This window comes from Microbacterium istanbulense (assembly GCF_037204145.1).
Classification (GTDB): Bacteria; Actinomycetota; Actinomycetes; order Actinomycetales; family Microbacteriaceae; genus Microbacterium; species Microbacterium istanbulense.
Genome location: NZ_JBBDGN010000018.1, coordinates 1 through 51,663 on the forward strand (window position 1 = coordinate 1; position 51,663 = coordinate 51,663).

Annotated in this window: 49 protein-coding genes, 1 tRNA gene and 2 pseudogenes; 29 read left to right on the forward strand and 23 right to left on the reverse strand. The window is 67.7% G+C overall.

The genetic code is table 11. The annotated features are described in order from the left end of the window. Window positions 1–106 precede the first annotated feature (106 nt). Genes WDU93_RS14160 through WDU93_RS14170 form a run of 3 tightly spaced genes read right to left on the reverse strand, consistent with a single transcriptional unit; the run spans window position 107 to window position 2,351 of the window. Window positions 107–931, reverse strand: coding sequence for a type II toxin-antitoxin system VapC family toxin (locus WDU93_RS14160; RefSeq protein WP_337321779.1), 825 nt, complete (start codon window positions 929–931; stop codon window positions 107–109). A 6-nt stretch (window positions 932–937) separates the two neighbouring features. Next, complete coding sequence (locus tag WDU93_RS14165; protein ID WP_337321782.1) at window positions 938–2,035, reverse strand: HigA family addiction module antitoxin; 1,098 nt, start codon at window positions 2,033–2,035, stop codon at window positions 938–940. 13 nt (window positions 2,036–2,048) lie between these two features. Further along, complete coding sequence (locus WDU93_RS14170) at window positions 2,049–2,351, reverse strand: type II toxin-antitoxin system RelE/ParE family toxin (protein ID WP_337321784.1); 303 nt, start codon at window positions 2,349–2,351, stop codon at window positions 2,049–2,051. Window positions 2,352–2,692: 341 nt separating this feature from the next. Between WDU93_RS14170 and WDU93_RS14175 the strand changes: the two genes are divergently transcribed. Then, the gene (locus tag WDU93_RS14175; RefSeq protein WP_337321786.1) at window positions 2,693–4,279 is read left to right on the forward strand and encodes a hypothetical protein; all 1,587 of its coding nucleotides are present in this window, start codon (window positions 2,693–2,695) and stop codon (window positions 4,277–4,279) included. 166 nt (window positions 4,280–4,445) lie between these two features. Here the strand turns inward: WDU93_RS14175 and WDU93_RS14180 are convergent, their stop codons facing one another. Then, window positions 4,446–4,673, reverse strand: coding sequence for a helix-turn-helix domain-containing protein (locus tag WDU93_RS14180; RefSeq protein WP_337321788.1), 228 nt, complete (start codon window positions 4,671–4,673; stop codon window positions 4,446–4,448). Between the two features lie 125 nt (window positions 4,674–4,798). Between WDU93_RS14180 and WDU93_RS14185 the strand changes: the two genes are divergently transcribed. Together WDU93_RS14185 and WDU93_RS14190 are read left to right on the forward strand one after the other, a co-directional pair. After that, window positions 4,799–5,107, forward strand: a complete 309-nt coding sequence (locus WDU93_RS14185; RefSeq protein WP_337321790.1) for a hypothetical protein — start codon at window positions 4,799–4,801, stop codon at window positions 5,105–5,107. A gap of 200 nt (window positions 5,108–5,307) precedes the next feature. After that, a pseudogene (locus WDU93_RS14190) lies at window positions 5,308–5,451 on the forward strand (zinc finger domain-containing protein); the annotation flags it as partial. 26 nt (window positions 5,452–5,477) lie between these two features. Here the strand turns inward: WDU93_RS14190 and WDU93_RS14195 are convergent. Next, window positions 5,478–6,488, reverse strand: coding sequence for a LacI family DNA-binding transcriptional regulator (locus tag WDU93_RS14195; protein WP_337321792.1), 1,011 nt, complete (start codon window positions 6,486–6,488; stop codon window positions 5,478–5,480). A 137-nt stretch (window positions 6,489–6,625) separates the two neighbouring features. Here WDU93_RS14195 and WDU93_RS14200 point away from each other — a divergent pair, with 137 nt between their 5' ends. The 4 genes from WDU93_RS14200 (at window position 6,626) to WDU93_RS14215 (ending at window position 11,837) form a co-directional block, all read left to right on the forward strand. Then, window positions 6,626–8,641 (forward strand): beta-galactosidase, encoded by a 2,016-nt coding sequence (locus WDU93_RS14200; protein ID WP_337321794.1) that lies wholly within the window; start codon window positions 6,626–6,628, stop codon window positions 8,639–8,641. Next, window positions 8,638–9,552 carry a carbohydrate ABC transporter permease gene (locus WDU93_RS14205; protein ID WP_337321797.1) on the forward strand — a complete coding sequence of 305 codons (915 nt, stop codon included), beginning with the start codon at window positions 8,638–8,640 and terminating at the stop codon, window positions 9,550–9,552. Before WDU93_RS14200 ends, WDU93_RS14205 begins: the two co-directional genes overlap by 4 nt. Next, entirely contained in the window at window positions 9,549–10,442 is an 894-nt protein-coding gene (locus WDU93_RS14210) for a carbohydrate ABC transporter permease (RefSeq protein ID WP_337321799.1), read from the forward strand. Before WDU93_RS14205 ends, WDU93_RS14210 begins: the two co-directional genes overlap by 4 nt. Before the next feature lie 63 nt (window positions 10,443–10,505). Next, window positions 10,506–11,837, forward strand: coding sequence for an ABC transporter substrate-binding protein (locus tag WDU93_RS14215; RefSeq protein ID WP_337321801.1), 1,332 nt, complete (start codon window positions 10,506–10,508; stop codon window positions 11,835–11,837). A gap of 157 nt (window positions 11,838–11,994) precedes the next feature. On the opposite strand, the gene WDU93_RS14220 is transcribed toward WDU93_RS14215, so the two are convergent. Further along, window positions 11,995–12,936 (reverse strand): Dyp-type peroxidase, encoded by a 942-nt coding sequence (locus tag WDU93_RS14220; RefSeq protein ID WP_337321803.1) that lies wholly within the window; start codon window positions 12,934–12,936, stop codon window positions 11,995–11,997. A 114-nt stretch (window positions 12,937–13,050) separates the two neighbouring features. On the opposite strand from WDU93_RS14220, the gene WDU93_RS14225 reads away from it, so the two are divergent. Next, complete coding sequence (locus tag WDU93_RS14225) at window positions 13,051–13,677, forward strand: HAD family hydrolase (RefSeq protein ID WP_337321805.1); 627 nt, start codon at window positions 13,051–13,053, stop codon at window positions 13,675–13,677. Between the two features lie 3 nt (window positions 13,678–13,680). On the opposite strand, the gene WDU93_RS14230 is transcribed toward WDU93_RS14225, so the two are convergent. The 3 genes from WDU93_RS14230 to WDU93_RS14240 are packed head-to-tail and all read right to left on the reverse strand — an operon-like array spanning window position 13,681 to window position 16,147. After that, window positions 13,681–14,763, reverse strand: coding sequence for a GNAT family N-acetyltransferase (locus tag WDU93_RS14230; protein ID WP_337321807.1), 1,083 nt, complete (start codon window positions 14,761–14,763; stop codon window positions 13,681–13,683). Next, a complete protein-coding gene (locus WDU93_RS14235) occupies window positions 14,760–15,857 on the reverse strand; it encodes a GNAT family N-acetyltransferase (RefSeq protein WP_337321810.1) in 1,098 nt (365 codons plus the stop codon). The genes WDU93_RS14230 and WDU93_RS14235 overlap by 4 nt, the downstream gene beginning before the upstream one ends. A gap of 14 nt (window positions 15,858–15,871) precedes the next feature. Then, window positions 15,872–16,147, reverse strand: coding sequence for a hypothetical protein (locus WDU93_RS14240; RefSeq protein ID WP_337321812.1), 276 nt, complete (start codon window positions 16,145–16,147; stop codon window positions 15,872–15,874). Window positions 16,148–16,651: 504 nt separating this feature from the next. Between WDU93_RS14240 and smc the strand changes: the two genes are divergently transcribed. Beyond that, window positions 16,652–20,188 (forward strand): chromosome segregation protein SMC, encoded by a 3,537-nt coding sequence (gene smc / locus WDU93_RS14245; RefSeq protein WP_337321813.1) that lies wholly within the window; start codon window positions 16,652–16,654, stop codon window positions 20,186–20,188. A 278-nt stretch (window positions 20,189–20,466) separates the two neighbouring features. On the opposite strand, the gene WDU93_RS14250 is transcribed toward smc, so the two are convergent. Both WDU93_RS14250 and WDU93_RS14255 read right to left on the reverse strand, forming a co-directional pair. After that, window positions 20,467–21,051 (reverse strand): histidine phosphatase family protein, encoded by a 585-nt coding sequence (locus WDU93_RS14250; RefSeq protein WP_337321815.1) that lies wholly within the window; start codon window positions 21,049–21,051, stop codon window positions 20,467–20,469. A gap of 9 nt (window positions 21,052–21,060) precedes the next feature. Then, a complete protein-coding gene (locus tag WDU93_RS14255) occupies window positions 21,061–21,915 on the reverse strand; it encodes a Sir2 family NAD-dependent protein deacetylase (protein ID WP_337321818.1) in 855 nt (284 codons plus the stop codon). 79 nt (window positions 21,916–21,994) lie between these two features. Here WDU93_RS14255 and WDU93_RS14260 point away from each other — a divergent pair, with 79 nt between their 5' ends. Then, the gene (locus WDU93_RS14260; RefSeq protein WP_337321820.1) at window positions 21,995–22,798 is read left to right on the forward strand and encodes a TrmH family RNA methyltransferase; all 804 of its coding nucleotides are present in this window, start codon (window positions 21,995–21,997) and stop codon (window positions 22,796–22,798) included. A 14-nt stretch (window positions 22,799–22,812) separates the two neighbouring features. On the opposite strand, the gene WDU93_RS14265 is transcribed toward WDU93_RS14260, so the two are convergent. After that, window positions 22,813–23,640, reverse strand: coding sequence for an SGNH/GDSL hydrolase family protein (locus WDU93_RS14265; protein ID WP_337321822.1), 828 nt, complete (start codon window positions 23,638–23,640; stop codon window positions 22,813–22,815). Between the two features lie 118 nt (window positions 23,641–23,758). Between WDU93_RS14265 and WDU93_RS14270 the strand changes: the two genes are divergently transcribed. Both WDU93_RS14270 and WDU93_RS14275 read left to right on the forward strand, forming a co-directional pair. Then, window positions 23,759–25,510, forward strand: coding sequence for a DEAD/DEAH box helicase (locus tag WDU93_RS14270; protein WP_337321824.1), 1,752 nt, complete (start codon window positions 23,759–23,761; stop codon window positions 25,508–25,510). A 113-nt stretch (window positions 25,511–25,623) separates the two neighbouring features. Continuing rightward, window positions 25,624–26,718: a VIT1/CCC1 transporter family protein gene (locus WDU93_RS14275; protein ID WP_337321826.1), complete on the forward strand. Its 1,095-nt coding sequence runs from the start codon at window positions 25,624–25,626 to the stop codon at window positions 26,716–26,718. Window positions 26,719–26,790: 72 nt separating this feature from the next. On the opposite strand, the gene WDU93_RS14280 is transcribed toward WDU93_RS14275, so the two are convergent. Genes WDU93_RS14280 through WDU93_RS14290 form a run of 3 tightly spaced genes read right to left on the reverse strand, consistent with a single transcriptional unit; the run spans window position 26,791 to window position 29,913 of the window. Next, window positions 26,791–28,533, reverse strand: coding sequence for a carbohydrate-binding domain-containing protein (locus WDU93_RS14280; RefSeq protein WP_337321828.1), 1,743 nt, complete (start codon window positions 28,531–28,533; stop codon window positions 26,791–26,793). Between the two features lie 16 nt (window positions 28,534–28,549). Then, on the reverse strand, window positions 28,550–29,311 hold the full coding sequence (locus WDU93_RS14285; RefSeq protein WP_337321830.1) for a polyphosphate polymerase domain-containing protein: 762 nt from the start codon (window positions 29,309–29,311) through the stop codon (window positions 28,550–28,552). Continuing rightward, window positions 29,308–29,913 (reverse strand): DUF4956 domain-containing protein, encoded by a 606-nt coding sequence (locus WDU93_RS14290; protein ID WP_337321831.1) that lies wholly within the window; start codon window positions 29,911–29,913, stop codon window positions 29,308–29,310. The genes WDU93_RS14285 and WDU93_RS14290 overlap by 4 nt, the downstream gene beginning before the upstream one ends. A 160-nt stretch (window positions 29,914–30,073) precedes the next feature. Between WDU93_RS14290 and WDU93_RS14295 the strand changes: the two genes are divergently transcribed. The 3 genes and pseudogenes from WDU93_RS14295 to WDU93_RS15255 form a co-directional block, all read left to right on the forward strand. After that, complete coding sequence (locus WDU93_RS14295) at window positions 30,074–31,030, forward strand: phosphodiester glycosidase family protein (RefSeq protein ID WP_337321833.1); 957 nt, start codon at window positions 30,074–30,076, stop codon at window positions 31,028–31,030. Next, window positions 31,027–31,509, forward strand: coding sequence for a glycosyltransferase family 2 protein (locus WDU93_RS14300; protein WP_337321835.1), 483 nt, complete (start codon window positions 31,027–31,029; stop codon window positions 31,507–31,509). Before WDU93_RS14295 ends, WDU93_RS14300 begins: the two co-directional genes overlap by 4 nt. A 159-nt stretch (window positions 31,510–31,668) precedes the next feature. After that, window positions 31,669–32,016: pseudogene (locus tag WDU93_RS15255) on the forward strand (GtrA family protein); the annotation flags it as partial. Between the two features lie 67 nt (window positions 32,017–32,083). On the opposite strand, the gene WDU93_RS14305 reads toward WDU93_RS15255, so the two are convergent. Continuing rightward, window positions 32,084–32,168, reverse strand: a tRNA-Leu gene (locus tag WDU93_RS14305). A gap of 111 nt (window positions 32,169–32,279) precedes the next feature. Between WDU93_RS14305 and WDU93_RS14310 the strand changes: the two genes are divergently transcribed. Further along, complete coding sequence (locus WDU93_RS14310) at window positions 32,280–33,575, forward strand: M20/M25/M40 family metallo-hydrolase (RefSeq protein ID WP_337321838.1); 1,296 nt, start codon at window positions 32,280–32,282, stop codon at window positions 33,573–33,575. 39 nt (window positions 33,576–33,614) lie between these two features. Next, a complete protein-coding gene (locus WDU93_RS14315; RefSeq protein ID WP_337321840.1) occupies window positions 33,615–34,442 on the forward strand; it encodes an undecaprenyl-diphosphate phosphatase in 828 nt (275 codons plus the stop codon). A gap of 68 nt (window positions 34,443–34,510) precedes the next feature. Here the strand turns inward: WDU93_RS14315 and WDU93_RS14320 are convergent, their stop codons facing one another. Next, a complete protein-coding gene (locus WDU93_RS14320; protein ID WP_337321842.1) occupies window positions 34,511–35,821 on the reverse strand; it encodes an HNH endonuclease signature motif containing protein in 1,311 nt (436 codons plus the stop codon). Window positions 35,822–36,045: 224 nt separating this feature from the next. Further along, a complete protein-coding gene (locus tag WDU93_RS14325; protein WP_337321877.1) occupies window positions 36,046–36,891 on the reverse strand; it encodes a PAC2 family protein in 846 nt (281 codons plus the stop codon). 85 nt (window positions 36,892–36,976) lie between these two features. On the opposite strand from WDU93_RS14325, the gene WDU93_RS14330 reads away from it, so the two are divergent. The 9 genes from WDU93_RS14330 to lnt are packed head-to-tail and all read left to right on the forward strand — an operon-like array spanning window position 36,977 to window position 46,709. Further along, a complete protein-coding gene (locus tag WDU93_RS14330; RefSeq protein ID WP_420064167.1) occupies window positions 36,977–37,696 on the forward strand; it encodes an HAD family hydrolase in 720 nt (239 codons plus the stop codon). Further along, window positions 37,693–38,706, forward strand: coding sequence for a tRNA (adenine-N1)-methyltransferase (locus WDU93_RS14335; protein WP_337321846.1), 1,014 nt, complete (start codon window positions 37,693–37,695; stop codon window positions 38,704–38,706). The genes WDU93_RS14330 and WDU93_RS14335 overlap by 4 nt, the downstream gene beginning before the upstream one ends. A 10-nt stretch (window positions 38,707–38,716) precedes the next feature. Further along, window positions 38,717–39,625, forward strand: coding sequence for a hypothetical protein (locus tag WDU93_RS14340; RefSeq protein ID WP_337321848.1), 909 nt, complete (start codon window positions 38,717–38,719; stop codon window positions 39,623–39,625). Continuing rightward, window positions 39,625–40,614: a helix-turn-helix transcriptional regulator gene (locus WDU93_RS14345; protein ID WP_337321850.1), complete on the forward strand. Its 990-nt coding sequence runs from the start codon at window positions 39,625–39,627 to the stop codon at window positions 40,612–40,614. Before WDU93_RS14340 ends, WDU93_RS14345 begins: the two co-directional genes overlap by 1 nt. After that, the gene (locus WDU93_RS14350; RefSeq protein WP_337321851.1) at window positions 40,611–41,606 is read left to right on the forward strand and encodes a helix-turn-helix transcriptional regulator; all 996 of its coding nucleotides are present in this window, start codon (window positions 40,611–40,613) and stop codon (window positions 41,604–41,606) included. Before WDU93_RS14345 ends, WDU93_RS14350 begins: the two co-directional genes overlap by 4 nt. Before the next feature lie 35 nt (window positions 41,607–41,641). After that, a complete protein-coding gene (locus WDU93_RS14355) occupies window positions 41,642–41,905 on the forward strand; it encodes a twin-arginine translocase TatA/TatE family subunit (protein WP_337321852.1) in 264 nt (87 codons plus the stop codon). Window positions 41,906–41,959: 54 nt separating this feature from the next. Further along, window positions 41,960–42,715, forward strand: coding sequence for a twin-arginine translocase subunit TatC (tatC, locus tag WDU93_RS14360; RefSeq protein ID WP_337321853.1), 756 nt, complete (start codon window positions 41,960–41,962; stop codon window positions 42,713–42,715). Then, window positions 42,712–45,174 carry a DEAD/DEAH box helicase gene (locus WDU93_RS14365; protein WP_337321854.1) on the forward strand — a complete coding sequence of 821 codons (2,463 nt, stop codon included), beginning with the start codon at window positions 42,712–42,714 and terminating at the stop codon, window positions 45,172–45,174. Before tatC ends, WDU93_RS14365 begins: the two co-directional genes overlap by 4 nt. Beyond that, a complete protein-coding gene (gene lnt, locus WDU93_RS14370) occupies window positions 45,174–46,709 on the forward strand; it encodes an apolipoprotein N-acyltransferase (protein WP_337321855.1) in 1,536 nt (511 codons plus the stop codon). Before WDU93_RS14365 ends, lnt begins: the two co-directional genes overlap by 1 nt. On the opposite strand, the gene WDU93_RS14375 is transcribed toward lnt, so the two are convergent. From WDU93_RS14375 to WDU93_RS14390, 4 genes are all read right to left on the reverse strand, one after another. Further along, entirely contained in the window at window positions 46,710–47,093 is a 384-nt protein-coding gene (locus WDU93_RS14375) for an RNA polymerase-binding protein RbpA (RefSeq protein ID WP_337321856.1), read from the reverse strand. Between the two features lie 117 nt (window positions 47,094–47,210). Then, window positions 47,211–47,987 carry a glycerophosphodiester phosphodiesterase family protein gene (locus WDU93_RS14380; RefSeq protein ID WP_337321859.1) on the reverse strand — a complete coding sequence of 259 codons (777 nt, stop codon included), beginning with the start codon at window positions 47,985–47,987 and terminating at the stop codon, window positions 47,211–47,213. Next, window positions 47,984–48,907: an SPFH domain-containing protein gene (locus WDU93_RS14385; protein ID WP_337321862.1), complete on the reverse strand. Its 924-nt coding sequence runs from the start codon at window positions 48,905–48,907 to the stop codon at window positions 47,984–47,986. Before WDU93_RS14385 ends, WDU93_RS14380 begins: the two co-directional genes overlap by 4 nt. Window positions 48,908–48,917: 10 nt before the next feature. Next, window positions 48,918–49,391, reverse strand: a complete 474-nt coding sequence (locus WDU93_RS14390) for an NfeD family protein (RefSeq protein WP_337321864.1) — start codon at window positions 49,389–49,391, stop codon at window positions 48,918–48,920. A gap of 115 nt (window positions 49,392–49,506) precedes the next feature. Between WDU93_RS14390 and WDU93_RS14395 the strand changes: the two genes are divergently transcribed. Beyond that, on the forward strand, window positions 49,507–50,271 hold the full coding sequence (locus WDU93_RS14395; RefSeq protein ID WP_337321867.1) for an SDR family oxidoreductase: 765 nt from the start codon (window positions 49,507–49,509) through the stop codon (window positions 50,269–50,271). A gap of 68 nt (window positions 50,272–50,339) precedes the next feature. Here the strand turns inward: WDU93_RS14395 and WDU93_RS14400 are convergent, their stop codons facing one another. Next, on the reverse strand, window positions 50,340–50,891 hold the full coding sequence (locus WDU93_RS14400) for an HdeD family acid-resistance protein (protein ID WP_337321869.1): 552 nt from the start codon (window positions 50,889–50,891) through the stop codon (window positions 50,340–50,342). 172 nt (window positions 50,892–51,063) lie between these two features. Here WDU93_RS14400 and WDU93_RS14405 point away from each other — a divergent pair, with 172 nt between their 5' ends. Together WDU93_RS14405 and WDU93_RS14410 are read left to right on the forward strand one after the other, a co-directional pair. Continuing rightward, window positions 51,064–51,456, forward strand: a complete 393-nt coding sequence (locus tag WDU93_RS14405; RefSeq protein ID WP_337321879.1) for a helix-turn-helix transcriptional regulator — start codon at window positions 51,064–51,066, stop codon at window positions 51,454–51,456. Window positions 51,457–51,466: 10 nt separating this feature from the next. Beyond that, window positions 51,467–51,663 (forward strand): VOC family protein (locus tag WDU93_RS14410; RefSeq protein WP_337321873.1); only part of this gene is annotated, 197 nt, incomplete at its 3' end.

Consider the following 51,663-nt stretch of genomic DNA (forward strand, 5'->3'; position numbering starts at 1 on the left):
TCTCAAGCTCGCGCTGGACACACGCAGACACGGGCTCAGCCGAAACTGAGCGTGACGGGAGGCGGCCCGGCGGTCGACGTCGCCTGATTCCAAGGGGTCTACGCGGTCATCGACCAGGCGGCGGAACCTGATCAACGTGCGAGCGCAGACTCAGAGGGCGGTTAATGTAGCGGTCTCCTCGCTGCGTTGAGGCGGGGTCCGACGATCCTGCATCTGATGGAGCAGAGGGCAAGGCGATGTACAGGCCATCGTTGCTCGGCACGGTCCAACCGTGCTCGCGGTAGAAGTCGTTGAGCTGAGCATCAGCGGTGACTAGGGGGATTCCGGTGACGAGGGACGTGGCGGCGACGTACATATCGTTCATCGAGTTGCGTGCCGTGCCCTTCACATGTTGGCCGCTGTCGACGAACGCATTTGCTAAGGCCACCGCCTGCAGGGCAATTGCGTCGTCGAGGGGGATTATTGCTTCTAGCTCCGCGCGCAGGAACTCCCACTTGCTCAGCACTCGGCGCAGCTGCTTGGTTCGCAGACCTCGGGCGGCGTACGCCCGGAAGAGCCGATCGTCTCCAGTTTCGTGCGCGATCGCGACAGCTGCGTGTCCCAGCTCCCGTGACTCATGGCGCAGTCGTGAGACCGGCACGACGAGGCTGTCTGTGTGCCGGGAGACCGGGCGGTGTTTTGCGTGATCGGACGCCCAGCGGAAGAACTGGTCCGGCGCAAGGTTGGCGCGGAGGAGAAGGCGATCGTTCATCATGGGCAGGGCGTAGCGGTAGCCTCCCTCACGGTCTGGTCGCTGCATCCCCAGGACCTCCTGCGCAGAGGTCGATGCCGCGACCAACGTCGACTCGCCCAACAGGCCGTGCTCCACTAGCTTTTCCGGAGACAGCATGTTGGTGTCAAGGAGAAGCAGGTTTGAGTGTTCAAGGAACACGCTCCATCACTCCGTGAAGCTGCCTGCGAGATCAACGCACAGTCGATTGCCGAACCTGTAGTCAAGCAGCCTGCGGCGGTGCATCTGGTGAACGGCGACGCCCGGCGCGATGCCGATCTCCCGAGCCTTGTCGGCGATCTCCCGATCGTAGGAGAGGCCCCTGAACTGCGATATGCCGGCCTCGCCGAACAGGAGCTCCATCGCGAACGCGTTGGCCCCCTTCTCCGCCGCGGAGTTGCGCTTCTTCTCGGTGCTGTACTCCACGTGCATCTCACCGCGGGGGTCGTTGAGGACGTGGCCGAGCTCATGGAAGAGCGTCCAAATGACGAAGCCGTCCTTGCCCCAGCGGCCGGTCTGCTGGATCACCGGCACGCGCTTGTCGATCCATCGCGTCATACCCAACAACGGGAGCCTTTTGGGTGGCTCCACGACCATGAAGACGACACCGAGGTCCGCGAGCATGTTGGCGATGTCGCGGAGCATGGTGGAGTCGGGCGTTGCTGCACGGGCACGAAGATCGGGCAGGGCTGTCCGGAGCTGCTCGGCGTCGTAGTCGTAGCCGCGCCCGCGCTCGAAGGGCTCCGCCAGCTCGGCGGCACGCAGCCAGGTCGTGAGCAGGCTCCGATCGAGCGTCGTGCCCGAGTCCTTCAGTGCGGCCAGCGCGTAGTCGCCCTGCGAGGCCTCCTCGTGCAGGTGAACGTAGGCTTCCCACGTCCCGCAGCGGTGGAAAGCGAGGAAATCGGACACGAGCTTGCCGGGAGCGCGCTTGGTGGCCGCCGTCGCGCCGATGCTGCGCAGGTACGTGACCGCTGACGGGGCGATTTCGTCGATGTGCCCCGCGAGGTTCTCCTCGTCGGCGATGCGGGCCAGGTCGGCCCGGTACAGCGCCTCGTACTTCAGCCAGGTCTTGGCGGGGATGCCCACGACGCGCTCGAGGCGCATCGCGGTGTCGCTGGTGATGGGCGCGCGCCCGTTGACGATCTCGTTGACCTGCTTGCGGCTGCTTCCGAGGAGCTCGGCCACCCGCTGCTGGGACAGGCCATGGTCGTCGATCCACTCCTCCAGGTACTCCCCGGGAGCGACGGCGTAGTTGGTGGCGGTCATGGTCTCTCCTTCCTCAGTGGTAGTCCTCGATGTCGACGACGGTCACGTCGACAGCGTTCAGGGCGTTGGGCGTGGGCTCGACGACGAGCCGCCAGTTGCCGCTGAGCTCGCTGGCCCATGTTCCGGCTCGCTTGCCCTTGAGGTCATGCCATGCGCCTCCGGGGTCGTCGTTCGGCAGGTCGCCGAGCGTATCCGAGTTCTCCAGGGCCTTGATCCGCAGCCGGAGCTTTTTCTTCAGATCAGGTCGCTTCTTCTGCATCTCGCGCTCGTCGGTGCACAGCTTCGCGAGCTTCTTGTCTTTGTACTCTACGCGCAATCAGTGTCACCGATCTCGTTACAGCCTAACGCAGCCTTCACTGAGATTATGCCCGAACATTGGCCTGGTCGCTGACCTAACACGGGTGCCTGCATCTGCCGACCGGTACCTGGTGTCGAGCACCGCGGAAGTGATCCGTGTCTGCGCCAGGTCCTAGGCGCTCCGCGTGCTGCGCTGGTTCTCGAGCTCCCCGGCGATTTCTCGGGCTACGTCAACGTCGTTGGAGCCGTCGGCGTTCAAGCATTTCGAATGCAGCGTGTCCGATGCCGTCGATAGGGTCATCTTATGGATGAAAGAGCGCCAGGGGAGCGGCCCCTTTCGCGGATCTAGGGGGCATCAGCATGAGCGTTCTATACAGGGCAGTGTGGTCGGACACGTCCACGCGGGACCGTACGACGGTCGTCGAGCGGCTCAGGACGTGTGTGGCTGGATGGACGTACGAGTCGCCGGACGCGAAACCTCTGGTCGATGGGGTCAGCGAGCTCGACGTCTCTCAGGGGCGGCACCGCGAGGTGAGCGTTCGGTCGATGGGCTCGGATTCGTTCGAGGTGATCTCGACGGATCAGGTCCCCGAGGACCCGACGGAATGGGCGACCGTGATCCGTGTCGTCGCCGACGATGATGGCGTCCACACGCTCGTGGAGTTGAGTATGTCGTCCGACGACCTCGCCCGCCGTGTCTCCGTCGGTCGCCCGAGGATCGTGCACGACCTGCTCGGTGTCGTCGAGAAGCCGCATCTCGGCGGAAGCGGGGTTCCGATCGAGCCGCTTGCCGTGCCCGCAGCAGGCATCGCCATCCTGGTCGAGATGCTGGCGAAGCCGGAGCGGACGCTTCCGATCATCGTCTGCGCCGAGCCGAATCCCGAGCACGACGACTCGTGGCTCCGAACTGCCGGGACGATCGCGGCGCGCGCAGAAGGCATCGCTGCGGTCGTCACCCTTGACCGAGCTGCCGTGGCCGCCTTCAGACGCGAGTTCGACGCGCTCGCGATCTGGGACGGCGGCGTCCGCGTGTACGCGCCCGGCATCGTTACGCCGGACGCAGACGGATGGCGACACCGCTACTACCTCCGCTCGCGGTTCGAGGAGTCGCCTCGCGTGACGGTCGACCGCATTGTCTACTCGGTCGCGCAGCTGTCGACGAGGCGTCGTGTCCCCGCCGCCTTCCGCGTCTTCGGAGAGCAGAGCGGGCTGCCCGCGGATGCGCTGGACGGCATGGTCCCAGCGAAGGACCTTGCGGATGCGCGCGAACGATGGGAGCAGGACCTCGACGTGGCCCGCAACGAGCAGAGCTCGCTGGAGAAGGAGCTCGCCAGCGCGAACGGGCATCTGGCGCGACTCAAAGATGAGCTGATCGGCCGCGGTCTCGCGGCCCTGCTGTGGGGGACCCAGCACGAGGAGACGGCTTCGATCCCGGACTCGGTGCAGGACTCGTCGGAGGCCGTCCTGGCCGCACAGATGTATCTCGCCGATTGGCTCGTACTGCCGGACTCCGCGATTCGTGAGCTCGACGACATCGATACTGCGCCTGAGGCCTTCAATTGGGGTAACAAGACGTGGCGCGGTCTCCGCGCTCTCGCGGCGTACGCTCAGGACCGCGCCGCGGGCTGGGAAAAAGGCGGCTTCTGGGAGTGGTGCGCGTCGGGCCCTGTGCTCGGGTGGCCCGCCACGAGCAAGAAGCTGTCCATGACCGAGAGTGAGGGCGTGCAGAACGGCGGCAAGTTCAAGGGGACGCGCGTTTTCAAGGTGGACACCGCCGTGCATAGCTCAGGCGAGGTCACTATGCTCGCCCACCTGAAGATCTCCGAAGGAGGCGGCAACCTCGCGCCCCGGGTCTACTTCTACGACGACACGAGCGGCCCGACCAAGAAAGTGCACGTCGGACTCGTCGGGCCGCACTATCTCGTCCCGAACAAGTCCACGAACTAGCCGATCGGCGAGCGCGCCGGGCTGCGCTCTGAGGGCGTGTTCCGACGCTCTCACCGATCGGCTAGCCCCGGTTTTCCAGACGGACGGGTGGGCGGTCCGCGCCCCGGCCCGTGTGGAGCAGGTGATCGCCAAGGTCCGGGCCCTCGCCGACGGCGGGGGAGCGTGATCAGGGCTCGATCGTCGACAGCAGTTCCGACGGCGATACTTCCAGCCCGCGCGCGAGCTTCACGATGATGTCCAACGTCGGGTTGCGCCGTGACCGCTCGATCCCGCTGATGTAGGTACGATCAAGCCCGACATGGTGGGCGAATGCCTCCTGAGAAGTCCAACCACGGGCGCGGCGCAACTCGCGAAGGTGCTCGCCGAAGGCGATGCGGTGCGCCGGAATCGTCATGCTTCAACGATTTCGACTACGCTGACGATGAGTCGACGGACTATGAGTCACATCTTGTTTCGTCGGCGGTGCTGGTGGGGGAGCGCTGGTTTCCTTCCCTAGACGAAAGCAAGAGCAGTAACGCCGTGCCCTCCGCCCCCGAACGACTCGACATCATCGCAGCGGCCGAGCGCATGCGCTGCAGCGAAAAGGCGATCCGCCGCCGCATCAACAAAGGCACCTTGCCTGCGGTGAAAGAGCGAGTGATCGGACGTCACGGCCGACCGGTCTACAAGGTCTTCGTGAACGTGGACGAGCTGGAAGCGTCCTTCGCGCCGATCCCGATCGGGCCAGCTGCAAAAGAACAGTTGGTCAGAGAGGTCACGGCGGCCGCGCCCCAGTTCACCGAAGAGCAGCGGGAGCTTCTCCTACGCGTGATTCGGTCCAACCAGTGAGGTGAACGATGCTTGGTGATGTCCCAAGGCGTCCAAGTTTGTCCACCCCGAGATTCGGCGATTCGAGGCTCATAGTCGCGCGATCAACCCCCGTGATAGAGTCCCTGCATCCCCGATTTGACGCCATTCACTAGTCGATACAAGCAATCCCGAATGGATGGACGCGAATGGACGGTATTGGAACATCAATGCATCCGATTGGGGAGAATGGTTATTTCGCGCACTCCCTGAACGCGTACGGGCGTGGGGGAGAGGCGTGCCCGCGCTGCGGCCGCCCGATCACCCGGGTCGCGTTCATGAACAGGTCGTCGCACTTCTGTGCGTCCTGTCAGCGGCGGCGCTGATCGCCGTCGACAGCGGCAGCCGGCGTTCAGGCCGAGTCGCGCCACACCACAGGTGTGTCGAGGATGATCCCGTCCGGGCCGCTCTCATCGCCCTGCAGCTGAGCGAGCACTGACGCTGCGGCGGCCGCCCCGAGCCCCTCGGCCGGCTGGTCCACCGTCGACAGCTGCGGCGAGGTGCGCGTGGCCCACGAACTGTTGTCGAATCCGACGATGCCGACATCCTCCGGCACGCGCCGGCCGGCCTCGCGCAGCGCCCACAGCGCGCCGGCCGCGACCGCGTCGGAAGCGGCGAAGACACCATCAAGGTCGGGAGCGCGTGCGAGCAGTCGCGCCATGGCGCCCGCCCCATCGGCATAGGAGTACAGCGGCACCTCTTCGACCAGGTCGGAATCGAACCTGTCGCCGAGCGCATCGGTGAAGCCCGCGAGACGATCGGTGCCGGAGTCACGGTCGAGGGCGGCGGCGATCATGCCGACCCGCGTGCGGCCGGTCTGCAGCAACCGCGTCGTGACGTCGCGAGCGGCTCCGCGGTTGTCGACACCCACCCAGGCGGCGTCGACGTCAGGCGGATGCCCGACATAGGCGACCGGGAGTCGGAGGCGTGCCACGGCAGTCGTGATCGGATCCTGTGCACGCGCCGAGACGATGACGGCGCCGTCCACGAAGCCGCCGTTGAGATACCGGGCGACGCGTTCGGTATCGCGCACCGAGTCCACGACCAGACACACCATCTGGTAGTCGGCCTCGGACAGCGCCTGGTTCGTGCCGAGCATGATCGCGCCGATGTTCGGATCCTCCAAGAACACCGCGTGCGGCTCGTGCACGATGAACGCGACCGCCTGCGTGCGCTGGCGTACGAGGTTGCGGGCAGCGGTGTTGGGCACGTAGCCGACGGCCCTGATCGCGTCTTCAATGGCCTCGCGCGCGGCATCCGAGACATAGCCGCCGTTGAGCACTCGACTCACCGTTCCCCGCGAGACGCCCGCGACGCGCGCCACATCGTGAACGGTGCTGCGGCGGCGGGCGGAGGGGGTCATGAACCACAGCCTATCGACCGAGGCTTGACGCGGGCGGCATTGACCTGCAACGATGTGTGCACGTTCACAGAAAATCCACCCGGTTCTGTTCTGACATCACCTGTGCACGTTCACACATTCGCAAAGGAGCGACCTGCATGACCGCCGTATCCGACCGCATCTCCGCCCTGACGGCGGGGCAGGGCCTTGCCTTCGGATGCGACTACAACCCCGAGCAGTGGGATCGCAGCGTCTGGCCCGAGGATGTGCGCCTCATGCAGCAGGCGGGCATCGGCCTGGTCGCCGTGAACATCTTCGGCTGGTCGTCGATCAACCCGGCCAAAGACGTCTGGGACTTCACCGCACTCGACGAGATCATCGACCTGCTGCACGCGGCCGGCATCCGCGTGAACCTCGGCACCGGAACCTCGTCGCCCCCGCCCTGGTTGACCGCGCGCCACCCGGAGATGCTTCCGGTCGGGATCGACGGCACCACGTTCCACCCGGGCGGTCGCCAGGGCTACTGCCCGAGCTCGCCGGTGTTCCGGGCCTACGCCGACGAGGTCGTCGCCCGCGTCGCGGAGCGCTACGGAGCGCATCCGGCCGTGGCCCTCTGGCATGTCTCCAACGAGCTCGGCTGCCACAACACCCTCTGCTACTGCGACACGAGCGCTGAGGCATTCCGCACCTGGCTGCGCGCACGCTACGCCGACGACATCGCAGCACTCAACGCCGCCTGGGGCACCACCTTCTGGAGCCAGCGATACACCGACTTCGACGACATCCAGCCACCGCGTCAGGCCCTGTCGCTGCGCAACCCCGGTCAGGTGCTCGACTTTCACCGCTTCAGCTCCGACGAGCAGCTCGCCCTCTACCGCGCCGAGGCGCGGATCCTCCGCGCCCGCACCGACATCCCGGTGACGACCAACTTCATGGTCACCGCGCACATCCGCACGCTCGACTACTGGTCGTGGGCATCGGAGATGGACATCATCGCCAACGACCACTACCTCGACCGCCGGCTCGGCGACCCGCATGCCGAGCTCTCCTTCGCCGCCGACCTCACCCGCGGCCTCGCCGGCGGCGAGCCGTGGCTGCTCATGGAGACCTCGACCGGCGCGGTCAACTGGCAGCCGTACAACCTCGCCAAAGCGCCGGGGGAGCTGCAGCGCAATATCGCCGCCTATGTCGCGCGCGGTGCTGACGCCATCTGCTTCTTCCAGTGGCGCGCCTCTACCCAGGGAGCCGAGAAGTACCACTCGGCACTCGTCCCGCACGCGGGAGAGGATTCCGACCAGTGGCGCAGCGTCGTCGAGCTCGGCGGGCTGTTGGAGCGGCTCGGCGTCGTGGCCGGCACCCGCGTCGTGGCCGACACCGCTCTGCTGTTCTCCTGGGAGAGCTGGTGGGCGGCCGAGAACGAGGGCCGTCCCAGCGAAGGTCTCAGCTACCTCGGCCAGGTGCACGCCGCCCATGCGGCGCTCGCGGATGCCGGGATCGTCACCGACATCGTCGCTCCAGGGGCCGACCTTGCCGGCTACCGCCTGATCGTGGTCCCCGCGCTGCACCTGATCACCGACGCCGACGCCGCGCGCATCGCTGAGGCGGCCGCCGCCGGCGCCACCGTGCTGGTGACCTTCTTCAGCGGCATCGTGGACGAGCAGGACCGCGTGCGCACCGGCGGCTACCCCGGTGCCTTCCGCGACCTGCTCGGCATCCGTTCCGAGGAGTTCGCACCCCTGCTGCCCGGTGAGACGGTGACCCTCACCGACGGCACCACAGGCCTCGTGTGGAGCGAGCGGTCGCACGTGACGGATGCCGAGGTGCGCGCCTCTTTCGTCGACGGCCCCGCCGCGGGTTCTCCCGCCGTCACCCGGCGCCGTCATGGTGACGGCGCCGCCTGGTATCTCGCCACTCAGCCTGCCCGCGAGGACTACGGGCGACTCATGGCCGAGGTCGCGCACTCGGCCGGTGTCGCCCTCGACGTCTGCTCCGGCGCCGGAGCAGACGTCGAGATCGTCCGGCGGCGCGGTGAACAGGGCAGCTTCCTGTTCGTCATCAACCACAGCGACGAAGACATCACGGTCGGCATCAGCGGCCACGACCTGGTCACCGACGGCCCCACGGACGGTGCTGTGCCCGCGGGCGCCGTCCGCATCATCAAGGAGGATGCATGACATCGACGCTCGCGCCATCGGTCGGCGCGCCACCCCGGCGACGCCGCGTGCCGCACAAGGCTGCCATCGCCACGCTGCTCGTGCCGTTCGGCATCCTGTTCCTGCTCTTCTACGTGCTGCCCATCCTCTACGCGTTCTGGCAGTCGCTGCTCGTCGTCCGCAGGGATGGAACTTTCGGCAAGGCCGAGCAGGTGTTCGGCGGGTTCGCGCAGTACGCCCTCGTCTTCCAGGACGAGGCGTTCTGGTCATCCATGGGGCGGATGCTGCTGTTCGGCGTCGTGCAGGTGCCGATCATGCTGGGGCTCGCGCTGCTGTTCGCCCTGCTCCTGGACTCACCGCTGGTGAAGGGACGGCGCTTCTTCCGCCTCGCCTACTTCGTGCCCTACGCCGTGCCCGGCGTGATCGCCGCGATCGTCTGGGGATCCCTGTTCTCGCCCAACCTGTCGCCGTTCACGGCGCTCACGAAGAACATCGACTTTCTCGGGGCGGACCTCGTGCTCTGGTCGATCGCCAACGTGGTCACCTGGGTCTACGTCGGCTACAACATGCTGATCATCTACTCCTCCCTGCTGTCGATCCCGCAGGAGCTCTATGAGGCGGCACGACTCGACGGTGCGGGGCAGTGGCGCATGGCCTGGTCGATCAAGATCCCGCTCGTGCGCCCGGCGATCGTGATGACCGCGATCTTCTCCATCATCGGCACGCTGCAGCTGCTCGCCGAGCCGCAGGTGTTCCGCTCGTTCAGTTCTGCGGTCACCAGCACGTACACCCCGAACATGACGGTGTACGCCACGGCGTCCATCCCCAACACCAACCTCGCCGCGGCCCTCTCGGTCGTCCTCGCGGTGACCACCTTCGTGCTCTCGTTCGGGTTCATGAAGTACATGCAGCGCAAGGAGCAGAACGCATGAGCACTGCGACGATCACCGCCCCGCGCGCGGTGAAGACCCGCCGTTCGCCGATCCGTGAATCGGGCATGTCCCGCACGGGCGCCATGCTCATCATGGTCGTCTTCAGCGTGTACTTCCTGCTGCCGCTGTGGTGGCTGCTCGTGGCCTCCAGCAAAGACACCGGCGACATCCTCACCACCGCGCCCCTGTGGTTCTCGGACTTCCAGCTGTGGAACAACATCGGCGCCGTCTTCGCCTACAACGACGGCATCTACGGTCGCTGGCTGTGGAACTCGGTGCTGTACGCCGCCCTCGGCGGAGCCATCGCCACCCTGCTCGCGGCCATGGCCGGGTACGCCCTCGCCAAGTACCGGTTCCCCGGCCGCGACGTGATCTTCAACGTCGTGCTCGGCGGGGTGCTGGTGCCGGCCACGGCGCTCGCCCTCCCGCTGTTCCTGCTGTTCAGCCAAGTGCAGTTGACCAACACGTTCTGGGCCGTGTTCCTGCCATCCATCGTCAGCCCGTTCGGCGTCTACCTGGCGCGCATCTTCGCGGCGCAGTCCGTGCCGGACGAACTGCTCGAGGCCAGCCGGCTCGACGGTGCGGGGGAGGTGCGCACGTTCTTCACCGTGAGCATCCGACTCATGACGCCGGCTCTGGTGACGATGTTCCTCTTCCAGTTCGTCGGCATCTGGAACAACTTCTTCCTGCCGATGATCATGCTGCGAAGCGAAGAGTTCTTCCCGGTGGTCTACGGCCTCTACACCTGGAACACCCAGCTGAATCAGATTCCCGAGCTGCGCAGCCTCCTCCTCGTGGGCGCGCTGCTCTCGGTCATCCCGCTCATCGTCACATTCCTCCTGCTCCAGCGCTTCTGGCGCAACGGCCTCGGCGCCGGCGCGCTCAAGTGAGCAGGCGGCCCGGCACGCACCGCCGGGTCTGCACCACCTCCCGTCATCACGAAAGGACACGAAATGCAGCATTCGAAGAAGAAGACAGCCGCGATCCTCGCCATCTCCGCCCTCGCCCTCGCGGGCTGCTCCTCCGGCACCAGCGACACCGACACCGACACCACGGATGCCGCGGCCTGCGCGCCCGCTGACGGCGACGTCACGCTGGAGTTCACCACCTGGGTCCCCGGCATGGAGGATGTCGTGGAGCTCTGGAACGCAGAGAACCCCGACATTCAGGTGAAGGTGCAGACCGGCCCGAACGGCAACGGTGGCACGTACCAGAACTTCTTCAACCAGATCAAGGCGGGCGATGCGCCCGACCTCGGGCAGGTCGAGTACGACGCGCTGCCGAACTTCCTGGTGCAGGACGGCCTGGAAGACCTCAGTGCGTGCGAGGACGTCGTCGCCGCCGAAGCCGACTTCGTCGACTGGACGTGGGGGCAGGTGACCCTCGGGACCGACGGCATCTATGGCATTCCGCAGGACAGCGGTCCTATGGCGCTGTTCTACCGCGCCGACCTGTTCGAGGCCAACGGCATCCCCGTGCCCACCACCTGGGACGAGTACCGCGACGCCGCCGTGAAGATCCGCGAGGCCGGCGGCTACATCACCAACTTCTCGCAGTCGGACATCAACCAGTTCGCCGGCTTCGCATGGCAGAACAACGCCCAGTGGTTCGCCAGCGACGACGCCGGATGGGATGTCACCCTCACCGGGGATGCGACCACCGCTGTCGCCGACTACTGGCAGGGGCTCATCGATGACGACCTCGTCTCGACGGTGCCCGCGTGGACCGACGAGTGGAACAACGCCTACAACTCTGGAGATGCGTGGACCTGGCCGTCTGCGGTCTGGGGAGCGAACTCGATCGCGAGCGGCGCCCCCGACACCGCCGGCAAGTGGGCCGTGGCCCCGCTGCCTCAGTGGGAGGCGGGCGACACCGCGGCCGGCAACTGGGGCGGCTCGTCGACCGCCGTGCTGAAGGGCAGCGAGCACCTCTACGAGGCGACGAAGTTCGCGCTGTGGCTGAACACCTCTGACGAGGCCATCACCGCCCTGGCCGAGAGCGCGAGCCTGTACCCGGCGACGAAGGACGGACTCGACCTGCCCGTCTTCGCCGACGGCGTGGAGTTCTACGACGGCCAGAAGATCTACGACGTCTTCTCGGCCGCCGCGCTGGAAGTCTCCCCGGACTTCGCGTGGGGACCCACGATGACGCAGACCTACGCCGACGTCTCGGACGGGTTCAAGGCAGCCGTCAGCGGTGACGGCACGCTCGCCGACGCTCTCGCCGCCGGACAGACCGCGACGATCGACGCACTGAAGGCGGCGTCGATTCCGGTCAAGGAGTGACGAAGAAGGCCTGAGGGTCGAACACGGAGGGCCCGCGTGTCGTGGTGACGCGCGGGCCCTCCGTCGTATCCGGGGCGCCCTTCGACGGGCTCAGGGACCCTTCGTCTCGTCGCTGCGCTCCTCGCCCAGGGACCGGTGCGCCGACAGGCACGAGGTGTCAGTCGTCCGCGAGGGAGGCGAGGAACGTCGCCGAGGGGGCGAAGAACGTCGTGCCGGTGTGCGCCGTCGAGAAGTCGAGGATGCGGTCGTACAGGCCCGGCGGGTCGCCGATGAACATGCGCTCGAGCATCTTCTCCAACACCCACAGCCGGCGGGTGTACCCGATGAAGTAGGTGCCGAACTCGCCGGCGGCAGGGCTGCCGAAGGGCATGTTGTCGCGCAGTATGTCGTGTTCGCCCTCGGCATCCTCGATCGTGTTCAGGGTCTTGTGCGACTTCTGGCCCTCTTCGGCATCCGGCAGCTCGATGTTGTCGAGCTTTGTGCGACCGATCACCGCCTCCTGCTGCTCTGCGCTCTGCTGCTCCCACGCCCCGACGTCATGCAGGTACTTCTGCACGACGACGTAGCTGCCGCCGGCGTACGCGGCATCCTCATCGCCGACGAGCGTCGCGGCCGGCAGGTCAGGACCCACCGGGTTGGCCGTGCCGTCGACGAACCCGAGCAGGTCACGCGCGTCGAAGTAGCGGAAGCCGATCGTTTCGTCTTCGGTGCGGGCGTCGGGCCCCAACCCCGAGATGATGAGGCGTTCGAGCTCGAAGCAGAGATCACGACGCTCGGCGCGAATGTGGAACAGCAGGTCGCCGGGTGTGGATACCGCGGTGTGCTGTGCGCCCGCCACGACGGGGAACGGATGCAGATCTGCGGGCAACGGATGCCCCGTGAGCGCCGGCCAGATGCGGGCACCGATGCCGATCGTGCATGAGAGGTGCGCATCGAGATCACGGAAGCCGACGGTCTTCACGAGATCTTCGATGCCGGACACCACCTCGCGGGCGGCGTCGACTCCTGCATCCGACACCGTGACGACGAGGAAGATCGCCGTCGAGGTGAGCGGTGCATCGATGCTCTGCGGCGCGATCGGAACGCGGTGGGCGGTCATGGGCGTCCTCTCCGTAGGGGCATTATGAGCACGATCCCACACGTTCGCCGTGCGCGCGACCCGGCGCAGCGTGCGCCGACCGATCGCGCAGGTTCCTGCCGTTAGAGTGGCCGGATGCCGGAGCGTCCGTGGATCCTGTTCGACATCGGCGGCGTGCTGGAGCTCGTCGACGACGACACCTGGCCGCATCAGTGGTGGGACCGCTGGCGTCGGCACGCCGGGCTCAGCGCCGAGGAGTTCGAGGCCCGTCTGGCTGTGGCCGACCTGCCTCCGATCGACATCGAGACGGGCACGGGGGAGCGCTTCTGGGGTGCCGTCGGACGGATGCTGGGCATCGATACCGACGACGTCGCCGTGATGCGGGCCGATTTCTGGGATGCCTATTGCGGCACCGGAAATACCGAGCTCTTCGCCTACATCGAGACGCTGCCGGCCCGCGCCAACCTCGCAATCCTCTCCAACTCGGTCGACGGGGCACGAGAGGAGGAGGAGCGGCGCTTCGGCCTCTCGCGCCTGTTCGACCCGATCTGCTACAGCCACGAGCAGGGCGTGAACAAGCCGGACCCGCAGGCATACCTGCGCGCGCTGGAGCGGTTGAACGCTCGCCCGGATCAGGTGTTCTTCGTCGACGATCACTCCGAGGCGATCGACGGCGCCGCCGCTGTCGGCATCCGTGGGGTGCTGCAGCGGGACAACGCCGTGACGATCGCGGCCATCGAGGACTTTCTCGTATCGCGCTGACCGTCAGTCGAGCTTGCGCTGCCACGCCCCCGCATACGACACCGGCACAAAGCCGAGCGCCTCGTTGATGTCGAGCATCGGACGATTCTCCTCGGCGTTGAACGTCGTCACACGCGGCGACTGCGGAGCCACCTCACGCCATCGCAGCAGGTTCGCGCACTTGACGAGCATGCCGAGCCGGTGACCACGATGCTCCTTCAACACGAGCGTGCAGTACTGGTGTGTCGCCTCGGTCGGGTCGGCACCGATGACGAGCTCGTTGAACGCCGCGATCGTGCCGCTCGGCACATGCTCGACACCCACCACAGACACCGTCTGCCCACCCGCCGCGAAACGCGCGTCACGCCGAACGATGCGCTCGGCGTCCCAGGTCTCCTCGTCGACTTCCAGCGCGCCGCTCGGGGCATCCGTCGACATCCGCGACAGCGCCCAGGCGTATCCGTCGCGCCACTCCGGCGGCGTCGGCACGGTCCATGCCACCACCCGGTAGTCGGGGCCGGCAGCGGCCAGCGCCGCGTCGTAGGCCGCTTCGATGGCATCCATCGGTGCCTGCAGATCGAATGCGCTGTTGCGCTCCACCTGCTCGAAGGTGAATCCGTGTGCGAGCAGGGCACGCGCGTGCGGCGTCTCCGGAACGGCGCCCCAGCCCGTCGCCGGTGTCAGCAGCTCGGCCTCCTTGCCCGGCCGGTGCAGTGTCCACGCCTGCAGGACGCGTCGCCCCAGCGCCCGGGTCTCGCGCTCGGCGAGCTCCAGCAGGGCATCCTCGATGCCGCGTCCCCACTGCTCGGGCAGCAGCAGGATGTCGAGGTTCGTGCTCGTCGGCTCGGCCGTCGCGTACTCGAACACTCCCGCTCCCACGATCAGCCCACCCTCGCGCGCGACGAAGTAGCGCTGCACGAGATCGGTCTCATCCTGCCACCGCGCGAGCATCTCCTGGGGCGTGCTCGCCAGGTCGGGCACGCCGGATTCGAGCAAGCAGACCGCGTTGTTCAGTTCGACCACGGCGAGGAAATCCTTCGCGTCCGCGGCGTCGACGGAGGACGGTGCGGTGATCTCCTCCAGCATCGGAATCGCGTTGTCGTTCATCTCAGTTCCTTCTTCCAGGCGCCTTCGTAGGCGACCGGGGTGAAGCCGATGGCTTCGTTGATGGAGAGCATGGGCCGGTTCTCCTCGGCGTTGTAGGTGACCACTCGCGATGATGCGGGATGCCGTGCGTGCCAGCTCCGCAGCCCAGCGGTCTTGACGAGCATGCCCAGGCGGTGGCCGCGGTGCTCGCGCAGCACCAGTGTGTCCCACTGGTGGGTGGCCTCTCGCGGGTCGGTGCCGATGGCCAGCTCGTTGAAGGCGCACAACTCGCCGGTTCTCGTGTGCTGTGCCGCCGTGATCTGCATCGACCACCCCCGGATCAGCACGCGCTCCTCTTGTTGCGCGACGCGGATGGCGTCCCAGACCTCTTCGGGGGACCCCAGATCGGCGTCTGGTGCGTCGGTGGACATCCGTGACTTCAACCAGGCGAATCCGTCGGCGTGCTCGGGCGGGGTGGGGGCGCCCCACTGCACGATGCGGTAGTCGGCGGCGTGCGCGGCGGCGTCGACGTACAGGGCGTCGAGGTGGGCGAGCGTCTGTGCATCCCAGGTGAGGGCGCTTACGCGCTCGACCTGTTCCAGCGTGAAGCCGTGACGGACGAGAAAGCGCGCGCTCCGGTCGGAGGGCACCGAGCCGAACCCGGTCGGGGGCGTGAGCGACTCACGGCCGGTGCCGTCGTCGTGGTGCTCGGCCCAGGTGAGGATCTTGCGGATGCCGGCGGCGCGGGCCACCGACTCCAGATGCGCGAAGGCAGCCGAGCCGATGCCGCGTCCGGCGTGGCTGTCCAGCACCGCGACGGTCGCGCGGGCCGTCTGCCCGTCTTCGTCGCGCAGGAGGTCGATCGAGCAGCATCCGATCACCTGGTCGTCGACCAGCACGGCCCAGCGCAGACGCTCGCAGTCGGGCGTGCTGAACAACATCGGCAGCAGCGCCTCGGCGCTGAGCGCATCATCGTCGCGACCGGTCGACTCGAGGATCGACTGATTGCGCGCGGCGGCGTACTCGCGGATGAGCGGTGAGGGCGCTGGGTCCGCCCGAGCCGGGAGCTCGAGCGGACGCAGCATCGCGCCAGCGGGGAGGGAGATGGTGGTCATGGTCTCTTCTCGTCTCATCGCAGCTGGCGCTGCAGATCGTAGGTCAGCAGGGTGATGGCCTCGTGCTCGGTGATGCGCGGCGCCACCGGACGGCGTCCGGTCGTCGGCGTCGCGTCGGGCTTCTGGCGGAGGCTGCGGCGCAGCAGCCAGAGGCCGACCGTGAGGCTGAGACGCTCGGCGGGAGTCAGCCGGCGGCGAGCGTCGTCATCGGGGATGGTCAGGGTGCGAAGACCCGTGGTATCCGGCGGGTGGGTGGACAGCAGAGCGGTGCTCTGGGACGTGGTGTTCACGAGTGTGCTTTCTGAGACAGCTCTGCGGGCAGAGCAGCAGGGGATGCGGGTGAGCCGACCAGACAGGTCGGTGCCGCGGAGCCCGGGAACGGGCGGGGACGTACGCAAGAGCTGCGGACGTGCAGATCACGGGCGGACGAAAAGGTCCGCGCGGATGCGGAAGGCGAGGATGCCGGCGTGGGCGAGCGGGGTGACCGAGAGCGGTTCTAACCGAGCGTCGTGCCGCCGACGGAGGTCACGGCAAACGCGGCACTGCGCGCAGAGAACGGCGACATCCGGCGTCCGGTGTGGACGGTGTGAGTCGGGGTAATCATCATCATGACCTCCTTTCAAGCGATCGGTCGCCAACGTTAGCGAGCGCTCACAGCATCCGTCAAGCATTTCCTGCGGGCGACGGCGTGTCGCGCTGCGGCTATTCGGGTCGGTGCCCGCGCGGGATCCCGCTCCAGCGGCGGGATTCCGGTAGCGTAGCGGCGTGATTCTCCCCGGACGAGCGGTGCCCGTATGCATCTGAAGAGCCTGACGCTCAAGGGCTTCAAATCGTTCGCGCAGCCGACCTCGTTCGTCTTCGAACCCGGCGTCACGTGCATCGTCGGGCCGAACGGCTCGGGCAAGTCCAACGTCGTCGACGCGCTCGCCTGGGTGATGGGGGAGCAGGGGGCCAAGACGCTCCGCGGCGGCAAGATGGAGGACGTCATCTTCGCCGGTACCTCGACTCGGGGCCCGCTCGGCCGCGCCGAGGTGCAACTGACGATCGACAACAGCGACGGCGCCCTGCCGATCGAGTACGCCGAGGTCACGATCAGTCGCACGCTGTTCCGCAACGGCTCGAGCGAGTACGCCATCAACGGCTCGAACTGCCGACTGCTCGATGTGCAAGAGCTGCTCAGCGACTCGGGTCTGGGTCGTGAGATGCACGTGATCGTCGGTCAGGGCCGGCTCGACACCGTGCTGCAGGCCTCGCCGGAGGATCGACGCGGCTTCATCGAGGAAGCCGCCGGCATCCTCAAGCACCGTCGCCGCAAGGAGAAGACGCTCCGCAAACTGGATGCGATGGAGACGAACCTCACCCGGTTGAGCGATCTCGCGGGCGAGATCCGTCGCCAGCTCAAGCCCCTCGGACGCCAGGCCGAGATCGCCCGTGAGGCGCAGGGGATCGCCGCCGTCGTCCGCGACGCCAAGGCCCGTCTGTTCGCCGACGACGTTGTCGCCCTGCGCACGGCACTCGCCGACCACACCCGCACCGAGCACGAACGCCACACCGAACGGCTGGTGCTCTCGGAGCAGCTGGATGCCGTGCGCAGCGGCATCCAGAGGCTGGAGACGCAGCAGAACTCTGCCGCAGTCGATGAGGCCCGTCGGATCGCCTTCGGGCTGGAGCAGACGCAGGAGCGCATGCGCAGCCTGTTCACCCTCGCCAACCAGCGTCTTGCGCTGCTGGGCGCCGACGACGATGACGCGGTGACGGCGATCACCGTCACGCAAGACACCATCGATGAGGCCAAGGACGAGATCACGCGCATCTCGGAGGGCCTCGGCGACGCGCAAGACGCGGCGGCGCAGGCGAGCCGTGAGGTCATGCACGCGCGGGCCGAGCTCGACACCCTCGATGTCGACATCGCCGAGCAGAGCGCGCTCGTGTCGGAGTACGACATGCGGCTGTCGGCGCTGCGCGGCAATGCGGAAGCGGCCGCATCGGCCCTCGCCGCCGTGCGCGGTGCCGTGCTGCGCCAGGAGAATGCCCTCGAGGCTGCACATACCCGGCGTCGCGAGGCCGCGGAAGCCCTCGAGGCGATCGCCGATGCGGAGGCACCCGACGGCTCCGCGGCGGAGTACACCGCCGCATACGAAGAGGCCCAACGCGCGGTCGTGGCCGCCGAGGCCGATCGGGACAGCCTGCGCGAGAGATTGCACGAAGCCGAGCGAGAGGCTGATGCGCTCACGGCAAAGGCGGCAGCACTCGGCAGTGCCCTCGCGCTCAGCGGTGGTGCGGCCGAGATCGTCGCGACCGGAGGGAACGGAGTCCGCGGTCTGGTCGGCGACGCGGTGCAGGTGCAGCCGGGCTACGAGGCCGCGGTGGCCGCGGTGCTCGGGCCGCTCGCCGAAGGTGTGCTCGTGGATGCCGCGGCCGACGCCTTTGCGTTGATCCCCGCTGCCCAGGGGCGCGGGGTGATCGACTTCGTGATCGCCGAGGGTACGACCCGGTCCGCGGTCGCCGCTGTCGAGGGAACGGTCACCGCTTCGAGTGTGGTTAAGGCGCCCGGGGGTGTGCTCGCCGTGCTCAGCCATGTCTTGATCGCCGACAACCTCGATGCCGCGCAGAGCGCGCGTGCGGCCCTGCTCGCACTCGGCGACGTGAACTCGACGATCGTGACCACCACCGGGGAAGTCGTGACCGCGCACACGGTGCGTGCCGGCTCCGGCGAGACGTCGCGTCTGGAGCTTGCCGCGGAGCGCGATGCCGCAACAGAGCGTCTGGCTGAGGTGCGGGTGATCGTCGACGCGCTCCGAGAGTCGCGGGTCGAGACCACCGAGCGCGTCGAAGACGCTCGCCGACAGTCGAAGGATGCCCTTCGGGCACTGCGCGAGCATGACGCCGCGCTGGCCACCCACACCGAGCAGCTCAACCGTGTGACGGTGCAGCATGAGGCCGCGGTCGCCGAGTGCGACCGTCTCGAGTCGGGGCTCGCTCAGGCGCAGGCCGCGGTCGCCGACGCCGAGACGGCGGCGTCGCGCACCAAGCAGGAGTTTGATGATGCAGAGTCCGCGCCGCGGCCGGTGCTCGATGCATCGGCGCGGGACGGTCTGCTGGAGGCCTTGGAGGCCGCCCGCGAGGGCGAGGTGCGGGCACGGCTCGAGATCGAGACGCTGCGTGAACGGGTTCGCGCGGCCCAGACGCGCGTCGGTTCACTCGAGCGGCAGCGTGAGCAGGAACGGGCGGCGGCAGAGGAGGCGGCACGCCGTGCGGTGATCCGTCGCGCCCAGCGCGAAGCGGCCGCCGGCGTCGCCGAGGAGGTGCCGCGTGTGCTCGATTCGCTCGATCGCTCGGTCACCGAAGCTCGCGTGGCCCTCGCCGCCGCCGAGGCGGAACGGTCGGCGCACAACGAGGAGCTGACGAGTTTCCGTGCCCAGGAAACCTCGTTGCGCGAGCGTCTCGCCGGCCTGACCGAGAGCGTGCACGGACTCGAGCTGCAGATCCACGAGAAGAAGCTGCACCTGCACAGCCTGCTGGAGCGGGTGGCCAGTGAGCTCGCCCTCGACGAAGATATTCTCGTTGCGGAATATGGCCCGGATCAGCCCGTGCCGCGCGACCCCGCCGTCGAGCCTGCGGATGACTCGGGGGATGGCGTGGACGCCACGGCGATCCCGTTCGACCGGCGCATCCAGGAGCGTCGCCTGAAGGATGCCGAGCGCAAGCTGACCCAGCTCGGGCGCGTGAACCCGCTGGCGCTCGAGGAGTTCGCAGCGCTGGAGCAGCGGCACGCGTTCCTCACCGAACAGCTGGCCGACCTGACCAAGACCCGGCAGGATCTGCTGACGATCATCGCCGAGCTCGACGAGCGGATGCAGACGATCTTCGCGGCGGCGTTCGAAGACACCAAGCAGGCGTTCGGCGAGGTGTTCCCGCTCCTGTTCCCCGGAGGATCGGGCAGCATCTCGCTGACCAATCCCGACGACATGCTGAACACCGGTATCGAGGTGGCCGTCCGCCCCGTCGGCAAGAAGATCGAGCGGTTGTCGCTGCTCTCCGGTGGCGAGCGGTCGCTGGCAGCGGTGGCGCTGCTGGTCGCGATCTTCAAGGCGCGGCCCAGCCCGTTCTACATCCTCGACGAGGTCGAGGCGGCGCTCGACGACGCCAACCTGGGGCGCCTGCTGACCGTGTTCGAGCAGCTGCGCGAGAGCTCGCAGCTGCTGATCATCACGCACCAGAAGCGCACCATGGAGATCGCCGACGCGCTGTACGGGGTGTCCATGCGACAGGACGGCGTCTCGGCCGTGGTCGGTCAGCGGGTCGGCGACCGCGCCGCCCGCGCCAGCTGACGCGGGCGGGTCGCTGAGCTGCCCCCATGGGTCGCTGAGCACTCCCATCGGTCGCTGAGCTCGTCGAAGCGCGGCCCGGGCCCTTCGACAGGCTCAGGGACCCACCTCGTTTCAGGGGTCGCCTCGCCGCGGGGCGCTGAGCGCTCCCATCGGTCGCTGAGCTTGTCGAAGCGCGGCCCGGGCCCTTCGCCCTTCGACAGGCTCAGGGACCCACGTGTGGCTCAGGGACCCAGATGCGGCTCAGGGACCCGCGTGTGGCTCAGGGACCCGGATGCGGCTCAGGCGGCGGCGGTCTCGAGCAGGCGGAGACTGCCGGGGGAGGCCTCGAAACGGTGCACCGACCCGTTGCCCAGCAACTGCCCCTCACGTGGAAGGGTGCCCCCGGAGGCGTGGTCGAGCAGCGCACGGATGACCCCACCGTGGGTGACGACGATCACCGATTCCGCGGCCGGGGCTGAACGCTCTCTCGCGTCACGGGCGATCTCGGCGAGCGCATCGAGCGCCCGATCGCGCACGGTGGCGAGCGACTCGGCGCCGGGAACTTCGCTGTGCCAGCCGCCGAACTGCGCGTGGTAGTCGACGACGAGCATGCCCTCGGCTTCGCCGAACTCGCGCTCTCGCATGTCGCGGCTGAGTTCCGGAGCCGCAAGCCCCAAGGTCTCTGCGATGATCTCGGCGGTCTGCCGGGCACGCACGAGCGGGCTGGCGTAGATGGCATGGTGCGTACCGCTCGCCAGCAGCGCCGCGGCCTCGGCCGCTTGCGCGCGCCCGGTCTCGTTCAGCGGAATGTCCGTCGACCCCTGAATGCGGCGCTCGAGGTTCCAGTCGGTCTGTCCGTGGCGTACGAGAGTGAGGAAGGTCACGCATCGAGCCTAGGGGAGTCGGCGTGCGAGCTCCCTGAGCACGGGGGTGGTCCCTCCATGGATCGTCACGTCCGCCCAGCTGTCGACGCGCGTCGGCTCGCGGTTGATGATCACCAGCGGCAGTCCGCGCCGACGCGCGCGCTCGATCACGCGGATGCCTGAGTTCACGGTCAACGACGTACCGGCCACGACCAGCGCATCTGACGCGTGCAGCAGCGACTCCGAGCCGCGGAAGCGGTCGGCAGGGATGAACTCGCCGAAGAAGACCACGTCGGGCTTAAGCATCCCGTCACACACCGTGCAGGTCGGCACCACGAACCCGTCACTGCTCTCGGGTGACACATCGCCGTCGGGATTGAGGATGACGTTCTCTGGCACACGCACCCACGGATTAAGGTCTTCGAGACGGTCTTCCACACTCCGCCGGTCGAACACCTGTCCGCACCGCAGGCACAGGATGCGCCGCATCGTGCCGTGCAGTTCGATGACATGACTGCTGCCAGCCCGCAGGTGCAACCCGTCGACGTTTTGCGTCACGACACCGGTGACCGCACCACGGAGCTCCAACTCGGCGAGCGCCTTGTGCCCACCGTTCGGTGAGATCGACGCGAACCGGCTCCAGCCGAGGTGGCCGCCGAGCCAGTACCGGCGCCGTGCGGCCTCATCGGCGAGAAAGGTCTGCGCCGTCATCGGGTTCGATCTCGGTGGCGCGCCCTCGCCGCGGTATGCGGGGATGCCAGAGTCGGTGGAAACACCTGCGCCGGTGAGCACCGCGGTGCGGCGTCCGCGCAGCAGTTCCACGGCGCGATCGATCTCATCACGGAACTGCAGAGCCTCGTCGTCGGGATGATCCGTCGTCTGCACGGGGGAAGTCTATGCCCGCAGGTCCGCCCGAAGGGCGGCGGGCGAGCGGGGTGCGGCGGTGAGCTGCCAGCATGGATGCATGCAGCTCGTGCTCCTCGCGGATCCGTCGGATCCTCGCCTCGACGACTACCGCTCGCTCACGGATGCGGCGCTGCGGCGTGTACAGGAGCCCGCTGCCGGGCTCTACATGGCCGAATCGGCCAAGGTCATCGAGCGCGCCCTGGCCGCCGGCCACCGACCGCGTTCCCTGCTCGTGCAGGAGAAGTGGATCGCTGATGCCGAGGCGCTGCTCGGCGACGCGGACGTGCCGGTCTTCGTCGTGGCTGACGAGGTGGCGGAGCAACTGACCGGGTACGCCGTGCACCGAGGCGTGCTGGCCGCGATGGAACGCCCCGCCGAGCCTCCCCTGCACGAACTGCTCCGCAGCGCGCGCCTCGTGCTGGTGCTGGAAGACATCGCGGATCCGACCAATGTCGGCGCCGCCTTCCGCGCGGCAGCAGGACTCGGCGCCGATGCCGTGCTGGTCAGCCCGCGTTGTGGCGATCCGCTGTATCGGCGCAGCGTGCGGGTGAGTATGGGCACGGTGTTTCAGGTGCCGTGGACACGGATCGGCGAATGGGCAGACGTTGCGGGTGAGCTGCACGCCCACGGATTCGACATCGCGGCGCTCGCGCTGAGCGACGATGCGGTCTCGCTCGACGCCTACGCCGCATCCCGACCCGCTCGGGTCGCCGTGGTGATGGGCACGGAGGGGGAGGGGCTGTCGGATGCCGCGCTGGCAGCATCCGACACGGTCGTCACGATTCCGATGAGCGGTGGTGTGGACTCACTCAACGTCGCATCGGCGGCCGCCGTCACGCTCTGGGCGCTCTCGCGTCCGTGAGAGCGCCCGCCGTCTCAGTCCTCCGGGTTCACGAACACGGGCGAGGGCTCGGGCCGCTTGGCCACGATGTTGTCGCCGGATGACTGATGGCGCAGGCGGCGCAGCACCCACGGCACGAGATGCTCCCGTGCCCAGCCGATGTCCTCTGCCCTGGCCTCACGCCACCGCCGGTAGGGCAGCGGGTCGGGCTGCATGGACTGCAGGTCATTGGGAACGTTGAGCGAGCGCAGCACCATGCGGGCGACCTCGTGGTGGCCGAGCGCGTTGAAGTGCAGCCGGTCGTCATCGAAGAAGCGCATGTCCTGCACGGTCTTCAAGGCCCACTGATCAGCGATGATCGCGTCGTAGCGGTCCGCGATCGTGCGCACGTTCTCGTTGTAGATGGCGACCTTGCCACGGAACGCGCGGAACACCGGCGTGAATCCGGTGTCGATGCCCGTGAACAGCACCACGGCAGCGCCGGTGGAGGCGAGCCGTGCGACGGCATCATCGAGCTGCGCGGCGATCGCATCCGGGTCGGTGCCGGGGCGGATCACATCGTTGCCACCGGCGCAGATCGAGATGAGGTCGGGCTTGAGGGCCACGGCAGGCTCGACCTGATCGGCCACGATCTGCCCGATCAGCTTGCCCCGCACCGCGAGGTTCGCATAGGCGAAGTCGTCGACGTCGCGGGCGAGAACCTCCGCCACGCGGTCCGCCCACCCACGGTGTCCACCGGGGTTGGCCTCGTCGGGATCCCCGATCCCCTCCGTGAACGAGTCACCCAGCGCGACGAAGCGGCGCCAGGGGTGCGGGCCCTCGTTCTCGACGAATGGTGTGCGCGATGCATCCTGGTCGGTCATCGTCCCCCTCTTTCCTCCGATGCGCCGACGGTGGCAGGCGCACCGCATGTGAGCCTACCCCGCTGTTCAGAGAGCGGTGCGAGCCGCGATGTCGGCACCCTGGATTATCGTTGTGGGAATGCTCTCTCCGTCTTTCCCTCAGCGTGCCCCGTGGGGTACCGCGAGCAAGCTGAGGGCATGGCAGCAAGAGGCGCTGGATGCGTATTTCCAGGCCGATCAGCGCGACTTCCTGGTGGCGGCCACCCCGGGTGCCGGAAAGACCACGTTCGCACTGACGCTCGCGGTCGAACTGCTGCGCATGGGCGAAGTCAACCGGGTGATCGTCGTCGCCCCGACCGAGCATCTCAAGACACAGTGGGCCGATGCCGCAGCACGCGTGCACATCCGCCTGGATCCGCGCTTCAAGAACAGCCACTGGGCGCCCGCCCGGCACTATCACGGCGTCGTGGTCACCTACGCCCAGGTGGCGGCAAAATCCAGCATCCACCGGCACTTGACCGAGGATGCCAAGACGCTCGTGATTCTCGATGAGGTGCACCACGGCGGAGATGCGCTCAGCTGGGGCGACGCCATCCGTGACGCGTACAGCCCGGCCAAACGCCGCCTGCTGTTGAGCGGTACGCCCTTCCGCAGCGACACGGCACCGATCCCGTTCGTCGAGTACCTGCCCGACGAATCCGGCGCGCGCGTCTCGAGCACCGACTACCGCTACGGCTACGGGCGCGCCCTCGCCGACGGCGTGGTGCGGCCGGTGCTGTTCCACATGTACTCCGGCAAGATGCGGTGGCGCACGAGCGCCGGTGACGAACTCGAGGCGCACCTGGGGCAGGACAACACCAAAGATGTCACCTCGCAGGCGTGGCGCACGGCTCTCGACCCCGAGGGCGAGTGGATGCCGGCGGTGCTGTCTGCCGCCGACCGTCGCCTCACCGAGATTCGCCACCACGTGCCGGATGCCGGTGGGCTCGTGCTTGCCACCGACCAGACGGTCGCCCGCGCCTACGCGAAGATCCTGCACAGCCTGACCGGCGAGAGCCCGACCATCGTGCTCTCCGACGATGCGACGGCGTCCGAGCGGATCGAGAAGTTCAGCGCGAACACCAACCGATGGATGGTGGCGGTGCGGATGGTGTCCGAGGGCGTCGACGTGCCGCGCCTCGCGGTCGGCGTGTACGCGACGTCGTCGTCGACCCCGCTGTTCTTCGCTCAGGCCATCGGGCGCTTCGTGCGGGCACGCCGCCGCGGCGAGGCGGCCAGTGTGTTCCTGCCCAACGTGCCCGTGCTGATGACGTTGGCCAACGAGATGGAACGTCAGCGCGACCACGCCCTCGATCGTCAGTCGAAAGACGACGACGGCCTCGACGATTCGCTGCTGGAGAGCGCGAACCGTGAAGAGGAGGCCTCTGACGCGCTCACCCAGGAGTTCAGCTACCAGGCGATCTCGTCGCTGGCGCACTTCGACCGGGTCGTCTTCGAGGGCAAGGACTTCGGGCAACTCGCCGAGCCTGGTACCCCCGAAGAGGAGGAGTTCATCGGCCTGCCCGGGCTGCTCGAGCCCGAACACGTGCACGAACTGCTGATGCAGCGTCAGTCGCGTCAGGGGCGGCTGCGCGAAGCCCGCGAGGCCCAGGAGCTTGCGGCCGGCGGCACGCAGACGACGACGCTTCCGGCCCCGCTGCACCGCACGCTGCGCGAGCAGCGCCAACTCTTGAACAGTCTCGTGGGGTTGTACGCCCGGCAGAGCGGGGAGCCGCACGGTGCCGTGCACGCCGAACTGCGACGCGTCTGCGGGGGACCAGCCGTGGCCCAGGCGACCGTGACCCAGTTGCAGTCACGCATCGACGTGCTGCGCAAGCGCGTGCGCAGCTGACCATCGCGCGGGTGTTCGGATGCCCGAAATGCTGGCAATCCGAGCCTCAGCAGGCATCGCGAGGGCGGGCGCCGGTAGCGTTGAACGGTTGTCCGAACCGACGGAGGAGAAGCATGTCAGCCCCCGCCACCGAAGCCACCCCCGCCGACCGGCGTCGCTGGGCGCGCTACCTCGTCGAGGAGCGCGCCGAGGGTGCCGTGTATCAGCGACTCGCCACGCGGCGCAGCGGTGAAGAGAAGGAGATCCTGCTCTCGCTCGCCGATGCCGAGCGCCGCCACGAGCAGCACTGGCTCGACCTGCTCGGCGGTGAGCCGGCGCGACTGCCGAAGGCGGGTCTGCGTTCCCGGCTGCTGGGATGGATGGCCGGGCGATTCGGCTCGATCTTCGTTCTCGCTCTGGCACAGAGCGCTGAGGCGCGGTCCCCCTACGACCAGGAGAAGTTCGCGACTCCCGCCATGCGTGCCGATGAGAAGGTGCACCACGAGGTCGTGCGCGGACTCGCCGCCCGCGGGCGCCGCCGCCTGTCGGGGTCGTTCCGAGCCGCCGTGTTCGGCGCGAATGACGGTCTCGTCAGTAACCTCGCCCTGGTGCTCGGTATCGGGGCGACCGGAGTGTCGGGAAGCTTCGTGCTGTTCAGCGGCATCGCCGGTCTGCTGGCCGGTGCGCTGTCGATGGGCGCGGGCGAGTTCGTCTCGGTCCGCTCTCAGCGCGAACTCCTGGCCGCGACCGAGGCCAACGGTGATGCCGACGCCACCGCCGGTGACCTGGACATCGATGAGAACGAGCTCGCGCTTGTCTATCGGGCGCGCGGGATGGATCAGGACGAGGCGCTCACTCGCGCTCGGCGCATCGTGACGGCAGCCCGTCAGGGTGTGCGGCGCGCCGCTACCGGCCCGATCGGCGTCGGCGGCGGTGCAGATCACGAGATCGTCGGATCGGATTGGACGGCGGCGATCTCCAGCTTCCTGCTGTTCGCCTCCGGCGCGATCATCCCGGTGCTGCCGTGGATCTTCGGCATGAGCGGCGGTCCGGCGATCCTCGTCGCCCTGGTGCTTGTCGGGGTCGCGCTGTTGTGCACGGGCGCGATGGTCGGCATCCTCTCCGGAGGCCCGCCCCTGCGCCGCGCGCTCCGTCAGCTCATCATCGGTTTCGGCGCCGCCGCGATCACCTACGGGCTCGGCCTGATCTTCGGTGTCAGCGCCGCCTGAGCACGAGCGCCCACATCACGCGACGATCACGGGGAGGCTGCCAGCGGCATCCTCCCCGTGATGTGTGAGCGGTCAACGATTCGGCATGTCTCCACCCCCGGGGCCGCCGCCCTGGCCACCGCCGGGGCCCATGCCGGTGCTGCCGCCCTCGCCGGCGGTGACGGTCGTGGAGGTACCGTCCACGACGACCTCATAGCTCGAGCCGCTCGTGATGCCGGCGCCCGAGTAGACGACCGTCGCGAAGGCCTTCTCGGCCGTGTACTCGGCCACCACCTCGCCGTCGGCGAGGATCTGCACCGTCGAGCCGGACTGACCGCTGGCGGTGGCGAACACCCAGCCCTGAGCCGAATCCGTGCCCGGCGTGGCCGCCATGCCCGCGCTGCCGGCCGCGAGCAGGGTGCCTCCGGTGACATCGAACGTGCCGTTCACGTCGATCGCGCCGTTGCCGTCGCGGGTCGGTCCCCAGATCGTCAGCGTGCCGGCCGACATTGTCGCGGAGCCGTTGCTGTCGAAGCCGTCGCCTTCGGCGTTGATCGTCGTCTCGCCGCCCGAGATCGTGATCGTCTCGCCGCTGTCCTGCATGCTCTCACCGCTTCCGGAGGAGGCGTTGAGTCCGTCGTCGGATGCGGTGACGTCGGCCGTGCCGTCGGCGATGGTGATCGCTGCGGCCTCGATGCCCTCGGTCGACTGGGTGATCGTGGTGTCGCCGCCGTCGAGCAGCACGGCAACGTCGGCGTGGATGCCGTCGTCGCCGGTGCTGACGGTCAGCTCGCCTCCGCTGATGTGCACTGCGCCGTCGGCGTGGACGGCATCGTCGGCGGCATCCGCGGTGACCGCGCCATCGGCCACGATCACGTACACCCCCGCCGCCAGCGCCTTCGCCGAGGCGTCGGCCGAGAGTTTGGCGCTCGCGCCGCCACCGCTCGTGGCGCTGATGTCGCCGCCGGTGATCACCAGGTCGGTGGCCGCGTCGAAGGCATCGCCACCGCTGTCGACGGTGATGTCGCCGGCCGAGATCCACAGGTAGCCCTGGGTGGCATCCTCGGTCTGGTCGCTCTTGAAACCGTCGCCGCCGGCGGTGACCTCGACGGTGCCGTCCTCGACCGTGAGCGAGTCCTTGCCGCGCAGTCCGTCGTCGGCCGCAGTGACGGTGATCGTGCCGGAGAGGATCTTCAGGTCGTCAGTGCTGGCGATGCCGTCATTGCCGTTGCCCTGCACGGTGAGTGATCCCTCGCCGCTGATGGTGAGATCGGCGTCGCTGTACAGGGCAGCGTTCACGTCGGCATCCTCGGCGTAGCTGTCGGCGTCGGAGAGCGTGTTCTCCGTACCGTCCTGCAGCACCAGGGCGACGTCATCGGCGGTGATCACGCTGAGCGCCGAGCCGGCGGTATTCGTGATCTCCGCACCGTCGAGGATGATCGTGACGACGGCGTCGTCCGGGGCCTCCACGACCACCGCACCGGCGAGAGAGCCGCTCAGGCGGTAGGTGCCGCCCGCGGTGATCGTCACGGTCGAACCGTCCACGGTTGCGCCCTCGCCGTCGATCGTGGCGCTGTCACCGCTGAGGGTCACAGCGGTCTCGGTCGTGGAGTCGGCCTCGTCTGCGGTGACCGTGGTGGCGTCGTCGTTTGCGGCGAGCACCTCCTCAGCCGTGAGGGTCGCATCGACACCGGATGTGTCGGCCGCGCTCGTCTGGGTCGTGGCCGTCGAATCGGTCGCGGCGACGCTCGTCGCGGTGCACCCGGCGAGCACGATACCGGCGAGTGTGAACGGGATCGCGGCCAGCACGATCTTCTTCTTGGTCTTGTCGAACATGTCTGTCACCTCTCGGTCAGGCGGCGGCTGCCGCTGCGGGGAAACGGCGGCGAAGGACGCGCGCCCACTTGTGGGAAGGAAGGTCGGGGCGCAGAGCGGCGAGCCCGGTGCCGTACTTGCTGATGGTTGTGGGGCGGATGCCTGCTCTCCACAGCATCCGATCGATGACGCCGGTGCGCTGACCGGACTTCGTCTCGACGATGACGAGGTCAGGCACGCTCATCACGGTGCCGTCCGCGAGTTCCCAGGACAGGCGGGTGTCGACCGTGGCCCTGCCGCCGTCGTCCGGCGCGAGCAGGGTGGTGCGGCGGTAGCGAGTCGCGAGCGTCGGCTGCAGGGTCAGCTGCTGCGGCTGGTCAATGCCCAGTTCGCGCAGGCCGGCCTCGGCGTAGTGACGGCCTTCGTCGTTCAGCGCCGTGCGCTCGTCGAAGGCGTACGCGATGCGCTCCTTGACTGTCGCGCTGCGTGCACCGCGCGTCTTCAATTCGAGGAACGCGTCTGCGGTGTCGACGTACGCCCGGGTGCGCAGTTTGAACCGCCGGCGCCGGCCGAGGGCGGCCATCCGGTAGCTGAGCAGGTCGGGGGTGTCGAAGTAGAACGACTCGTACGAGAAGGAACGCCGTTCGTCGATGGTCAGCACACGGGTATCGGCGGGCAGCCCGCCGAGAATGGCCCGGGCATCCTCCGCGCTCATCGCGTACTTACGATCGACGCGTGTCAGCAGGGCTGCGTCGCTGACGAGCTCCTCGAGGCTGATCGGAGCCAGAGCGGTGATCATCGGCTCAGCTCCGGCTGTGCGGCGCGCGCCGGGGTGCGCAGGCCGGGCGTCGGGGTGCGGACGGATGCCTGATAGCGCACGTCGACCAGCGTCGTGTCGTTGACGAGATCGATCTGCTGCACGGTGACCTGGGTGACGTGGGCGCCGAGCAGCTGCTCGAGGTGGGCGTACAGCTCGGTCTCGTCGGGGATCGCGCGGTCAACGGTCATCGTGGTGTGCCGTGAGCGCGAGAGAAGTCGGGGATGGTCGGCGACGTACATGGCTGTGACGATGAGCGTCATCAGCGCGAACGCGAGGGGAGTGAGGGTCGTCGCGAGTCCGGCGATGAGGCCGAGCGCTAGTGAGGCGAAGTAGTAGGCAACCTCACGCTGCGAGATCTCCGACGAGCGCAGACGGATGATCGACAACACGCCGAAGAGGCCCAGGCCGAGACCGACCGCCACGGCGGAACCGGCGAGCATGACCGTGACGGCGAGCACGCCGACGTTGACGCCCACGAAGGCGACCACGAGGTCGCGGCGACGATGACGGGTGAAGTAGATGCCCAGGGTGAGCACGGTGATCGCCACGATGTCGGTGGCGATCATGATGAGGGTGGGCACGAGCGGCTCCTTCGGTCGGTAGGTGGCTGACACCTATTCAGACCGGCCTCTCTATGCGAACCCTATGTGCGTTCTATGACGACTGTAGGAGTGTCGCCGAAATAGCTGATTCATAGGTTTCGGATAGCTCCGGCGTAGCGGGCATCCGTACACCGGAAGCATGACCACCACACAGAAGCGCTCGCGTCGGCGGCGCACCGTCATCGTCTCTGCCACTCTCGCCGCTGTGCTGGCCGCCGGCGGAGGGGCCGCGTGGGCCGCGGATCGGTTCCTCGTGCAGCACGTCAGCATCAGCGATGTCTCGGCCTACGAGGCCGAGAACTCCACCGTGACGGAGGAGGTGACCGCCACCACGAACGGCACGGTGGACGGAACGACCTACAGTTCGGATCAGGCTGACATCACCGTCTCGACGGTCACCACCGGCAGCGGCGACGACACGGTCACCTACTACGTGGCCGATGTCCTGCTGACGGATGCCACGGCGCTGCGCTCGGCGTTCGCCGGCGACGCCTACGGCACCAACATCACGGAGACGACCAGCGCGATCGCCGAGGACAACGGCGCGATCCTCGCGATCAACGGCGACTACTACGGCTTCCGCGACACGGGCATCGTGATCCGCAACGGCGTCGTCTACCGCGATGAAGGCGCCCGTGAGGGTCTCGCGTTCTACCTGGACGGCACGGTCGAGGTGTACGACGAGACCACCACGACAGCAGACGAACTGGTGGCGGACGGCGTGTGGAACACATTGTCGTTCGGTCCGGCGCTCGTCGCGGACGGCGCGGCGATCGCGGGTATCGAGGATGTCGAGGTCGACACGAACTTCGGCAATCACTCCATCCAGGGCGAGCAGCCCCGCACCGCGGTCGGGGTGATCGACGAGAACCATCTCGTGTTCGTCGTGGTCGACGGGCGGGCCGAAGGCTACAGCCGTGGCGTGACGATGACCGAGCTCGCCGAGATCATGATCTCGCTCGGCGCCGAGACCGCATACAACGTCGACGGAGGCGGGTCGTCGACCATGTACTTCGACGGCGAGGTCATCAACCAGCCGTCCAACGGCGGCGAGCGCGGCACCAGCGACATCCTCTACATCGCAGGGGGTGGATGATGATCGTCCTCATCCCCGCGTATGAACCCCATGTGCGGCTGGTCGAGCTGGTGCGAGAGTTGGGCGCTGAGGGGTACCGGATGCTCGTTGTCGACGACGGCAGCGGCGCGGCCTACGCCCACCACTTCGCCGAGGTCGAACACCGCGGCGTCACGGTACTGCGCCAGCCGGTCAACACCGGCAAGGCGGCTGCCCTGCGGCGGGGACTTGCGCACATCTGCGCGCACTGGCCAGGGGAGGACGTCGTCACGGCGGACAGTGACGGGCAGCACCGGCCGGAGGATACCCGCGCGGTGGCCGAGGCGCTGCGCACGGGCGACGGACTGGTGCTCGGCGGCCGCGCCTTCTCTGGCGACGTGCCCGTGCGCAGCCGCTTCGGTAACGCGGTCTCCAGGCTGCTGTTCCGCGTGAGCGCCGGAGTGGTCGTGCACGATACGCAGACCGGGCTGCGTGGCATCCCGTCGGCATTGATCCCCTAGGTTCTGGATGTGCCGGGGGAGCGGTTCGCGTGGGAGATGAATGTGCTGCTGCACGCCGCGCGCCACGGCATCCCGATCCGAGAGGTGCCGATCGCGACGGTGTATCTCGAGGGCAACGCGTCATCGCACTTCCGCCCGTTGCGGGATTCGGCTGCCGTCATGCGCCCGCTGCTGCGGTATCTCGCGGTGTCGCTGGGGTCGTTCCTGCTCGATGTTGTGGCCTTGCAGCTGCTGTTCGCGGCCACCGGGATGCTCGTGCTGTCGGTGGTCGGCGCGCGGGTGCTCAGTGGGGCGGTGAACTTCACCCTGAACCGTGCGATCGTCTTCCGTGCCGCTGGCACGGGGCCGGTCCGGCGGCAACTGGTGCGGTACCTGGTGATCGCGCTGGCGCTGCTCGCTGCGGGGTATGCGGGAATCGCGCTGCTCACGCTCTGGGGTCTGCCGCTGCTGGCTGCGAAGCTCATCACCGACGCCGCGGTCTATGTCGGCGGCTTCCTGCTGCAGCGCGGATTCGTGTTCGCCTCGAACGCGAAGAAGGCCCGGATCCAGGGATCCGAGCCTTCTGCGTATTCTGTGCGCGAGGGGGGACTTGAACCCCCACGCCCTATTCGGGCACTAGCACCTCAAGCTAGCGCGTCTACCTATTCCGCCACCCGCGCAGGTGATGAAAAGTCGTTGCCGACCGAAGAATGACATTAGCACGTTCCCCAGTGCGGTTCGAACTGAACGTGCACCCCGGGCGTGCCACGCCGGTTCGATACGCTGAGGGCATGACCGAGCCCGCGCTGCCCGAGGTCGTCGAGATCGCCCGCGACCTCATCCGCATTGACACCTCCAATTGGGGAGGTGGCAAGGCGAACGGTGAGCGTGAGGCGGCCGAGTACGTCGGCGGCTACCTCGAGGGGCTGGGGCTGACGCCCGAGTACTACGAGCCGATTCCGCGGCGCACCAACGTGATGGCCCGGGTGGCGGGGCGCAATCCGGAGCGTCCGGCGCTGGTCGTGCACGGCCACCTTGACGTGGTGCCGGCCATGGCGGAGGACTGGTCGGTCGATCCGTTCGCCGGCATCGTCAAGGACGGGATGCTGTGGGGCCGTGGCGCCGTCGACATGAAGAACATGGATGCCATGATCCTCACGGCTGTCGCGGACATGCTGCGCGCGGGGGAGCAGCCGGATCGTGATCTGATCCTCGCCTTCTTCGCCGATGAGGAGAACGGGGGCGTGGAGGGGTCTGCGCTGGTCGTACGCGACAAGCCGGAGTGGTTCCGCGGCGCGACCGAGGCCATCAGCGAGGTCGGCGGATACTCGATCACGGTCGACGATCGCCGCGCATATCTGTTGCAGGTGGGGGAGAAGGCCCTCATCTGGATTCGGCTGGTCGCGAAGGGGCGAGCCGGCCACGGCAGCCGGCTGCATGACGAGAACGCGATCACACGACTGGCGGAGGCCGTGGCGGCGATCGGTCGAACGCGCTGGCCCATCCGCCTCACGCCCACCACGCGCGCTCTGCTCGACGGGCTCAGCGCTCTGACCGGTCGCTCCAGTGACGACCCGGATGCCCTCGCCGCTGCGGCCGGCCCCGCGGAAGCCTTTCTGCGTTCGACTTTCCGCACCACGACGAACCCGACCGTCCTCAGCGCCGGCTACAAGCACAACGTGATTCCAGAGACGGCCGAGGCGTTGATCGACGTGCGGGTGATCCCGGGCACCGAAGATGATGTGCTCGCTGAGCTGCAGCAGATCGTGGGTGACGATATCGAGATCCAGACGGTGGTGCGTGACATCGGCATGGAGATCCCGTTCGCGGGTGCGCTGGTCGATGACATGGTCGCCGCACTGGGACGGCATGACCCCGGTGTGCCGGTGATCCCGTACCTGCTGGGGGCCGGCACCGATAACAAGGCACTGGCGACGCTCGACATCGCCGGTTACGGCTTCGCGCCGTTGCGGTTGCCTGCAGACCTCGACTTCACCGGGATGTTCCACGGTGTGGATGAGCGCGTGCCCGTAGACTCACTTGTCTTCGGCCAGCGCGTGCTGGCCGATCTGCTGCGCACCTGCTGATCCGGCCGCCGGCACTTCCTCCCGCTCAGAAAGCCCTGTATGCACCTGCTTGAAGCCCTCATCCTCGGGCTCGTGCAGGGACTCACCGAGTTCCTGCCGATCTCGTCCAGCGCCCACCTGCGGATCGTCGGCACGTTCCTGCCGTCTGGTGAGGACCCGGGGGCCGCGTTCACCGCGATCACGCAGATCGGCACGGAGGCTGCCGTGGTGGTCTTCTTCTGGCGCGACATCGTGCGGATCATCGGGCGCTGGTTCCGGTCACTGACGGGAAGCGTCCCTCGAAACGATCCGGATGCCCGGATGGGGTGGCTGATCATCATCGGGAGCATCCCGATCGTGGTGTTGGGGCTGCTCTTCCAGGATCAGATCGAGACAGTGTTCCGGTCGCTGTGGGTCGTCGCGACGATGTTGATCGTCTTCGGCATCCTGCTCGGCATCGCCGACTATGTCGGAGCCAAGCGGCGAAAGCTGAACGATCTCACCTACCCCGATGGGGTGGCGTTCGGGTTCGCGCAGGCGCTCGCCCTGGTGCCGGGTGTCTCGCGCTCGGGCGGCACGATCACGATGGGACTGTTCCTGGGGTACGAGCGTGCGGCAGCCGCGCGTTATGCGTTCCTGCTGGCGATTCCGGCGGTGTTCGGCAGCGGCTTCTACCAGCTGTTCAAGAGCTGGGATGAGCCTGACCAGTTCTTCACGATGGGCGAGACGCTCGCCGCCACTGGCCTCGCCTTCGTCGTTGCGCTCGGCGTGATCGCGTTCTTCATGAACTGGATCTCGAAGCGCAGCTTCCTTCCCTTCGTGATCTACCGCATTCTGCTGGGCACAGCGATCATCGTTCTGCTGTCGACCGGGGTGCTCACGCCCTGATCTGCGGAGCGTTCACGCGGTGAGCCGCGGAGGGCACGGGTCTTGAGTCGCGGCGCGTTCAGGCGCGTTCAGAATGGCGCCGGCACGGCATCTTCCGTGAAGGTGACCGTGTGTTGGGGTGGCGGTCTGTCGGTATAGATCTGCCCGGTGGGACTGGTCCACGCATAGTCTCCGCCGTCGCGTTGCTCGACCTGCCACGGCGAATGGTGCTTGAGCATGTGATGTCGACGGCAGAAGTGCCCGAGGTTGTCCGCGTTGGTGCGACCGCCGAGCGCGGCGTCGTGGTGGTGATCGATGTCGGAGGCACGGGCTGGTCGGCCGCAGCCGAGGAATCGGCAGCGCCCATCGCGCGCACGAAGATGACGCCCCAGGTGCTGACCGGGTCGGTATCGATCCACAGCAAGGAGCCCGCCGGTGATCGGGTCGGTGAGGATCCGGTCCCACCCGCTCGCCGCTCCGGCCAGCGCTCGCGCGGTGGGCAGGTCGATCGGCGTGACGCCGTCGAGCTCGGCCGGCGGACCATCGGGGCGTCCCATCAGAGTGAGCACGGGCACCGTGACGGACACGTGCCCCGTGATCGCCGCCAGCGCCGCATCCGGGGTGTCATGCCCGACGGGAGCGCCCGTCAGCAACACATCCAGTGCGATGTCGGCCCGGAGGTGGTCGGTCGTTCGAGAATCGGCCACGTGCTCCGCGTCGATCGTGCGTTCACCGGGATCGGTGCACTGCCGCGACGCTGTCTGCACGGCGCCGGCCATACTCGTGAGACGGTCGAAGGCCCCGTGGATGAGGGCCGCCGGACCGAGGATGCCGAGCTCGGCCATTCCATCGGGTCGATCATTCACCCACACGGACCTGCCCTCACGGGCATCCCCATGTCGCTCATCGAGGGAACGCGGCTGATACTGCTCGACGATCCGGCGTGCCACCGCGGTGACGCGGTTCGGAGACTCGTCCTGGGCGAACTCCACCATCCGATGCGAGTAGGCGTCCCTGGCAGCCGCGTCGTCGAGATGATCGGCGGCGTCGATAATCGCTCGGGCGTGGCTGGCGCTGATCGTGCCCGCGCCCTGTGCGGCCCACACCACCGGGAAGCGGTTCACCTTGACGTCGGCCTCGACCAGCCGCCGTTGCACCGTCCGGTCGCTGACCCGCAACGCCGCGCCCAATTCGGCCGCCGCCGTGCGCAGCGTCATATCGGCATGATCCGGATGCTCGTTCTGAGCGGCGACTTCGAGCGCCCACTTCGACCCGAGCGCGAGCACTCCGTCGCGGGCAGCCTGCAACGAACTGATGGTGCGCTCGATGGACCGCGCCATGTTGACGAGGTCACGAAGCGTCGACACCTGCTCTCGGGTCACATCCATCAGCGCTGACATGCCCACAGTCAAACAGGGGCCACCGACATTCAGAGCGGGGCGTCCTTCGTCTCGCTGCGCTCGCTCAGGAACCGTGGGGTTGTCGGGTGGGTGCTGCGCTCGCTCAGGAACCGTGGGGTTGTCGGGTGGGGGCTGCGCTCGCTCAGGAACCGGGTGGGTGCTGCGCTCGCTCAGGAACCGTGGAATTGTCGGGTGGGTGCTGCGCTCGCTCAGGAACCGCGCGGTCAGCGCTTGTGGTCGGGACCGTCGCCGCGGCGGCGCAGATACCGCTCGAAGGCCTGCGCGATCGCATCCCCGGAGGCATCCGGCGAGTCCCACGTGTCGCGGGTGCGCTCGAGCTGACGGATGTACTCCGCCATGTCGTCGTCCTCGGCGGCCGCAGCGTCGATCGACGCCTCCCAGGCGAGCGCGTCGGTGCGCAGCGCTTCGCGCTCGGTGCCGACACCCGTCAGCTCCTCGAGCCTGTCGAGCAGCGCGAGCGTCGCCTTCGGTGACGGCGCGGCGCTGGCCACATAATGCGGAACCGACGCCCAGAGCCCCGCGGTGGGAATGCCAGCCTGCTCCGCGGAGAACTCGAGCACGCTCAGGATGCCGACCGGCCCCTCATACAGCGAGCGCTCCAGCCCGTGGGCCTCACGCACCGCCTCGTTCTGGCTCGACGCGAACACGGAGATCGGCCGGGTGTGCGGCACGTCGGAGAGCATGGCGCCGAGCGTGACGAAGCCGGTGACGTCGTCCCGCAGTGCCGCGTCGATGAACTCCGCAGCGAAAGACTTCCACGCGCGCGCCGGCTCGGAGCCGGTCAGCAGCCACAGCTCGGGCCCCTCACCCGTCGTCGTCGGACGCCACAGGGTCGCGTCCGGCCACGTCAGACGTCGACGGCCGTCCGCATCCATTCCGGTCGTCGGACGCGTGTACTGGTAGTCGAAGTACAGTTCCGGGTCGATCGCGTGCGCGACCTCGTACTCGCGGTCCTGGCGCAGCGCGGCGATCGCGCGACTGGCGGCCTCTCCGGCGTCGTTCCAGCCATCGAAGGCCGCGACCACGATGCGCGATCCCAGAACGTCCACGCGCTCTTCCTCTGCTCCGGCTTCTTCTTCAGGCATCCCACCAGGCTAGTCGCCCCGTCGGGGCAGCGGGGAGGCGGCGGCTACCATGGGTTCAGTGAGCACCAAGCCCAGCGCAGTCCTGTGGGACATGGACGGAACCCTCGTCGACACCGAGCCCTACTGGATGGAGGCCGAGACCGCTTTGGTCACCTCATACGGCGGCACCTGGAGCCACGAAGAGGCGATGGAACTCGTCGGCAAGGGCCTGCTCGACAGCGCCGGCATCCTGCAGGCCGCTGGCGTCGACATGGAGGCCGAGGCGATCGTGCAGCACCTCACGGACGAGGTCGCCGAGAAGCTCCGCACCCAGGGAGTGCCATTCCGCCCCGGTGCGCGCGAACTGCTTGCCGATCTTCGCGCCGCCGGCATCCCGACCGCCCTGGTGACCATGTCACTGCGCCGCATGGCGGAGCGCGTGGTCGAGCTGATCGACTTCGACGCCTTCGATCTGATCGTCGCCGGCGATGAGGTCACTCACGCCAAGCCGCATCCTGCGCCCTACCTGCGCGCGGCCGAGCTGCTCGAGATCGACATCGCCGACGCCGTGGCCCTTGAGGATTCCGTCACCGGACTCTCGTCAGCGGTCGCCTCGGGCGCGCGCACCATCGGGGTGCCCCACCTCGTGCCGCTCGACGGTCACGGTGCCCACGAACTCTGGCCCACCCTGGCGGGACGCACCGCCGACGACGTCGTGGGCTTCCACGCGGCGAACACGGGCACCGATAGCGCCGAGCGCGCGGAGAACACCGAGGAGAGTGCCCGATGAACGGCGCCGTCCGACCCAGCGGCCCCTTCCGTGAAGGAGACCGCGTGCAGCTGACCGGCCCGAAGGGTCGTCTGCACACCATCACCCTGCGCCCCGACGGCGAGCTGCACACGCACCACGGCGTGCTCAAGCACAGCGACCTGATCGGCGCCCCGGACGGCTCGGTCGTCACCAACAGCTCCGGACACGACTACCTCGCTCTGCGCCCGCTGCTGCGCGACTTCGCAATGTCGATGCCTCGCGGCGCCGCGATCATCTACCCGAAGGATTCGGCGCAGATCATCATGCAGGCCGACATCTTCCCCGGCGCGACCGTGGCCGAGGCCGGGGTCGGATCGGGCGCGCTCTCGCTCGCCCTGCTGCGCGCGATCGGCGACGACGGGCACCTGGTGTCGTTCGAGCGCCGAGAAGACTTCGCCGAGGTCGCGAAGGCGAACGTCGAGACGTTCTTCGGCACGGATCCCGACACCTGGGACGTCGTCGTCGGCGACCTCGCCGAAGAGCTTCCCGTGCAGTTCGAGCCCGGCACCGTGGACCGGGTCGTGCTCGACATGCTCGCGCCGTGGGAGTGCATGGACGTCGTCGCCGACGCACTCACGCCCGGCGGCGTCGTGCTCTGCTACATCGCCACGGCCACGCAGCTGTCGCGCGTCGCCGAGTACATCCGCGGCACGGGACTGTTCACCGAACCGGACGCGTCCGAGACGATGGTGCGCGGCTGGCACGTCGAAGGGCTGGCTGTGCGCCCCGATCATCGCATGGTCGCCCACACCGGGTTCCTGCTCACCGCTCGCAGGCTCGCGCCCGGCGCCATCCCACCCGAGGTGCGTCGCCGCGCATCCAAGTCGAGCTATGGCGACGAGGACGTCGAGCTGTGGACTCCTGGCGCCGTCGGCGACCGCGAGATCACCGACAAGAACCTCCGCAAGCGCGTCCGCGAGGCGCAGAAGGCGGCGGCGGGTGCCCGCACGGCCGCCGCGTCGCGCGAGGGTGACGCGACGACCGAATAGACTGGGGCGCGTGCGTAAATCGTCGGCTGCCCTCTCTGTCCTCGCTCTTTCCGCGCTCGCGCTGACCGGATGTTCGGCCGCGCCGAGCGTCGCAGGTGCGAGTTGCGAACGCGACTCGTCGTCGAACCTCGCGGATGCTGTCGATGTGACCGGCGACATCGGCGCCGCGCAGATCGATTTCGCGGCCCCGCTGCGCACCGACGGTGCGGAGTACGCCGATCTCATCGTCGGCGACGGCACCGCCGTGACCACCGACAACCAGACCAGCATCGTTGCCATGACGCTGCTCAACGGCGAGACGGGTGAGCCGATCGTCGGGCCTTCGGTGACGCTCTTCAACGCCACCGAAGCCGCGAGGACCCCGGGCATGGAAGCGATCGTTCCCTGCGTCACCCAGGGCAGTCGCGTCGTGTACTCCCTGCCGACCAACGACCTCGGTGAAGCAGCCGCCGCGCAGATCGGCATGGGGCTCGACGAGAACGTGATCGTCGTAACGGACTTCATCTATGTGGCACTGCCCAAGGCCGAGGGAGCCGCGGTGTTCAACACCCAGCGCGGGCTGCCGTCGGTGGTGCGCGCGGCGGATGGTCGTCCCGGCATCATCATCCCCGATGACGCGGCGCCGACCGAGGTCGTCACCGAGACGATCATCGAGGGTGAGGGCGAGGTCGTCGGCGACGGCCTGCCGATGTTCCATGCGACAGCGGTTGGATGGAACGACCGCAGTGTGCTCACGACGACGTGGGACGAGCCGACCGCGACCGATCCGGGCATCCTGCCCGCAGAGGTGCAGACGGCTCTGCAGCAGGCGAAGGTCGGATCGCAGCTGCTCGTCGTCGTGCCGGACCCCGGCAACCAGTCCGCCCAGGCGTGGGTCGTCGATGTGCTGGGGATCATCCCGCAGGAGCTGTCGAACTGATGGCGGTGTCGATCCCCGCCGAGGAGCGACAGACGAATCTCGTCGTCGCGCTGATGGCCACGGAGATCGGCCTGACCAAGCAGCAGATCCTCGACAACGTCTCGGGGTACCGCCAGCGCGCCGAAGCGGGCGCCAAGACGGATGCCCTGGAGAAGATGTTCGAGCGCGACAAGGACGACCTGCGGTCTCTGGGCGTGCCGATCGAGACCATCGGCGACTCGGCAGATCCCAACGACCTTCGTGAGGCGCGCTACCGCATTCCGCAGGCCGAATACGACCTGCCATCCGACATCGAGTTCAGTCCAGCCGAACTGGCCGTGCTGCGCCTGGCCGGCAGCGTCTGGAGCACGGAATCCGTCTCCGTCGACGCGCAGGCCGGCGTGCGGAAGATCCGTGCGCTCGGCATCGATGGCGATGAGCCGATCATCGGTTTCGCCCCGCGCATCACGGCAAGCGAAGACGCCTTCGGGCCGCTGCAGGACGGTATCCAGCGCAGTCGAGTCGTCGTATTCGACTACCTCAAGCCGGGGGAGGAGCTGCCGCGTCGGCGACGCGTGCGGCCGCTGGCGCTCGTCGACTACGAGGCGCGCTGGCATGTGTACGGCATCGATGTGGACGTGGATGCCGAACGCACCTTCCTGCTCAGTCGCATCGTCGGTGACGTCACCGTCACGCGCCAGACGTTCGACGAGGCGCTGCGCGACGGCGCCGGCGAACGCGCCCTAGTCGGTCTCGAAGAGGTGGCGGCGGGTCAGCGTGCGCTGCTCGAGGTCACGCCGGGAACAGAGGCCGCGCTGCGTCTGGGACGCCGCGCCGAGCCCGCGTCTCAGGGCATCCACGTGTCCTACGTCGACCTGTACATCTTCGCCGACGAACTGGCCTCTTACGGACCCGAGGTGCGCGTCGTCGAACCGGCACCGCTGCGCGAGGCCGTCATCGCCCGCCTGGAGGCCGTGATCGCGGCGCACGAGGAAGGACGCCTCGCATGACGCCCTCCGCGACACCGTTGCTCGCCGCCGATCGCGTGCGGCTCTACCTGACGCTCGTGCCGTATCTCGTCGAACGCGGACAGGTCACCTTGACCGAGGCCGCCGCCGACTTCGGCGTCACGCCCGAGCAGATGCGATCGATGGTCGAGAAGCTCACGGTCATCGGACTGCCGGGCGAGGACGGCTACTGGCAGCTGCCGCAGGAGATGTTCGACATCGACTGGGACCTGCTCGATGAACACGACATCATCGAGATCACGAATGAGGTTGCCCTGCGTCGGGTGCCTCGCTTCACCGCGCGCGAGGCCGCGGCCCTGCTCGCGGGTCTGCAGATGGTCGCCGCCGTGCCCGCCGTGGCCGACTCTGGTCTTGTCAGCGGGCTCATCGCCAAGCTTTCCCGAGGCGCAGCCGATGCTCCGGTGGATGTCGTCGTCGCACCGGCCGTCGTCAGCGACGTGCAGAATGTCGTCTCCCGCGCGCTGCAGGATGGTGTCGCCGTGGCGTTCACCTACCAAGCGCCGGATGCCGATCCGACGACGCGCACGGTCGACCCGATGCGGATCCTCATCACGAACGGCCAGTGGTATCTGCAGGGCTGGTGTCATCTGCGGCAGGCGATCCGCACCTTCCACCTGGACCGGGTGAGCGATCCGCAGCTGACCGACATCGCGATCACGCACCGCGACGAGCATTTGCCACAGACGTTCGGGCAAGACGACGCGGATGCCGTGATCGTGCGGGTGCCCGAGCGGCTCTCGCCGCTGCTCGGTGCGTATCCGTCAGAAGAGATCGCCCGCGAGGACGGTCAGCTGACGGTGCGCCTGCGCATGGCCGACCCGCGGAGCATCAAACGACTGGCGACCCGCTTCGGCGGTGCGCTGGAAGTGCTCGAACCGGCCGTGGCGCGCGCCACGACGCGGGAGTGGGCGGCCGCGGGGCTCGCTCTATATCGGCTAGATATCATCTCCCCGAAAATCGTTTTCACGCAGTAGACTGCTACCACACCCGATCTGACGAGGAGAAATCCATGGGCAATCTGTTTGCAGGGCCACACCTGTGGATCATTCTGATCATCATCCTGCTCCTGTTCGGTGCGGCAAAGCTGCCGGCACTGGCGAAGAGCCTGGGCCAGTCGGCTCGTGTCTTCAAGGGCGAGATGAAGGCCATGAAGGAAGACGACGCGCCCGCCGGTGACACCGCTGCTGGTGCGACCGACGCCCCGGCGACGGGTTCCACGGCTCCGGCAGCCGAGAAGCCCAGTGAGCAGGACGCGCCGCCGCGCAGCGCCTAGGCCGTGACAGCTCTGGACAAACCGGAGACGCCCACGGCCAAAGAAGACCGGCGGATGTCGCTGGCCTCCCACCTCAAGGAACTGCGCAAGCGATTCGTTCTCGCGATCCTCGGCCTCGTGGTCGGTATGGTCGTGGCGTTCCTCGTCACTGACAGCGTCATTTGGTTCATCACCGAGCCGATTCGCATCATCGACGAACAGCGAGGAGGCGAGTTCGCAGAGCTCGTCTTCAGCGGTATCGCCACCGGCTTCAACCTGCGTATCCGTATCGCCTTCGCGCTGGGTCTGCTGTTCTCGGCGCCCATCTGGCTGTGGCAGATCTGGGCATTCGTCATGCCCGGCCTTACACGCAAAGAGATCAAGTACACGTGGGGTTTCCTCGGGGCGGCGATTCCGCTGTTCTTCGCCGGCACGTACGTCGCCGTCATGGTGGCGCCGCATGTCATCGAGGTGATGTCGGGCTTCGTGCCCGAAGCGGGCAAGAACTTCTTCGACGCGAACTACTACTACGACTTCATCTTCAAGTTCATCCTGGTGATCGGCGTCTCGTTCGTGTTGCCGGTGTTCATGGTGGCGCTGAACCTGGCGGGTGTCGTCACGGGTAAGGCGATGCTGAAGTCGTGGCGCGTCGCCGTGCTGGTGGCGTCCCTGTTCGCGGCGATCGCGACCCCGGCGGCCGACATCGGCTCGATGCTGCTGCTGGCCGGCATCCTCGTCGTGCTGTACTTCGCCGCGACGTTCCTGTCGATGTTGTTCGACCGGCGAAAGCGAAAGCGGATGGTGGCCGAGGGCCTGGACCCTGACGCATGAGCTCACCCGCTGAGCGCTACGCAGAGGCTCGGGCTGCGGCGCAGCACCCGCAGACACGCGCGTTCGCGGAACGCCAGCGTTTCGATCTCGACCCGTTCCAGATCGAGGCCTGCCAGTCGCTCGAAGACGGCCATGGCGTGCTCGTCGCCGCGCCCACCGGCGCGGGCAAGACCATCGTGGGCGAGTTCGCCATCCATCTGGCGATGCAGACGCCGGGGGAGAAGGCGTTCTACACGACCCCGATGAAGGCCCTGTCGAACCAGAAGTTCCGCGAGCTCGTCGAGGTGTACGGGCCCGATGACGTTGGGCTTCTCACAGGCGACACGAACATCAACGGCAACGCGCGCATCGTGGTGATGACCACCGAGGTGCTGCGCAACATGCTGTACGCGCAGTCGGATGCGCTGCGTGGCCTGCGCTACGTGGTGATGGATGAGGTGCACTACCTCGCCGACCGCTTCCGCGGCCCCGTCTGGGAAGAGGTGATCCTGCACCTGCCCTCCGACGTGCGACTCGTCGCGCTCAGCGCCACGGTCTCCAACGCCGAAGAGTTCGGCGACTGGCTCGACACCGTGCGCGGTGACACCGATGTCATCGTCTCGGAGATCCGGCCCGTGCCGCTCGAACAGCACGTGCTCGTCCGTGACGACCTGCTGCCGTTGTTCGACGACAGGGCGGGCATCGCCACCGCACAGGTGAACCAAGAGCTCATGCGCATCCGCTCGTTCACCGGATCGCGGTACGACAACAACCGCCGGGCGCAGCAGTACGTCAGCGACCGGCACCGCGGCCGCCAGGGTCAGCGCCCGCAGCGCGGAGGCAAGCGACCGCAGCCTCGCCGCATCGAGCGGATGGATCGGCCCGACGTTGTCCGGCTGCTCGAGCGCTCGAATCTGCTGCCGGCGATCTTCTTCATCTTCAGCCGGGTCGGCTGTGACGCCGCCGTCGCGCAGGTGCGGCGCGCGGGCATCCGCCTCACCACACACGAAGAGCGCGCCGAGATCCGGGAGATCGTGGCCGAACGCACCCGCTCCCTGCGCGAAGAGGATCTCGCCGTCCTCGGCTTCTGGGAGTGGCGAGACGATCTCGAACGCGGCATCGCCGCCCACCACGCGGGATTGTTGCCCGCGTTCAAAGAGGTCGTCGAGGAGCTCTTCCAGCGCAAGCTCGTCAAGGTGGTCTTCGCCACCGAGACGCTCGCGCTCGGTATCAACATGCCGGCGCGCACGGTGGTGCTGGAAAAGATGGAGAAGTTCAACGGCGAGGCGCGCGTCGCCATCACCTCCGGTGAGTACACCCAGCTCACCGGTCGCGCCGGGCGACGCGGGATCGACGTCGAAGGCCATGCCGTCGTGCAATGGTCGGAGGGTATGGATCCGCAGGCGGTCGCGGCACTGGCATCCCGGCGCACCTACCCGCTCAACTCCAGCTTCCGGCCCACCTACAACATGGCCGTGAATCTCATCGACAGGTTCGGTCGCGACCGTGCTCGCGAAATCCTCGAGTCGTCGTTCGCACAGTTCCAGGCCGACCGCGCCGTGGTGGGTATCGCCCGCAAGGTACGGGAGGCCGAGGAATCGCTCGAGGGTTACCTGAAGGCGATGACGTGCGAGCACGGCGACTTTCTCGAGTACTCGGGCATCCGACGTGAACTCGCCGATCTCGAGAAGAAGAACCGGGTCGACGGGAATGGCTCTCGCGCGGCGCGAGAGAAACGACAGCGGCAGATCAAGGCGCTGCGCACCCGGATGCAGCGCCATCCCTGCCACGCCTGCCCCGACCGCGAAGCGCACGCTCGGTGGGCGGAGCGGTATTGGAAGCTCAAGCGTGAGACCGATCGCATGCGCAAGCAGATCGCAACGCGCACCGGCACCGTCGCGCGCATCTTCGACCGTGTCATCGAGGTGCTCGAGGTGCTCGGCTACGTCACCGGACACGGTGACGATCTCGAACTGACGGATGCCGGCCGCACCATGCGGCGCATTTACGGCGAACGGGATCTGCTCGTCGCGGAGGCTCTGCGGCAGGACTTGTGGCGCAGTCTCGACGCGCCGTCACTGGCTGCGATGGCGAGCTGCCTCGTTTACGAGCCACGGCGTGACGAGCAGAACATGGGCGAACGGGGCCTGCCGCGTGGCGCGTTCCGCATCGCCTATGACAAGACCACCCGGCTGTGGGCCGAACTCGATGACATCGAGCAGGAGCATCATCTGCCCGGCAGCGAGCCGCTCGCGCCCGGCCTCGCCGCCGCCATGCACTCGTGGGCACGCGGTGGCAGTCTCGATCGCGTCTTGATCGATGCCGACATGGCCGCCGGCGACTTCGTGCGCTGGGCCAAGCAGACGATCGATCTGCTCGATCAGCTCTCGATCACCGCCGAAGACGACGAACTCGCCCGCACCGCCCGCCGCGCCCTCGACGGGGTGCGTCGGGGCATCGTCGCCTACTCGGGGCTGTGATGTCGGAGCAGTCCCAGACACGGCCGCCGGTGCGCCCGATCACCCCGCTGCCGCTCGGCCTGGCCGTCCTGTTCGCCGGCGTCGGCGGATACCTCATGAGCGTTGCATTCCCGGGCGCGGCCATCTGGCCGGCGGCTTTCGGCGCCATCGCCCTGGTGCTGATGGCCCTGCGTGGTCGCCGCCTCGGGAGCGCGCTGCTCGTAGGGCTCGTCTATGGTGCCGTGCTCTACTTCTTCCTCGTCTCGTGGACCGCCCGCTATCTGGGGCCCCTGCCATGGGTCGCGCTGGCCACCCTGCAGGCAGTGCTGCTCGCGGTCGCCTTCCTGCTGATCGCCCTGGCATACCGCTGGGTGCCCCGTGCGTGGCCCAGAGGGCGGCTCGTCGGACTCCCCGTGCTGGTCGGTGCCCTCTGGACCGTGCAGGAGCTGTTTCTCGGCAACTGGCCTTACGGCGGATTCCCGTGGGCACGCGTGGGGATGACCCAGTCGGAGAGCCCGCTGGCTCATCTGACCTCGTGGATCGGTGTCAGCGGCCTGAGCTTCATGATGGTCACCGCTGTCGCACTGCTCATCGAGCTCATCGCGACGGGCAGCTGGCGCAGGCCGACGCGGGCCATCCTGCCCGCCGCAACGATTCTGGTGCTGTTCCTGACGCCGCTGTTTCCGACCACTGCCGCCGGAGAGATCCGCATCGGTGCGGTGCAGGGCAACGGCACGACCGGATACTTCGACGAGCGCGAGCCCTATGGCGTCATCGCGGCGCAGACGGATGCGACAAAGCCGATCCTCGGCGACGATCTCGACCTGATCGTGTGGCCGGAGGGCGGTGTCGACTACGACCCGTTCCAGGACGAGTTCACGGCCCGCAAACTGACACGGGTGGTGAGCCAGGCGGATGCTCCGCTGCTGGCCAACACCGCGACCGAGCGGACAGACGGCATCTTCAACACCTCGTTCCTGTGGACCGAGGATGGCACCGCCACACAGCTGCACGACAAACGGCATCCGGTGCCGTTCGGCGAGTACGTTCCCGATCGCGCCTTCTTCAACGCGCTCGCTCCTGACCTCATCGGCCTCATCCAGCGGGAGTACACGGCCGGGTCGAACCCGCCGATCGTCGATGTCGACGGCGTGGGTGTCGGACTCGCGATCTGCTTCGACGTCATCTACGACGAGGTCATCCGCGAGAGCATCCTGGCGGGCGCCGAGGTGCTGGTCTTCCAGACCAACAATGCCGACTTCCGCGGTACGGACGAGAATCTGCAGCAGCTCGCCTTCGCGCGCATGCGTGCGATCGAGACCGGCCGCAGTGTTGTGAACGTCTCAACCGTCGGAACCAGCCAGATCATCCGTCCGGATGGCTCGACGGTCGCTTCCCTGGACGCAGATGAGGCCGGAGCGCTGGTCGAGGATATCGACCTGCGCTCCGGCCTCACGGCGGGGGTGGTGCTGGGCCCGTGGATTCAGCAGCTGCTGCTGTGGGGGGCTCTCGCGGGCCTTGCGGCCGCCGGGCTCATCGCCCGACGTCGTCGCTGATCAGGCCCCGATCTTCTCGCGAGTGGGGTCGTCGCCGGCGCCGCGGCGGGCCCGGACGTAGGCGAGGCGCTCCTCGAGAAGCTCCTCGAGCTCGGCGCGCGAACGGCGCTCAAGCAGCATGTCCCAGTGGGTGCGGGCGGCCTTCTCATCGCCGTCCTCGACGGTCACTGAAGCTCCATCGACCTGCAGCACTGCTTCGGCACCGCATGAGCGGCACTCCCAGGTCTGCGGGGCGTCCGCGTCGGCCGCGAACATCAGCGTGGTCTCGTGGCCGCATGCGGTGCACTTGTAGTTCGTTGCGCGGCGTTCCATGAAGACGACGCCCTCTTCGCTCTGTAGGCTCTGGGCGCCGAGTCGGATGCCGCGGAGGCTGCGATCTGCCATTGTGTGGTCCTCTCGTCGGTGTCAGGTATAACGCTCGCGTCTGTGCGCTTCATCCACGTCAGAGGGTTACGCGCGGTATTCACAGTGGAATCCCAGCGCTGAGGACGTTTTGCTCGGTTATGGGGCGTGCAAGGCGGCGACGGCCAGGTCGGCGCGGTCACTGACGATGCCATCTACACCGGCATCCACGAGGCGCACCATGTCGTCAGGATCGTTGACCGTCCAGACGTGCACTTCCACGCCGAGGCGGTGTGCCGCGTCGATCACCGTGGGGGTCACGATCTTGACCGGGCCCTGCCTCTCGGGGATCTGCACCGCGTCGATCTCCGTCAGAGCGCGCGCCGGCGACAGCCGGACCGCGGTGAAACCCCGCAGGGCGAGGATCGTGTTGCGGCCGCCGGACGTGGCGGGGCGAATCTCGGCACCAGCCGCGAGGGCTGCGGCGACTGCGGCCTTCCGATTGGCGTCGGCGAAGCTCGTCACGAGCACACGATGCGCGTCATCGGCGATGACGCGGCCGAGGGGAGCGGCCACTGCTGTCGTCTTGGCGTCGATGTTGAACCGCATGCTGGGGAACGATGCCAAGGCATCTTTCACGGTCATCAGGCCGCCGTGGTCGGCGAAGATGCGCTCGAGCTCCACCGTGCGCATCGTGTCGATGGGGCGGGTGTCGCCGTTCAGGCGTGCGAGCGTGTCGTCATGCACGAGAACGACATCGCCATCGGCGGTGAGTCGGCAGTCGGTCTCGATGTACTCCGCCCCGGTGGCGTGTGCTGCTGCGAACGCCAGGGCGGTGTTCTCCCAGACCGCCGGGCCGTCGCCTCCGGGCGCGACGAGGCCGCGGTGAGCGAAGACGCGGGGCTGTCGCGGGCCGTCGAAGTAGGGGTGGCTCACGGGGTGTTGCGGGGCGGTGCATCGCCCGGGCGCGGGGTGAAGGCGCTGCCGATGCCCTTGAGCGCCTCGGTCAGCTCGCTGGGGATGATCCACAGCTTGCTCGATTCGCTCTCGCTGATCTTCGGCAGCATCTGCAGGTACTGGTAGGCGAGCAGCTTGTCGTCGGGCTGACCCTGGTGAATCGCGCTGAAGACGTTCTGAATGGCTTCGGCCTCACCCTGGGCGCGCAGCACGGCGGCCTGCTTGTCACCCTCGGCGCGGAGGATCTCGGCCTGCCGGCGGCCCTCGGCCTCGAGGATCTGGGACTGCTTCGACCCCTCAGCGGTGAGGATGGCTGCACGGCGGTCACGCTCGGCGCGCATCTGCTTCTCCATCGAGTCCTGGATGGAGACGGGCGGGTCGATGGCCTTGAGCTCCACGCGTCCGACACGGATGCCCCACTTGCCGGTTGCCTCATCGAGCACGATCCGCAGCTGGCCGTTGATGTTGTCACGGCTGGTCAGCGCTTCTTCGAGGTTCAGACCACCGACGACGTTACGGAGGGTGGTGGTCGTGAGTTGTTCGACAGCGCCGAGGTAGTTGGCGATCTCATACGTCGCCGCACGAGCATCCGTCACCTGGAAGTACACCACCGTGTCGATGGAGACGACGAGGTTGTCCTCGGTGATCACCGGCTGTGGCGGGAACGACACGACCTGCTCGCGCATGTCGATGAGCGGTCGCAGGCGGTCGATGAACGGAACCAGGATGTTCAGGCCGGGCGTGAGCGTCTTGTGGTACCGGCCGAGACGCTCGACCACGCCAGCCGTGGCCTGCGGGATGATGCGGATCGAGCGGGCGAGGGTCACCACCACGAAGATGATGACCGCGATGATGAGGACCCAGATGATGACGCTGGGAATGATCGACGTATCGTCCATGGGCGTACTCCTATTCGACGACGAGGCGGACGTAGGCGGTGGCGCCGCTCACCTGGGCGACGACCACGCGGGCGCCCTCGATGATCGGGGCGCCATCGACGCTGCGGGCGGTCCAGGTGTCGCCGTTGGCGAGCTTGACCTGACCGGTGATCTGGGTGATGTCGTGCAGTGCGACGCCGGGCAATCCGATGAGCGCATCGACGTTCGACTTGGTGGGGTCCTCGCCACGACGCAGCCGCTGCAGCAACGGTGGCCTGAGGAAGAGGATCAGCACAGCAGCGGCCGCCGCGGCGATGAGGATCTGCACCCACACGGGAAGGCCGACCAGATCGGCGCCGAGACCGACGATCGCGCCGCCCGAGAGCATGAGGAACGTGAAGTCGAGGGTGAGCATCTCGATCACGAGGAACAAGGCGATCAGAACCAGCCAGCCGATCCATGCCCATTGGTCGATGAGCTCGATGAATGCCGTGAAACCGTCCATGTGCCCCTCCTGCGGTCAACCTATCACGGGGCTCAGACGAGGTCAGGGGGGGACTCGCGTTGTAGGGTGAGGGAGCGCCGTCGGCGCGTTTCCCGAGCATCCCGAGGAGTCAGAAATGACAGAGGTTCTTCCGGCCGGATCCCTCGACGGCAAGGTGGCACTCGTCACCGGCTCGTCGCGCGGCATCGGCGCTGACACCGTTCGCTACCTGGCTGAGGCCGGGGCTGACGTGGTCATCAATTACCGCAACAAGGCCCCGCGCGCAGAGAAGCTCGCCACGCAGCTGCGTGAGCTGGGCCGTCGCGTGCTCGTCGTCGGCGCCGACCTCACCGATCCGGAGTCGGTGGAGGCGATGTTCGCCGCCGTGCGGGATGAGTTCGGTCGCCTTGACGTGCTCGTGCTCAATGCATCCGGCGGCATGGAGTCCGGCATGGCCGAGGACTACGCGCTCAAGCTCAACCGCGATGCGCAGGTCGGTGTGCTGAAGGCCGCCGAACCGCTGCTCGGTGAGGGCTCCCGTGTCGTCTTCGTCACCAGCCACCAGGCGCACTTCATCCGTACCACGCCGACCATGCCCGAGTACGAGCCGGTCGCGAAGTCGAAGCGTGCGGGCGAAGACGCGCTGCGCGAGCTCATCCCCGGTCTCGCCGAGAAGGGCATCGGCTTCACCGTCGTCTCCGGCGACATGATCGAGGGCACTATCACGGCCACGCTGCTCGAGCGCGCGAACCCCGGCGCGATCGCTGGGCGCCGCGAGTCGGCCGGCAAGCTCTACAACGTGTCGGAGTTCGCCGCCGAGGTCGCTCGTGCTGCCGTTGACCCGGTTCCGGCCGACAACACTCGTCTCGTGGGAGACACCTCTGACTTCGTCGCCGAGTAAGCGATCATCACAGAGAACGGCCCCGGTGAAGAATCCACCGGGGCCGTTCTCTGTGAGGTGTCGACGCGTTACTTGCCCGTCGTGATCGCACGCACGATCTGCAGGATGCCGATGACGATCAGCGAGATCGACAGCAGGATCCAGAAGAACGGCACGGCGGCGATGCCCATCGTGATCACCGCGATACCGGCGATGATGCTGAGGATCGAGTACAGCAGGGTCCACGTACGAGCCCCGTCGTTGCCCAGCAGGCTGAGCGAGACGATGCCGTCGAAGATCCAGCTGACACCGACGAAGATCACGGTGACGAGGGCGAACGTGACCGCAGCGGCCTGCAGGTTCGAGAACGCCACGATGCCGGCGATGATGTACAGCAGACCGAGGGCGATGTGACCCACGCGAGCCCAGCCGCCCTTGCCGCTGCCGAACAGACCGAGTCCGACGTAGACCACGCCAGCGACGATCAGGTAGGCGCCGAGGATGGCGGTGATGGTGACGGCGACCTTGTCGGGCCAGATCATCATCGCGATACCGGTGAGCAGAGCGATCACACCGGAGATCGCCAGGAAGAGACGGAGTGAGCCGACCACGCCCTTCTCGGTGGATAGTGAATCTGTCATGTCTGAACTGCCTTTCTGAGAAAACCCTGTACGGGCTTGGCAACAGGCTAGCGCGCCACGGGAGAAATGCCAGGACGTCGCGCCGTGCGAAATATCGGGTCGCGGCCAGGCCGTATGCCACACTCACGATGTGACCGGGCCAGACGATGCGCGCCTCCGCGAGTTGGCGTTAATGCGTCGGGTGCGTGATCGGATCGACCGTGAGTACGCGAGCCCGTTGGATGTGGAGGCACTCGCCAGGGGAGTGCATATGTCAGCGGGGCACCTCAGCCGGCGCTTCCGCGAGACGTACGGGGAGTCGCCATACGCGTACCTGATGACCCGCAGGGTCGAACGCGCCATGGCGTTGCTGCGCCGCGGTGACCTCAGCGTCACGGATGTCTGCTTCGCCGTGGGGTTCTCGTCGCTGGGCACCTTCAGCACCCGTTTCGCGGAACTCGTCGGCGTGCCGCCGAGCGCCTATCGGCGGGATCCGGGGCTCGCGGCCGGCATCCCGTCCTGGATGGAGAAGCAGGCAACGAGACCGATCAGGAATCGAGAAGTCTCCCGGCCGGCGCATCAGTAGCGTCATCCTTATGGACATCACCATCAACGCGAGCTTCCTCCCGCACACAGATGCCGAGGCATCCGTCGCCTTCTACCGCGACGTCCTCGGGTTCGAGGTGCGCAAGGACGTCGGCTACCAGGACATGCGCTGGATCACCGTCGGCCCGACCGGGCAGCCGGACACGGCGATCGTGCTGCATCCGCCGGCGGTCGACCCCGGGACCAG

What these genes read in the sequence shown, in the direction of transcription:
- WDU93_RS14300 (WP_337321835.1), top strand. Translation starts at nt 31,027, where the DNA reads ATGATGATCGTCCTCATCCCCGCGTATGAACCCCATGTGCGGCTGGTC.
- tatC (WP_337321853.1), top strand. Translation starts at nt 41,960, where the DNA reads ATGTCGCTGGCCTCCCACCTCAAGGAACTGCGCAAGCGATTCGTTCTC.
- WDU93_RS14210 (WP_337321799.1), top strand. Translation starts at nt 9,549, where the DNA reads ATGAGCACTGCGACGATCACCGCCCCGCGCGCGGTGAAGACCCGCCGT.
- WDU93_RS14235 (WP_337321810.1), bottom strand. Translation starts at nt 15,857, where the DNA reads ATGACCACCATCTCCCTCCCCGCTGGCGCGATGCTGCGTCCGCTCGAG.
- WDU93_RS14175 (WP_337321786.1), top strand. Translation starts at nt 2,693, where the DNA reads ATGAGCGTTCTATACAGGGCAGTGTGGTCGGACACGTCCACGCGGGAC.
- WDU93_RS14270 (WP_337321824.1), top strand. Translation starts at nt 23,759, where the DNA reads ATGCTCTCTCCGTCTTTCCCTCAGCGTGCCCCGTGGGGTACCGCGAGC.
- WDU93_RS14330 (WP_420064167.1), top strand. Translation starts at nt 36,977, where the DNA reads ATGGGTTCAGTGAGCACCAAGCCCAGCGCAGTCCTGTGGGACATGGAC.
- WDU93_RS14405 (WP_337321879.1), top strand. Translation starts at nt 51,064, where the DNA reads ATGCGTCGGGTGCGTGATCGGATCGACCGTGAGTACGCGAGCCCGTTG.
- WDU93_RS14350 (WP_337321851.1), top strand. Translation starts at nt 40,611, where the DNA reads ATGACGCCCTCCGCGACACCGTTGCTCGCCGCCGATCGCGTGCGGCTC.
- WDU93_RS14165 (WP_337321782.1), bottom strand. Translation starts at nt 2,035, where the DNA reads ATGACCGCCACCAACTACGCCGTCGCTCCCGGGGAGTACCTGGAGGAG.
- WDU93_RS14260 (WP_337321820.1), top strand. Translation starts at nt 21,995, where the DNA reads ATGCAGCTCGTGCTCCTCGCGGATCCGTCGGATCCTCGCCTCGACGAC.
- WDU93_RS14390 (WP_337321864.1), bottom strand. Translation starts at nt 49,391, where the DNA reads ATGGACGGTTTCACGGCATTCATCGAGCTCATCGACCAATGGGCATGG.
- WDU93_RS14200 (WP_337321794.1), top strand. Translation starts at nt 6,626, where the DNA reads ATGACCGCCGTATCCGACCGCATCTCCGCCCTGACGGCGGGGCAGGGC.
- WDU93_RS14295 (WP_337321833.1), top strand. Translation starts at nt 30,074, where the DNA reads ATGACCACCACACAGAAGCGCTCGCGTCGGCGGCGCACCGTCATCGTC.
- WDU93_RS14285 (WP_337321830.1), bottom strand. Translation starts at nt 29,311, where the DNA reads ATGATCACCGCTCTGGCTCCGATCAGCCTCGAGGAGCTCGTCAGCGAC.
- WDU93_RS14225 (WP_337321805.1), top strand. Translation starts at nt 13,051, where the DNA reads ATGCCGGAGCGTCCGTGGATCCTGTTCGACATCGGCGGCGTGCTGGAG.
- WDU93_RS14195 (WP_337321792.1), bottom strand. Translation starts at nt 6,488, where the DNA reads ATGACCCCCTCCGCCCGCCGCCGCAGCACCGTTCACGATGTGGCGCGC.
- WDU93_RS14275 (WP_337321826.1), top strand. Translation starts at nt 25,624, where the DNA reads ATGTCAGCCCCCGCCACCGAAGCCACCCCCGCCGACCGGCGTCGCTGG.
- WDU93_RS14400 (WP_337321869.1), bottom strand. Translation starts at nt 50,891, where the DNA reads ATGACAGATTCACTATCCACCGAGAAGGGCGTGGTCGGCTCACTCCGT.
- WDU93_RS14310 (WP_337321838.1), top strand. Translation starts at nt 32,280, where the DNA reads ATGACCGAGCCCGCGCTGCCCGAGGTCGTCGAGATCGCCCGCGACCTC.
- WDU93_RS14205 (WP_337321797.1), top strand. Translation starts at nt 8,638, where the DNA reads ATGACATCGACGCTCGCGCCATCGGTCGGCGCGCCACCCCGGCGACGC.
- WDU93_RS14365 (WP_337321854.1), top strand. Translation starts at nt 42,712, where the DNA reads ATGAGCTCACCCGCTGAGCGCTACGCAGAGGCTCGGGCTGCGGCGCAG.
- WDU93_RS14320 (WP_337321842.1), bottom strand. Translation starts at nt 35,821, where the DNA reads ATGTCAGCGCTGATGGATGTGACCCGAGAGCAGGTGTCGACGCTTCGT.
- WDU93_RS14355 (WP_337321852.1), top strand. Translation starts at nt 41,642, where the DNA reads ATGGGCAATCTGTTTGCAGGGCCACACCTGTGGATCATTCTGATCATC.
- WDU93_RS14280 (WP_337321828.1), bottom strand. Translation starts at nt 28,533, where the DNA reads ATGTTCGACAAGACCAAGAAGAAGATCGTGCTGGCCGCGATCCCGTTC.
- WDU93_RS14230 (WP_337321807.1), bottom strand. Translation starts at nt 14,763, where the DNA reads ATGAACGACAACGCGATTCCGATGCTGGAGGAGATCACCGCACCGTCC.
- WDU93_RS14395 (WP_337321867.1), top strand. Translation starts at nt 49,507, where the DNA reads ATGACAGAGGTTCTTCCGGCCGGATCCCTCGACGGCAAGGTGGCACTC.
- WDU93_RS14335 (WP_337321846.1), top strand. Translation starts at nt 37,693, where the DNA reads ATGAACGGCGCCGTCCGACCCAGCGGCCCCTTCCGTGAAGGAGACCGC.
- WDU93_RS14345 (WP_337321850.1), top strand. Translation starts at nt 39,625, where the DNA reads ATGGCGGTGTCGATCCCCGCCGAGGAGCGACAGACGAATCTCGTCGTC.
- WDU93_RS14315 (WP_337321840.1), top strand. Translation starts at nt 33,615, where the DNA reads ATGCACCTGCTTGAAGCCCTCATCCTCGGGCTCGTGCAGGGACTCACC.
- WDU93_RS14180 (WP_337321788.1), bottom strand. Translation starts at nt 4,673, where the DNA reads ATGACGATTCCGGCGCACCGCATCGCCTTCGGCGAGCACCTTCGCGAG.
- WDU93_RS14220 (WP_337321803.1), bottom strand. Translation starts at nt 12,936, where the DNA reads ATGACCGCCCACCGCGTTCCGATCGCGCCGCAGAGCATCGATGCACCG.
- smc (WP_337321813.1), top strand. Translation starts at nt 16,652, where the DNA reads ATGCATCTGAAGAGCCTGACGCTCAAGGGCTTCAAATCGTTCGCGCAG.
- WDU93_RS14375 (WP_337321856.1), bottom strand. Translation starts at nt 47,093, where the DNA reads ATGGCAGATCGCAGCCTCCGCGGCATCCGACTCGGCGCCCAGAGCCTA.
- WDU93_RS14265 (WP_337321822.1), bottom strand. Translation starts at nt 23,640, where the DNA reads ATGACCGACCAGGATGCATCGCGCACACCATTCGTCGAGAACGAGGGC.
- lnt (WP_337321855.1), top strand. Translation starts at nt 45,174, where the DNA reads ATGTCGGAGCAGTCCCAGACACGGCCGCCGGTGCGCCCGATCACCCCG.
- WDU93_RS14215 (WP_337321801.1), top strand. Translation starts at nt 10,506, where the DNA reads ATGCAGCATTCGAAGAAGAAGACAGCCGCGATCCTCGCCATCTCCGCC.
- WDU93_RS14385 (WP_337321862.1), bottom strand. Translation starts at nt 48,907, where the DNA reads ATGGACGATACGTCGATCATTCCCAGCGTCATCATCTGGGTCCTCATC.